Annotated in this window: 55 protein-coding genes, 1 tRNA gene and 2 pseudogenes (2 of these 58 cut by a window edge); 28 read left to right on the top strand and 30 right to left on the bottom strand. The window is 70.6% G+C overall.

Annotated features, from left to right (window positions below):
* The 7 genes from CHC11_RS31485 to CHC11_RS31455 all read right to left on the bottom strand — a co-directional run.
* Positions 1-16, bottom strand: the 5' portion of a protein-coding gene (locus CHC11_RS31485; protein WP_089315490.1) for a DUF742 domain-containing protein. The gene continues 416 nt to the left of window position 1, outside the view; the window shows 16 of its 432 coding nt (coding positions 1-16); the start codon lies at positions 14-16; the stop codon falls past the left edge of the window.
* Entirely contained in the window at positions 13-438 is a 426-nt protein-coding gene (locus CHC11_RS31480) for a roadblock/LC7 domain-containing protein (protein ID WP_089315489.1), read from the bottom strand. Before CHC11_RS31480 ends, CHC11_RS31485 begins: the two co-directional genes overlap by 4 nt.
* On the bottom strand, positions 435-2,846 hold the full coding sequence (locus CHC11_RS31475) for a sensor histidine kinase (protein ID WP_089315488.1): 2,412 nt from the start codon (positions 2,844-2,846) through the stop codon (positions 435-437). Before CHC11_RS31475 ends, CHC11_RS31480 begins: the two co-directional genes overlap by 4 nt.
* Before the next feature lie 210 nt (positions 2,847-3,056).
* Positions 3,057-4,811: a prenyltransferase/squalene oxidase repeat-containing protein gene (locus tag CHC11_RS31470; protein ID WP_245919999.1), complete on the bottom strand. Its 1,755-nt coding sequence runs from the start codon at positions 4,809-4,811 to the stop codon at positions 3,057-3,059.
* Positions 4,808-5,728 (bottom strand): terpene synthase family protein, encoded by a 921-nt coding sequence (locus tag CHC11_RS41725; RefSeq protein WP_245919996.1) that lies wholly within the window; start codon positions 5,726-5,728, stop codon positions 4,808-4,810. Before CHC11_RS41725 ends, CHC11_RS31470 begins: the two co-directional genes overlap by 4 nt.
* On the bottom strand, positions 5,725-7,095 hold the full coding sequence (locus CHC11_RS31460) for a cytochrome P450 (protein WP_089315487.1): 1,371 nt from the start codon (positions 7,093-7,095) through the stop codon (positions 5,725-5,727). The genes CHC11_RS41725 and CHC11_RS31460 overlap by 4 nt, the downstream gene beginning before the upstream one ends.
* Before the next feature lie 381 nt (positions 7,096-7,476).
* Positions 7,477-7,836, bottom strand: a complete 360-nt coding sequence (locus CHC11_RS31455; protein ID WP_143227402.1) for a hypothetical protein — start codon at positions 7,834-7,836, stop codon at positions 7,477-7,479.
* Between the two features lie 315 nt (positions 7,837-8,151).
* Here CHC11_RS31455 and msrA point away from each other — a divergent pair, with 315 nt between their 5' ends.
* The 3 genes and pseudogenes from msrA to CHC11_RS42995 all read left to right on the top strand — a co-directional run.
* Positions 8,152-8,802, top strand: coding sequence for a peptide-methionine (S)-S-oxide reductase MsrA (msrA, locus tag CHC11_RS31450; protein ID WP_089315485.1), 651 nt, complete (start codon positions 8,152-8,154; stop codon positions 8,800-8,802).
* A 2-nt stretch (positions 8,803-8,804) separates the two neighbouring features.
* Complete coding sequence (locus tag CHC11_RS31445) at positions 8,805-9,257, top strand: hypothetical protein (protein WP_089315484.1); 453 nt, start codon at positions 8,805-8,807, stop codon at positions 9,255-9,257.
* 29 nt (positions 9,258-9,286) lie between these two features.
* Positions 9,287-9,385, top strand: a pseudogene (locus tag CHC11_RS42995) (peptide-methionine (S)-S-oxide reductase MsrA); the annotation flags it as partial.
* 23 nt (positions 9,386-9,408) lie between these two features.
* Here the strand turns inward: CHC11_RS42995 and CHC11_RS31440 are convergent.
* The gene (locus tag CHC11_RS31440) at positions 9,409-10,644 is read right to left on the bottom strand and encodes a helix-turn-helix domain-containing protein (RefSeq protein ID WP_245919994.1); all 1,236 of its coding nucleotides are present in this window, start codon (positions 10,642-10,644) and stop codon (positions 9,409-9,411) included.
* A 1,531-nt stretch (positions 10,645-12,175) separates the two neighbouring features.
* The gene (locus CHC11_RS31430) at positions 12,176-12,490 is read right to left on the bottom strand and encodes a hypothetical protein (RefSeq protein WP_179279093.1); all 315 of its coding nucleotides are present in this window, start codon (positions 12,488-12,490) and stop codon (positions 12,176-12,178) included.
* Positions 12,491-12,623: 133 nt separating this feature from the next.
* Between CHC11_RS31430 and CHC11_RS42990 the strand changes: the two are divergent.
* From CHC11_RS42990 to CHC11_RS31390, 8 genes and pseudogenes are all read left to right on the top strand, one after another.
* Positions 12,624-12,716: pseudogene (locus CHC11_RS42990) on the top strand (peptide-methionine (S)-S-oxide reductase MsrA); the annotation flags it as partial.
* 40 nt (positions 12,717-12,756) lie between these two features.
* Entirely contained in the window at positions 12,757-13,068 is a 312-nt protein-coding gene (locus tag CHC11_RS31420; RefSeq protein WP_143227400.1) for a hypothetical protein, read from the top strand.
* Positions 13,044-13,460, top strand: coding sequence for a PIN domain-containing protein (locus tag CHC11_RS31415; RefSeq protein WP_089315480.1), 417 nt, complete (start codon positions 13,044-13,046; stop codon positions 13,458-13,460). The genes CHC11_RS31420 and CHC11_RS31415 overlap by 25 nt, the downstream gene beginning before the upstream one ends.
* Before the next feature lie 712 nt (positions 13,461-14,172).
* On the top strand, positions 14,173-14,370 hold the full coding sequence (locus tag CHC11_RS31410; protein ID WP_089315479.1) for a hypothetical protein: 198 nt from the start codon (positions 14,173-14,175) through the stop codon (positions 14,368-14,370).
* A gap of 516 nt (positions 14,371-14,886) precedes the next feature.
* The gene (locus tag CHC11_RS31405) at positions 14,887-15,984 is read left to right on the top strand and encodes a hypothetical protein (protein ID WP_143227399.1); all 1,098 of its coding nucleotides are present in this window, start codon (positions 14,887-14,889) and stop codon (positions 15,982-15,984) included.
* Positions 15,985-16,685: 701 nt separating this feature from the next.
* Positions 16,686-17,282, top strand: a complete 597-nt coding sequence (locus tag CHC11_RS31400; protein WP_143227398.1) for a hypothetical protein — start codon at positions 16,686-16,688, stop codon at positions 17,280-17,282.
* A gap of 429 nt (positions 17,283-17,711) precedes the next feature.
* Positions 17,712-18,263: a flavoprotein gene (locus CHC11_RS31395; protein ID WP_089315476.1), complete on the top strand. Its 552-nt coding sequence runs from the start codon at positions 17,712-17,714 to the stop codon at positions 18,261-18,263.
* Positions 18,248-18,805, top strand: coding sequence for a DUF2716 domain-containing protein (locus tag CHC11_RS31390; protein ID WP_342750021.1), 558 nt, complete (start codon positions 18,248-18,250; stop codon positions 18,803-18,805). Before CHC11_RS31395 ends, CHC11_RS31390 begins: the two co-directional genes overlap by 16 nt.
* Before the next feature lie 91 nt (positions 18,806-18,896).
* On the opposite strand, the gene CHC11_RS41720 is transcribed toward CHC11_RS31390, so the two are convergent.
* Positions 18,897-19,058, bottom strand: coding sequence for a hypothetical protein (locus CHC11_RS41720; protein ID WP_179279100.1), 162 nt, complete (start codon positions 19,056-19,058; stop codon positions 18,897-18,899).
* Positions 19,059-19,402: 344 nt separating this feature from the next.
* On the opposite strand from CHC11_RS41720, the gene CHC11_RS31385 reads away from it, so the two are divergent.
* Both CHC11_RS31385 and CHC11_RS43985 read left to right on the top strand, forming a co-directional pair.
* A complete protein-coding gene (locus tag CHC11_RS31385) occupies positions 19,403-20,254 on the top strand; it encodes a helix-turn-helix domain-containing protein (protein ID WP_089315474.1) in 852 nt (283 codons plus the stop codon).
* A 270-nt stretch (positions 20,255-20,524) separates the two neighbouring features.
* Positions 20,525-20,731 (top strand): DUF397 domain-containing protein, encoded by a 207-nt coding sequence (locus CHC11_RS43985; RefSeq protein WP_089315473.1) that lies wholly within the window; start codon positions 20,525-20,527, stop codon positions 20,729-20,731.
* Between the two features lie 6 nt (positions 20,732-20,737).
* Here the strand turns inward: CHC11_RS43985 and CHC11_RS31375 are convergent, their stop codons facing one another.
* The gene (locus CHC11_RS31375) at positions 20,738-21,370 is read right to left on the bottom strand and encodes a nucleotidyl cyclase domain-containing protein (protein WP_143227397.1); all 633 of its coding nucleotides are present in this window, start codon (positions 21,368-21,370) and stop codon (positions 20,738-20,740) included.
* Between the two features lie 339 nt (positions 21,371-21,709).
* Between CHC11_RS31375 and CHC11_RS31370 the strand changes: the two genes are divergently transcribed.
* A complete protein-coding gene (locus CHC11_RS31370; protein WP_089315471.1) occupies positions 21,710-22,093 on the top strand; it encodes a thioesterase family protein in 384 nt (127 codons plus the stop codon).
* Between the two features lie 281 nt (positions 22,094-22,374).
* On the opposite strand, the gene CHC11_RS31365 is transcribed toward CHC11_RS31370, so the two are convergent.
* The 3 genes from CHC11_RS31365 to CHC11_RS31355 all read right to left on the bottom strand — a co-directional run bounded on the left by CHC11_RS31365 (position 22,375) and on the right by CHC11_RS31355 (position 26,374).
* Positions 22,375-23,205 (bottom strand): ABC transporter permease, encoded by an 831-nt coding sequence (locus tag CHC11_RS31365; RefSeq protein WP_089315470.1) that lies wholly within the window; start codon positions 23,203-23,205, stop codon positions 22,375-22,377.
* Positions 23,202-25,676 carry an alpha/beta fold hydrolase gene (locus tag CHC11_RS31360; protein ID WP_089315469.1) on the bottom strand — a complete coding sequence of 825 codons (2,475 nt, stop codon included), beginning with the start codon at positions 25,674-25,676 and terminating at the stop codon, positions 23,202-23,204. The genes CHC11_RS31365 and CHC11_RS31360 overlap by 4 nt, the downstream gene beginning before the upstream one ends.
* Positions 25,677-25,765: 89 nt before the next feature.
* Positions 25,766-26,374 (bottom strand): TetR/AcrR family transcriptional regulator, encoded by a 609-nt coding sequence (locus CHC11_RS31355; protein WP_089315468.1) that lies wholly within the window; start codon positions 26,372-26,374, stop codon positions 25,766-25,768.
* Between the two features lie 120 nt (positions 26,375-26,494).
* Between CHC11_RS31355 and CHC11_RS43715 the strand changes: the two genes are divergently transcribed.
* Together CHC11_RS43715 and CHC11_RS31345 are read left to right on the top strand one after the other, a co-directional pair.
* Complete coding sequence (locus tag CHC11_RS43715; RefSeq protein ID WP_179279099.1) at positions 26,495-29,101, top strand: MFS transporter; 2,607 nt, start codon at positions 26,495-26,497, stop codon at positions 29,099-29,101.
* A 70-nt stretch (positions 29,102-29,171) separates the two neighbouring features.
* Positions 29,172-29,993, top strand: coding sequence for a YceI family protein (locus CHC11_RS31345; protein WP_089315466.1), 822 nt, complete (start codon positions 29,172-29,174; stop codon positions 29,991-29,993).
* Between the two features lie 249 nt (positions 29,994-30,242).
* Here CHC11_RS31345 and CHC11_RS31340 read toward each other — a convergent pair whose 3' ends face one another.
* The 5 genes from CHC11_RS31340 to CHC11_RS31320 all read right to left on the bottom strand — a co-directional run bounded on the left by CHC11_RS31340 (position 30,243) and on the right by CHC11_RS31320 (position 37,656).
* Positions 30,243-30,992, bottom strand: a complete 750-nt coding sequence (locus CHC11_RS31340; protein WP_089315465.1) for a SecDF P1 head subdomain-containing protein — start codon at positions 30,990-30,992, stop codon at positions 30,243-30,245.
* A gap of 403 nt (positions 30,993-31,395) precedes the next feature.
* Positions 31,396-32,493 (bottom strand): 2-oxoacid:ferredoxin oxidoreductase subunit beta, encoded by a 1,098-nt coding sequence (locus CHC11_RS31335; RefSeq protein WP_425427366.1) that lies wholly within the window; start codon positions 32,491-32,493, stop codon positions 31,396-31,398.
* Positions 32,486-34,327, bottom strand: a complete 1,842-nt coding sequence (locus tag CHC11_RS31330; RefSeq protein WP_089315464.1) for a 2-oxoacid:acceptor oxidoreductase subunit alpha — start codon at positions 34,325-34,327, stop codon at positions 32,486-32,488. Before CHC11_RS31330 ends, CHC11_RS31335 begins: the two co-directional genes overlap by 8 nt.
* A gap of 427 nt (positions 34,328-34,754) precedes the next feature.
* A complete protein-coding gene (locus CHC11_RS31325) occupies positions 34,755-35,927 on the bottom strand; it encodes a LolA-like protein (protein ID WP_089315463.1) in 1,173 nt (390 codons plus the stop codon).
* 661 nt (positions 35,928-36,588) lie between these two features.
* The gene (locus CHC11_RS31320) at positions 36,589-37,656 is read right to left on the bottom strand and encodes a hypothetical protein (RefSeq protein WP_245919992.1); all 1,068 of its coding nucleotides are present in this window, start codon (positions 37,654-37,656) and stop codon (positions 36,589-36,591) included.
* A gap of 347 nt (positions 37,657-38,003) precedes the next feature.
* Between CHC11_RS31320 and CHC11_RS31310 the strand changes: the two genes are divergently transcribed.
* Genes CHC11_RS31310 through CHC11_RS31295 form a run of 4 tightly spaced genes read left to right on the top strand, consistent with a single transcriptional unit; the run spans position 38,004 to position 41,063 of the window.
* Positions 38,004-38,375: an NADH-quinone oxidoreductase subunit A gene (locus tag CHC11_RS31310; protein ID WP_089315460.1), complete on the top strand. Its 372-nt coding sequence runs from the start codon at positions 38,004-38,006 to the stop codon at positions 38,373-38,375.
* Between the two features lie 27 nt (positions 38,376-38,402).
* Entirely contained in the window at positions 38,403-39,554 is a 1,152-nt protein-coding gene (locus tag CHC11_RS43980) for an NADH-quinone oxidoreductase subunit B (RefSeq protein ID WP_089315459.1), read from the top strand.
* Positions 39,551-40,117, top strand: a complete 567-nt coding sequence (locus CHC11_RS31300) for an NADH-quinone oxidoreductase subunit C (RefSeq protein WP_089315458.1) — start codon at positions 39,551-39,553, stop codon at positions 40,115-40,117. Before CHC11_RS43980 ends, CHC11_RS31300 begins: the two co-directional genes overlap by 4 nt.
* Positions 40,110-41,063 carry a complex I subunit 1/NuoH family protein gene (locus CHC11_RS31295; RefSeq protein WP_089315457.1) on the top strand — a complete coding sequence of 318 codons (954 nt, stop codon included), beginning with the start codon at positions 40,110-40,112 and terminating at the stop codon, positions 41,061-41,063. The genes CHC11_RS31300 and CHC11_RS31295 overlap by 8 nt, the downstream gene beginning before the upstream one ends.
* Before the next feature lie 20 nt (positions 41,064-41,083).
* Here CHC11_RS31295 and CHC11_RS31290 read toward each other — a convergent pair whose 3' ends face one another.
* Positions 41,084-41,680, bottom strand: coding sequence for a ComEA family DNA-binding protein (locus CHC11_RS31290; RefSeq protein WP_089315456.1), 597 nt, complete (start codon positions 41,678-41,680; stop codon positions 41,084-41,086).
* 342 nt (positions 41,681-42,022) lie between these two features.
* On the opposite strand from CHC11_RS31290, the gene CHC11_RS31285 reads away from it, so the two are divergent.
* The 7 genes from CHC11_RS31285 (at position 42,023) to htpX (ending at position 49,363) form a co-directional block, all read left to right on the top strand.
* On the top strand, positions 42,023-42,583 hold the full coding sequence (locus CHC11_RS31285) for a NuoI/complex I 23 kDa subunit family protein (RefSeq protein WP_089315568.1): 561 nt from the start codon (positions 42,023-42,025) through the stop codon (positions 42,581-42,583).
* Entirely contained in the window at positions 42,580-43,161 is a 582-nt protein-coding gene (locus tag CHC11_RS31280; RefSeq protein WP_089315455.1) for an NADH-quinone oxidoreductase subunit J family protein, read from the top strand. The genes CHC11_RS31285 and CHC11_RS31280 overlap by 4 nt, the downstream gene beginning before the upstream one ends.
* The gene (gene nuoK, locus CHC11_RS31275) at positions 43,161-43,562 is read left to right on the top strand and encodes an NADH-quinone oxidoreductase subunit NuoK (protein ID WP_089315454.1); all 402 of its coding nucleotides are present in this window, start codon (positions 43,161-43,163) and stop codon (positions 43,560-43,562) included. The genes CHC11_RS31280 and nuoK overlap by 1 nt, the downstream gene beginning before the upstream one ends.
* The gene (locus CHC11_RS31270) at positions 43,559-45,439 is read left to right on the top strand and encodes an NADH-quinone oxidoreductase subunit 5 family protein (RefSeq protein ID WP_089315453.1); all 1,881 of its coding nucleotides are present in this window, start codon (positions 43,559-43,561) and stop codon (positions 45,437-45,439) included. The genes nuoK and CHC11_RS31270 overlap by 4 nt, the downstream gene beginning before the upstream one ends.
* Positions 45,436-46,944 carry a complex I subunit 4 family protein gene (locus tag CHC11_RS31265; RefSeq protein WP_342750020.1) on the top strand — a complete coding sequence of 503 codons (1,509 nt, stop codon included), beginning with the start codon at positions 45,436-45,438 and terminating at the stop codon, positions 46,942-46,944. Before CHC11_RS31270 ends, CHC11_RS31265 begins: the two co-directional genes overlap by 4 nt.
* Positions 46,944-48,431 (top strand): NADH-quinone oxidoreductase subunit N, encoded by a 1,488-nt coding sequence (locus tag CHC11_RS31260; RefSeq protein ID WP_089315452.1) that lies wholly within the window; start codon positions 46,944-46,946, stop codon positions 48,429-48,431. Before CHC11_RS31265 ends, CHC11_RS31260 begins: the two co-directional genes overlap by 1 nt.
* A gap of 77 nt (positions 48,432-48,508) precedes the next feature.
* Complete coding sequence (gene htpX / locus CHC11_RS31255) at positions 48,509-49,363, top strand: zinc metalloprotease HtpX (RefSeq protein ID WP_218826333.1); 855 nt, start codon at positions 48,509-48,511, stop codon at positions 49,361-49,363.
* 241 nt (positions 49,364-49,604) lie between these two features.
* Here htpX and CHC11_RS31250 read toward each other — a convergent pair whose 3' ends face one another.
* On the bottom strand, positions 49,605-50,093 hold the full coding sequence (locus tag CHC11_RS31250; RefSeq protein WP_089315450.1) for a YajQ family cyclic di-GMP-binding protein: 489 nt from the start codon (positions 50,091-50,093) through the stop codon (positions 49,605-49,607).
* 127 nt (positions 50,094-50,220) lie between these two features.
* On the opposite strand from CHC11_RS31250, the gene CHC11_RS31245 reads away from it, so the two are divergent.
* Positions 50,221-50,302, top strand: a tRNA-Tyr gene (locus CHC11_RS31245).
* 121 nt (positions 50,303-50,423) lie between these two features.
* Here the strand turns inward: CHC11_RS31245 and CHC11_RS42970 are convergent.
* The 9 genes from CHC11_RS42970 to CHC11_RS31215 form a co-directional block, all read right to left on the bottom strand.
* Positions 50,424-51,812, bottom strand: a complete 1,389-nt coding sequence (locus CHC11_RS42970) for a tyrosine-type recombinase/integrase (RefSeq protein WP_089315449.1) — start codon at positions 51,810-51,812, stop codon at positions 50,424-50,426.
* Positions 51,812-52,006: a helix-turn-helix domain-containing protein gene (locus CHC11_RS42965; RefSeq protein WP_245919990.1), complete on the bottom strand. Its 195-nt coding sequence runs from the start codon at positions 52,004-52,006 to the stop codon at positions 51,812-51,814. The genes CHC11_RS42970 and CHC11_RS42965 overlap by 1 nt, the downstream gene beginning before the upstream one ends.
* Entirely contained in the window at positions 52,003-53,370 is a 1,368-nt protein-coding gene (locus tag CHC11_RS42960) for a replication initiator (RefSeq protein WP_245920014.1), read from the bottom strand. Before CHC11_RS42960 ends, CHC11_RS42965 begins: the two co-directional genes overlap by 4 nt.
* A gap of 142 nt (positions 53,371-53,512) precedes the next feature.
* Positions 53,513-53,668 (bottom strand): hypothetical protein, encoded by a 156-nt coding sequence (locus CHC11_RS41715; protein WP_179279098.1) that lies wholly within the window; start codon positions 53,666-53,668, stop codon positions 53,513-53,515.
* A gap of 15 nt (positions 53,669-53,683) precedes the next feature.
* A complete protein-coding gene (locus CHC11_RS41710; RefSeq protein WP_179279097.1) occupies positions 53,684-53,833 on the bottom strand; it encodes a hypothetical protein in 150 nt (49 codons plus the stop codon).
* Positions 53,833-54,225 (bottom strand): hypothetical protein, encoded by a 393-nt coding sequence (locus tag CHC11_RS31230; RefSeq protein WP_089315448.1) that lies wholly within the window; start codon positions 54,223-54,225, stop codon positions 53,833-53,835. Before CHC11_RS31230 ends, CHC11_RS41710 begins: the two co-directional genes overlap by 1 nt.
* An 18-nt stretch (positions 54,226-54,243) precedes the next feature.
* Positions 54,244-55,071, bottom strand: coding sequence for a DUF2637 domain-containing protein (locus tag CHC11_RS31225; RefSeq protein ID WP_089315447.1), 828 nt, complete (start codon positions 55,069-55,071; stop codon positions 54,244-54,246).
* Entirely contained in the window at positions 55,071-55,370 is a 300-nt protein-coding gene (locus tag CHC11_RS31220) for a hypothetical protein (RefSeq protein WP_089315446.1), read from the bottom strand. Before CHC11_RS31220 ends, CHC11_RS31225 begins: the two co-directional genes overlap by 1 nt.
* Positions 55,371-55,465: 95 nt before the next feature.
* Positions 55,466-55,872, bottom strand: the 3' end of a protein-coding gene (locus CHC11_RS31215; protein ID WP_089315445.1) for an FtsK/SpoIIIE domain-containing protein. Its footprint extends 934 nt past the window's final position; only the last 407 of its 1,341 coding nucleotides appear in the window; the start codon falls outside the window, past its right edge — the gene reads right to left on this strand; its stop codon occupies positions 55,466-55,468.

The following is a 55,872-nucleotide window of genomic DNA, read 5'->3' as shown; positions in this document are numbered from 1 at the left end:
CCTCGGGGGGCATCATGCCGGGCGCCCCTCCTGCGCGGACTCCGAACGCGACGGCGAGGTGAGGTGGTGGCCCATGGCCGTGACGAGCATCGCCATCTCGTAGGCGGTGAGGCCGACGTCGACCTCCTCACCGGCCAGGACGGCGAGGCAGGCGCCCTTGCCGGCGACCGTGACCAGCAGGAACGCCGAGGCCATCTCGACGATCGTCTGCCGGACGGGCCCGCCGCCGAAGCGGGTGCCGGCCCCCTTGGCGAGGCTCTGGATGCCGGCGGCGACGGCGGCGAGGTGCTCGCCGTCGTCCTGCGTCATGCCCTCGGACGACGCCATGAGCAGGCCGTCCGCCGAGAGCACGACCGCGCTGCGGGCGTGCGGCAGCCGGTGGACCAGGTCGTCCAGCAGCCAGCCCAGATCGGAGGAGGAACCGGTCTTCTGCGTCACTGCTCTGCCTCGCCTTCCGCTGCGTTGGTGCCGAGGGCTTCCGCCGCGTCGACGCGGCCCCGCTGGGTGCCGCGCTGGTAGGAACCCATGATCCGCTGGATCTCCTCGGGGGAGCGGCCCGGGTCCTCCTGCTCGTCCTGCTCGTCGGCGACGACGGGCTCATCGGTGCGCAGGGGTTCGGCCAGGTTCGCCTGCGGCACTCGGACGGGGAGACCGGACGGTGTGGTGGAGATGTCGGGCACGGGTGGCAGGTCCTCCGGCTCGATGGGGTCGGGACGCGCGCCGTCCGCGGGATCGTCGCGCCACGCGGACGTGGGGGCCTCGGGCTCCGGTCCGGGGGCGGGCCGGATGGGCAGCGGCTCCGCGGCCGGCGGGGGGACCGCCACGAGAGCCGGTCCGACGGGCTGCGGTCCGGTGCCCGCCGGGGGGAGCGTCACCGTGGGGGAGGCGGAGCGGATCGCGGCGCCGACGGCGGCGGGGCGGCGGACCTCCAAGCCGTTCTGGGTGGTGGTGCCGGCCGGCACCTGCGCCGGACCCTGCTCGACGATCAGGTCCCTGGGGACCACGACGACGGCGGTCGTGCCGCCGTAGGCGGACCGCTTCAGCGACACCTGCACGTTGTACCGCTCGGCGAGCTTGCTGACCACGAACAGGCCGAGCTGGACCGAGCTCTGCAGGTTGAAGTCGGGCGGGTCGGCGATCCGCTCGTTGATCTCGGCGAGCTTCTCGTCGGTCATGCCGAGCCCGCGGTCCTCGATGTCGATGGCGAAGCCGCTGGCGACCAGGTGCCCGCCGACCTGCACGATGGTGTCGGGCGGGGAGAACGACACGGCGTTCTCGATCAGCTCGGCGAGCAGGTGGGTGATGTCACCGACCGCGCGTCCGGCCAGCTCGACCGGGCCGAACGGCAGGACGGTCACGCGGGTGTAGTCCTCGACCTCGCCGACGGCGGCGCGGACGACGTCCACCATCGGGACGGAGTTGCGCCACCCGCGGGCCGGGAGGGCGCCCGACAGCACGATGAGGTTCTCGGCGTTGCGCCGCATGCGGGTCGCGAGGTGGTCGAGCCGGAACAGCTCCTCCAGCTCCTTGGTCTCGATGTCGCGGCGGCGCTCCATCGTGTCCAGCATGGTGAGCTGCCGGTGCACCAGCGTCTGGGTGCGGCGGGCCAGGCTCAGCAGAACGTCCCGGATGCCGCGGCGCAGTTCCGCCTGCTCGACGGCGGTGCGGATCGCGGTCTCCTGGACGGCGTTGAACGCACGGCCCACCTGGCCGATCTCGTCGTTGCCGAACCGCAGCGGCGGCGCCTCGACCTCGACGTCCACCTTCTCGCCGTGCCCGAGCCGCTCGACGACACCGGGCAGCCGCTGCTCGGCCAGCTCCCACGCGGCGCCGCGCAGCCGCTCCAGCTGCCGGACGAGGGCGCGCGCCGTGGTGATCGACACGACGACGGACGCGATGACCGCGAGGAGGCCGAGTCCACCGGCGAGCAGCAGCCGGATGATGACCCAGATCGCCATGGGGGTGGCGCGGTCCACCAGCCGGTCGCCGGCGTCCTGGATGGTCTTGCGCATCTGGGTGAGAGCGGGCTCGGTGGTGCCCCGCCACTGCTCGGCGGTGACCCGGGTCCGCTGCGCCTTCGTGCGCAGGAGGAGCGCGTCCTCGAGGGTGCCGACGGAGGCGAGCCGCTTGTTGGCCTTCAGCTCGTTCCACGCCTGCCGGTCGGCGCTTTCGAGGTCGACCATGGCCCGGTCGTAGTGCAGCCTCCGAGCGCCGACGATCTGCGCGATGCCGATCTGGTCGGCGGCGGTGAACCGGCCGGACGCGAGCACGCCGGCGACGACCGCGTCCTCCTGGGAGAGCAGCTCCCAGGAGCGGTTGACCGCGATCTCCGCCCGCAGGTCGGTGGTGAGTCCCTTGTCGCTGAGCGTCGTCGTCCCGTCGTACATGTGGAAGATCGACTCGATGACGCCGGAGTAGGTCTGAATGACGCGGGCCCGGTCGAACGAGCCGGTGTCGATCGCCCGGCGATCCTGGTCCAACCGTCCGAGCAGGCCGACCATCTCGTCCAGCCGCCGGTCCATGGCGTCGTCGGCGGCGCGGTGGACGGCGCCGCTGCGCGCCTTCTCGACGACGACGGCCCGCTCCTTGTCGGTGCGGGCGCGCTGGGCGGTGAGCAGGTCGGGGCGCCGCTGGCCGGACCCGAGCATGGTCACGGTGAGCCGGCGCTCGTTCTGCAGCTCGACGAGCAGCGGGTCACTCGGGGCGGCGACGCTGTCCAGGGTGCTGACGAACAGCAGGTTCACACCTTCGCGCAACGTCACCCAGGCGGCGAAGGCCCACAGCGCGGTCAGTGAGACCAGCAGGGCCGCAATCTTGGTCCGCAGCCGTGAGTTGCGGAAACGCATTATGGATCGCCCCAACAATTGTCAAGGTGCCTGCAATGCGAGGTCTTGGGGCCCGGCTGCGAGACACTGGTGGCGGTGAGTGCGGGTAGCGCTATGCCGTGTGATCGGCAACGCACCGGTGAACCTTACCAACGCCACCAAACCCACTCAAGGTGAATGGTTTCCGGCTCAGGCGTACAAGCAGGTCACCCTCTGACAGGGTGGTGAAATTCACCGCGCCGAAACACTCGTGTCACGCCGTGCCAGACGAAGGGCGCCCAGGACCGCCGCCCGCACGATCGTCGTTGGGCGATATAGGTCTTTATCGTGCCATAGAGGCGGCTTGCCGGAGTCAACGTCCCCTGGACCGCCGGTCAGGGTGCCGGGCGTGCTCCGCAGGGCCGCGGTGAGGTAGGCGTCGCCCAGCCGGACCGCGCGCTCCGCCGCCTCCCGCACCGCCGAGTCGGGCGCGGCATCGCCGGACGGGCGGGCCAGGACGAGGATGTGGACGGCGTAGGCCGTCTCCTCGGCGGTCCCGCACCAGCGGCCCCAGGAGCCGTCCGTGCGCTGTTCCCGCAGCACCCACTCCACGGACCGATGCACGGCGTCCGCCGATTCCGGCCCCCCGAACTCGTTCAGTGCCAGGGCGGCACAAGCGGTCGCGTAGAGCGGCGATGCATGCCACCGGTCCTCCCAGCGGCCGTCGTCCAACTGCTCGCCGATGAGCCAGGACGCCGATTTCCGCGCGCTCGCCGCGTAACGGCCGGTCGGGTCGGCGCCACCGCACTCCAGGTAATGGCCGAACGCCTCAAGCACGTGCGCGTTGGTCGTGACCGACCGTCCGTTCTCACCGGGCCAGCTACAGAAATGCGTGCTCGTTTCGTACTTCCAGAGCAGGTCGGGCGGGTGAGGCTCACCGAGAAGCGACAACGCGTACAGCACGCCGGAACTGGTGTCGGCGTCGGGGGGCAGGCCGGTGCCGCCCGGCGCGCCGTCCTCGCCGAGCGAGGCCCGCATCTGGGCGATCAGCTCCGGCGGGACGGCCGGCGCGAGCCCCGCGCGGGCCAGCCAGCCCAGCACCCACCCGCGCTCGAAGTTGGTCACCGGGACGGCGACCGGGACGGGACCGCCGTGCTGCTCGACGGCCGCCTCCAGGTAGCGCCGCGCCGCCTGGCCACCGGCCCTGTCGACGTCGGGACCGCCGAGCCACGCGGCGGTGGCGGCGGTGGAGGCGCCGACCGTCGCGAACCGTCCCGGCCGGTCCACCACGGAGAACTCGCGGACGGGGCGCGCCGGTGCCGGCAGCGGCACGGGACTGACCGAACCGGCCCGGCGCGCCGACGCCCCCGCGACCTCCAGGGCGTGCTGGACCTTCAGCGGCACGGCGCCGCCGTTCTCCAGGTGGGCCTTGGCGGCGGCGACGAACGCTCCGTCCATCCCGGCGGGCGGGGCCAGCCGTCCGCCCGTCCACCAGGCGGCGAGGGCGGGGGCGCCGCGGAGCCGGTCGAGGTGCCCGTTGATCGCCTCGATGAGGGCCGGGGTGATGTGCTCGATGGCCGGCATGTCCGGGAAGTCGGCCGCGGTGGCGCCGTCGAGCCGCCGCGCGAGGGCCCGCAGGGCGCGCCCGGCGCCGCGGGCCACCTCGGCGGCATGGACGCCGGCCGGCCGGCGGCCCTCCTCCGGGGCGAGCGCGGACAGCAGCGCCTCGGTCGCGCTGAGGGTCGGGACGAGCGCGTATCCCGGATCGGGCGGTCCCCAGCCGCCGTCCGACCGCTGCGTGTCGAGCAGGAACCGGATCCGCCGGGACTGCCCGGCCAGCCACGGGGCAAGGCTCACCAACCGTCCGGTCTCGTATATGGACGGTGACGACCGTCCCCACGGGTGGTGCACGAGATCGGCCACCAGCGCCCCGGCGGCCGCGTAAAGATCGTCGGGATCCGGGTCGGCGGCCTCGGCCGCGTCCGGACCCACCTCCTCGGCGGTCACAGCGAACCCCAGTAGTCGCCGAGCTCGTAGAAGCCGGTGCTGTAGCCGATCTGCCGTTCGAGATAGGCCACGGCCTCGGGGCAGTCGTCGCGCAGCGGCCGGAGCAGGCCGCCGCACCGCGCGACGAGCTCGTCGATCCGGGCGGTGATCTGGGCACGGTCCACACCGAGCATCTGAGCGTTCAGGTCGCCCCAGGAGACGTCCCGCTCGTAGGTGGCGAGATCGTTGAGCAGGCGCAGGATCCGCTGCACGTCCCGGCTCACGACCTGCAGCTCGTCGATGTGGTCGAGGATCCCCTGGTCGGCGTGCACGACCCAGTGCGAGATGTTGACCCAGGCCGAACCCATGTTGTCGGCGTTGTCCAGGTACTGGTCGAAGGTCGGCCGGTCCGCCCGGTCGCCCGACTTCCAGGCCAGCTCGCGGGCCCCGCTCTCCAGCAACCGCCCGAGCTCGGTCAGCCAGTGGTCGCGCAGCATGGCGAAAGCGGGCGATCCGGCTGCGTCGTCCCGGATGTCGGCGAGGAACCGGGTGAGCCCGTCCCCCGGCGCCGGCGGGGCCCCCTCCGCGACGGCGAGGCAGCGCCGGTTGATGTCGTCGACCTCGTCCCGGGACGTCGCGACGTGGTCCACCAGCCAGTCCAGGCCGAAGATCCACAGCGAGGTGCGCGCCGCCATCCGGATCCCGGACGCGGTGAGCCAGGGCGACCCGAACGCGTTCGCGCAGGCCACGGCGTTGAACAGGGTCTCGTCGATCGGCTTGGCGTCGAACAGGTCGGGATAGCTCTCGGCGCATCTCGCCAGGTCGCGAGCGCATTTCACGGCCTGCGCCATCACGGCCCCGTTGTGCCGCGCGTCCAGGAGGGCGTCGGGCGTCGCGGGGCCGCCGGGATGCGGAGGCGCCCCGTCCGCAGCCCTCACGCGTCCCGCCCGACCGGGGTCAGCGTCATCTCCATCGACTCCCGCGGCCGCAGCGTCGCGCCGATGCGCGGCATGGCGGGGATCGCGTCGGACAGGGCCGGGCGGAACCGGCTCAGGAGGCTCGTCAGGATCATCCGCGCCTCGACGTCGAACACGTGGCGGCCGATGCACTGGTGCGGTCCGCCGCCGAACGGGAAGTAGGCGTAGCGGTGCCGCTTCTGGGAGTTCTCCAGCGTGAACCGCTCCGGGTCGAACTCCAGCGGACGGTCCCACACCGAGGCCAGCCGGTGCGTGAGGAAGGGGCTGATGAGCACCGAGTCGCCCGGCTCGATGTGCACGCCGCCGAGGATCGTCGGGGCGGTCGCCATGCGCGGGAACATCCAGCCCACCGGGTACAGGCGCAGCAGTTCCTGGACGACCTGCGACACGTACGGCAACCTCGGAAGATGGTCGGGGCGGACCGGTTCGGCGCCCACCACGCCCTCGATCTCCTCGACCAGCCTGTCCAGGACGTCCGGGTGGTCGTGCAGCAGCGGCCACAGCCAGGTCAGCGCCAGCGTCGTGGTCTCGGTGCTGGTCGCGAACATCGCGAGCAGGTTGTCGCGGATCCACTTGTCGTCCGGCGGGGTGCCGTCCTCGGCCCGGGCCTGGCAGAGCGCGGTGAAGATGTCGCTGCCGTCGCCCGGGTCGTCCCGGTAGCGCGCCACCAGCTCGAACAGGACCTCGTCCATCACCTGCACGGCGTCCTTGAACGCCCGGTCGCCGGGCATCGGAAGCACGCGCGGCAGGAACGGCAGCAGGAACCGGACCGAGATCGAGGTCGCGATCTGGTCGAACGTCGGGATCAGCTTGTTGGCCTCGACCGGGGAGATCTTGTCGCCGAACAGGACCTTGATCACGGTCTCGTTGACGATCCGGCTCATCTCCGGCAGTACGTCGATCGGCCGTCCCGCGCGGGCGGGCTCCTCCAGCTTGCCGACGGCGTCGTTGATCGCCTCCGCCATCAGCCCGGTGAGCCGGTTGACGTTGCGGGTGGTGAAGACCGGCTGCAGCACCCGCTTGCTGTGCTCCCACTCGGCGCCCTCGGACAGGATGCTGCCGCCCATCAGCTCGCGCAGCGGCCGCCAGAACACCCCGTCCCGCTGGAAGATCCCCGACTCGCGCCGCAGGACCTGCTGGATGTGCTCGGGATGGGTGACCAGGTAGGGGTGGGACGCACCGAGGTCGAGCCGGATGAGCCGGCCGTCCCCTTCCGTGCTGATCCGTTCCAGCTGGCGAAGCGGGTCGCGGACGAAGCCGGCGACCGTGCGGTAAAGGGGGAAGTTCTTTGCCTTCTGGACTGGGACGGCGCCGACGTCAACGGACATTTACCGACTGCCCCTCGATGTTGAGTTGGAGTACCAGTGCTCGCGGATGGCCGTCCCGGGGCACGCGGGCCGCCCGGGACGCACGGCGTCCCTCGCGGCGGGACGACGTGAATGAGTGATTCGGGCTTTGTGGGAAGGTTGCGGTGTTATGTAGCTTTCTGTGGGAGTATCACATGATCAATTAACATGGGCAAGGCTTCGGCCGGTAGAAATCTCAACCGTTTCGACGTGACCCTTATCACTTGCCGGCTGTGTTGTCTCATTGTCCGGGTCGGCCTTACAGGCATGCATGAGGAGCCCGCGATAAGGGCATTTGCAAGGCGCGAGGGGACACGGAGAGTGACGCCCGTTAAATGGAGCTCTCTTCCGGTTTATACCGAATTACTTTGCCGCGCGGTCGATCGGGACCAGATCGGGCCACGCGACCCGACCCGCCACCTGGACCTCGCCGATCACTTTCCGTGATCCGCAGCGTGCCGCGACCGGATAGGTGCCGGGCGCGGCGTCCCGCCTGACGACGGCCGCCCCGTCCACGGCCCGTCCGGCGAACGCCTCGGAACCCGCCGCCACCCGGCCCGCGCATCCCGGCACCGAGAGCCGGACCCGTTCACCGGGCCGCACGGCGCGGGGCTCCACCGAGACCGGACCGTCCCCGCCCGCGGTCGCCTGCCCCGTCGCCGGAGCCAGCATGCCCGCCGCAACGAGCGCTGTTCCCAACACGGTGACGCTGAGCAGACGCAACGACAACTCCCTCACTCGGGCGTGTGACGTCCGGCACTTTAGCCCCTATAGGCGGTTTCGGGCACCGCTTCCCAGTGTCCGTCCCCTCGTGACGATCAACAGCGCCGCCGGCACGCCCCCCGCCGACCCCGGCTCCGCCGAACGGCCGGCGACCACATGATCAGCCGCGCGAAATCTCGCCGCCCGCAGCGGTCGGTAGAGCGGGAACAGCCCACATCACCTACGCCGCGACCCGCACGCCACACCCCGCTTCACGAAGGTGTAATCAACAAAAACGCACAACGGTCCTGACAGGCCGCCGAGTAGCCTGGGGGCATGTTCGGCTTTGCGAAGACCCAGATGGTCTCTCCGGAGAAGGCGCTCCCCGGCAGGGACGAGCCCATCCCGGTACCGCCGCGCCACGAGGTCCTCGACGCGCCCCTCGCACCGCCCTACCCCGGCGGCGCCGAAATCGCCGAGTTCGCCCTCGGCTGCTTCTGGGGCGCCGAACGCAAGTTCTGGGAGACCCCCGGCGTCATCTCCACCTCGGTCGGTTACGAGGGCGGCTACACCCCGAACCCCACCTACGAAGAGGTCTGCAGCGGCCTGACCGGCCACACCGAATCCGTCCGCGTCGTCTACGACCCCGCCAAGGTCACCTACGACGACCTGCTCCGCGTCTTCTGGGAGGCCCACGACCCCACCCAGGGCATGCGCCAGGGCAACGACGTCGGCAGCCAGTACCGTTCAGCGATCTTCCCCCGCACCGACGTCCAGCAGAAGGCCGCCGAAGCCTCCCGAGACGCCTACCAGCAGGTCCTCACCAACGCCGGCTACGGCCCCATCACCACCGAAATCACCAGGGCCACCGACTTCTACTACGCCGAGGACTACCACCAGCAGTACCTCTACAAGGTCCCCAACGGCTACTGCGGAATCGGTGGAACCGGCCTCTCCTGCCCCGTCGGAGTCGCTCCGGTGGAGTGAGCGTGGAAGGAACGGACCGGCTGATCCGGTCACTGGACCCCGAAGACAAGCAGGCGATCGCGCTTCTCGATCTGCAGACTCTGGCACGTGAGAACGGTGAACGGATTTTCCAGGCGACGGAGCCTGCGTACGGCGTGCTCGCTTGCCTGCGCATGTGGGAGATCTTGATCGCCCGCATGGAAGATGGCTGGGCCGGTCAGGACTACTACATGGTGGGTGGATACCTGAACGTCCTCACCTTCCGAGATGGCATCGAGGACTTCCTCGAAGCCATGCCCTCAGCCTTGAGTACCAAGATCGGCCGCTGCGTGGAGCAACTGGACGCGCGATACCGAGCCGTCACGTGGGAGGACGGCGGGGCAGAGCTGTCACAGTCCTGGCAGCCACTGGCCGAGAGGCGAGAGATCCGATGGTGGTGGACCCGGCGCCCCATCGACTTGCCCCCTGGTTGGTGAACGTGCACATCTGCCGCACCTACGGCGACCACCAGCAGTACCTCTCAGCCAATAAGAACCCGGGCGGCTACTGCGGAATCGGCGGAACTGGCCTCTCCTGCCCCGTGGGCGTTGCTCCTGCCGAGTAACGCCTGACCTGCTGCGCCAGCGGTCATGCGGCGTAGGTGTCGAGTACCTCGCGCACTTCGGGGACGTCCCGGTAGGGCTCCAGCTTGGAGAGGACGACGCGACCGCGCTTCGCAGTCCGGTCGCTGGGGAAGCGTGCCGAGAGGTCGAGCATGTGTCGCGCGGTGCTGGCTGCCTCTTCGGGCTCGTTGGCGTCCGCCAGGGCGACCGCGAGCCAAGAGAGGTACAGAGCAAGCTCGCGCGTGCGTGTCGAGTCGTACCGGCTGAGCACCTCTTGCAGAAGCGGGACGGCCCGTAGGGGTTTGTGGAGTTCGGTGTAGACGCGGGCGTCCATCACGTCGAGTTCCTCGGGCGACACCCAGTAGGCCCAATCCGGGGCCTCACGCGAGCCCTCCTCGTCCATGGCCTCGTGGGCTTGGGCAAGTGCGCGCATGGCTGGTTGGGCGTTGCCCGCCTTGGTGTTCGCCCATGCGACCCGGTCGAGGTAGAGCGCGCGGGCCTTGGGTGGTGCGTCCGGTCCGGCCTCTTCCAGTGCGGCGCGGGCAAGACTCAGCCCGTCCTCTTCGTGGCCGGTGTTGGTGAGCTGGTAGGCCAGACTCCCCGCGAGGTGTCCGACGAGTGCGAGGTCTCCGGCCTCCCTGGCTGCCGAAATTCCGAGCCGGTATGCGCGTGCCGCCTGGTCGTGCTGGCCTGCGTCGCTGGCGATCCATCCGGTGATCTGGGCTATCTCGCCGATGCTGCCGAGGAGTGAGCGGCCGGTCTGCTCGGAATGCGTCGTCTCCCGATAGAGCTGGACTGCGCCGTCCAACTCTCTGAAGGCTGGCGCAAGTAGATCGCGGCTGGCGATGACGTCGTCCCCGAGCCGCAGGCCGTGCGCCCGGTCGGCAAGCGCCTCCGCCGTGGACGTCCCGACTCGACGGCCTGTGCTGCTCGCCACTGGTCCGAGTTCGACGTCTTCGGGCAGGAAATAGGAGAGCGCTTCCGCTGGGCTGGGCGCTTCGGGCGAGAAGTCCTCGCCGCGCGCATGGGCGGCTGCCCGTTCAAGCGTCTGAAGGGGGACGTCTAGGGCCTCGGAGAGGGCAGAAATCCAGACATCGGGGATTCTCTCGCCTCGTTCCCATCGGCTGATCTCGTGGCGCGTCACGGAGGCCGTTCCTGAGATGCGGCACAACGATTCCGCTAACTGGCGCTGGCTCTTGCGCGCGTCTCGTCGCAACCCCGCGAGATACAGACCGAACCGTTGCCGCTTTTCGTTGATCACGCTGGCCCCTCCCTCGCTCCTCAGTCTGGCCCCTCTCCGGCCCCCTGGTAGGCGCCTCTGAGGAGACAGCCCGAAAGACAGGCTCTAGCCATGGAAGAGGCGGCAGGCGCCAACGGTCAACCCCCGTCCTGCGCCTCGACGAAGGGACGGCTTCCATGGCAACGGAAGCTTCGGAGGTGACGGAGGCGCGGCGTCTGCGGGTGTGGGCGCTGGCGCAGGCGCTCGGGCGCACGGGTACGCAGTGGAGATCGCGGAGGCTCTTCCGCTCCTGGCGGTTCCGGCCGCGTGTGGGCCGCCGGTCGGGGTGCGTTGTGATCGGCGGGCGATCTGTGGGGGTGAGTTGTGGTTCGTCTTCGCTGGTGGTGGCGCGATCGCTCCGGCCGATGACGCGCACATTCCTGACGCGGTGGTAACAGTGAAGGGCCAGCTCGCCGCGCAAGCCGACGGGTAGCCACGCGTCGGCCGGTGCGGTCACCTGGTACGGACGCGCAACGGGAACGTGGTGGGCGCTGGCCCCCTCGCAAGATGGTGCGCGGCTGGTGGAAGCGACCACCCCTGACGAACTGCGGGAAGCACTTCGGAACCCGGCGGCCTGGCCGTGGCCTCTCTCCAAGTTCGTTCCCGCGTCTCAGCGCTAATCAAGCACACCCAACAGGGCCACAAGAGGGACGACTTTATGGGGCGGGCTCAGGAGTCGTCCCTCATTCCTGGCGGTGACGTGCGGTCTTGGACCGGGGAGTAAGACTGCTGCTGTCGTCCGCCGCCCCGCCTCTCTGCCTTGCCCCCATGGCAGAGAGGCGGGGCCTTCCCTTGATCTCCTGCGACGAGTCGAGGGCCGCGGCTTCCCTTTCGCGCTGACGGGGTCGGGGCCGGTCGATGGCCGAAAGGCCACCCCAAAGGGGCGACCGAAGGGAGTCAGCCGGCGCCGCGTCGGCAATTCCGTCTGAAGCGTCGCCCGGCCTGGAAGCGGCTGCCCGGCGCCTGGGCGGCGAGCCTTTGGGCGGGGCCTTCCTCGGCTTGGGCGGTGCGGTACGTGCGGGCCGTCCACGGTCCCGCCCTGCGGTGGACGGGCCCAACCCCACACCCGGCCCCGCCCCCACTTGCGACGAGTTCGGACCTCAAGCATCGGTCACGCCGCAGATCGAAGCTGGACGGTTCCGGACTTGCGCGGGGGTGGGGCCTCGTAGCCTTGACCGGCGGACGGGCAGCACCTGCCTGCCCGCAATGGCCCGTCGCGAGGCCCCGCGCGGGTCCCCGCGCGGGTACGGAACCGGCCTGCGGCGGAGTGCGGGCCTGGCCTCGAAGGATGACAACCCGAGACAGAACTGGCCTCCACCCACGGTATGAACGGGGTATGGAGGCCAGTGCGTGAACAGTCAGATCACGTGCCCACTGAGGCGTCAGTCAAGCCCGTGGTCGACGTCGGTTCGGCCAGCGCGGACGTCGATCAGAATCGTCCGACATCCGTGATGGTGAAGTAGGGGCCGTCCGGGGTGGAACCCGCCTCACCGTTGAAGTCGCCCGACTCCCCTCAGATGCACTTGTCGAGGGTCTTCGGGTCCAGCTTCACGCCGATCACCTTGATCACCAGCCAGCGACGGGGGCAAATCGGTCCTTCCATGAGGTGGAACTCCACCGGGATCGTGGAAGGCTCCGGCTGGTTGGACGCCCAGGTCACCGCGTGGGCCATGACGAACGAGATGATCGCGGGCGCCTTCTCCTTGATCGCGACCGGCAGGTCCCAGTCGGCCACGGCCTCTGTGAGCAGCCGAGCCGCCTTCGCCGGAGTCTCCACCACCGGGGACAGCACAGCAGACGCACTTACCTTGCAGAAGCTCGTAGTCACGAGTCTCCTCCTTATGGCTTCTAGTTTGAACCGCTTACTACAAGCACGACCGTGCGGCCGAATCAGCCGACTGCAAGCCAGAAGTCTGGATGCGGTTGCGGGCTCCGTTCTATGGCCTAGGACGAAGTACTGCCACCAGCAGTACCTCTACAAGGTCCCCAACGGCTACTGCGGCATAGGCGGCACGGGCCTCTCCTGCCCCGTAGGCGTCGCCCCCGCCGAGTAGCGGCAACGAGTTTTGCTACTTGAGGTAGTAAACTGTGGGCATGGCTGCGGAGGAGAAGGAGTTCGGGCTGGGTGAAGGCCCGGCGGTGAAGGCGAGCGTCTCACTGAGAGCAGGAAACATCCGTGCCGTCCGCGAACGGGTGGGAACCCGCGGCTTCTCCGCCTACGTCGACGCCGCCGTCGAGCGTCAGATAGAGCGGGACCTGCTCGAAGAGGCACTACAGGCTAATGAGAACGCCTCGGGGCCGATCCCGCAGGCGCTTCGCGACGAGGCCGCAGATCTCTTCCGTGCGGTCAAGGCGGCACCCGAGTTGCAGGAGGGCGCCGAGTGGGCCGGACACGAAGCAGGCTGAGTGCGGGGACGCTCGTCCTCGACTGCGAGGGCCTGGTCAAGTGGTGCGGGGCCGATCAACGCGTCACCGCTCTGGTCCGCGAAGCCCAGGACAACGACTTCCGCGTGGTGATCAGCGCGCTCACTCCGATCGAAGTCCAGGACGTCCGGACCAAGTCGGAGAGGCTCCGTTGGTACCTGTCCAGGCTCCGCATCGAACCGGTCACCGAAGAGATCAGCCTGGCGGCCGTCGACCTCCTTCGTGCTCACCGCCTTCCCGGGCATAAATACGCGATCGACGCGGTCGTCGCTTCGACTGCGCTCCGGGCTCCCAAACCCGTCGTCCTGCTGACCTCCGACGAGGACGACATGACGACCCTGTGCGGAAAGGCCATCAAGGTAGTAGCCGTATGACCCGGCCCCGCCGCCAGACCCGGCTCTTGTGCACTGACGGCTACCACCAGCAGAACCTCCACAAGGTCCCAACGGCTACTGCGGCATAGGCGGCACCGGCCCCTCCCGCCCCGTAGGCGTAGCCCCGCCGAGTAGCAGCATGGGGGCCCTTGCTTAATGAGCGACAGAGACTCCACTGGTATTCGGATCGACGGCCGAGGGCGCCAGCGACGGTAAGCGTCGATCAGTGACGTGGGAGTCCTCGCCGCCGCAGGGACCGATTCGGGGAAGCGACGGCCTGCGATGTACGAGCGGGCCCGAGTGCGGCCGAACCAATTCAAGGATATTCGAGGCTGTCAGTTCGCGTAGGCCGCGCTACGCCTGCTGAACGCTCAGTCCTGCAGCGTGTCCATAACGCAGGCGGTACTTCGTCTCGAGCGTCGCCCGACCTGAAAGCCGCTGCCCGGCACTGTGCGGCGGACCTTTGCGCGGGGCCTGCCTTGGGTGGGGCGGTGAGGTACGGGCGGGCCGTCCACGGTGGGGCGAGGCGGTGGCCGTCCACGGTCTCGTACTGCGGTGGACGGACCCAACCCCGCCCCGCCCCCTCAGAGGCACGCCTCCACTCTCCGCTGATGACACCCGGCTCAACCCGGGCCATCGCGTTGACGCATGAGCATGCTCCCGGACGGTGGAAGTGGATAACGCGGTCGATCGCGTACAAAGGAGAGTCCTCATGAGCTCTGTCACTGACCGGCAGCTTGCCCTGAGGGGTGGCGTCGTCGGCCTCTTCCTCGGGCTGTTGTGCCTCGTTTCCGGCATCGCAAGCGTTGTCGCCAACGACGGCAATGGCCTCAACTCGATGAACATCGTCCTCGGCGCCGTCGCAATGGTCGCCAACGGCGTGGTCATAACCATTGCCGGTTCCCGTTGACAGCGGGTGCCTGCACCCTGGCCAAAGCGGCCCCTCAGCTTTGAGGGGCCGCTTAACTCTCGGGCATCTCCGGGGCGCTCATGCCGCGTCCCGCATGGTCTGGTCATTTTGGGGCTTGGCGGTCTGGTGCTGCTCGGCGGGACGGCTTCGGAGCACGCCCGGCATGCCATCTGGCCGCGCAAGCCGGACCCTGTGATGGAACTCCTCGACCCCGGGTAGTCCGGGCTAGCTTGCCTTCCGCTTCCCGTCACGCTCGGTGAGCTGCCTGCGGATGGCTCTTGCCTGCTGGATGCGGTTGCGGGCGGCTGCTTGGTCGGCGCGGGCTCCTGCAGTACGTCCAACGGGCTGCTGCGGGCCGGCGCGTCCGGGTGCCCACACGATCAACGTGGCGTTCATATGAACGTAGCCGTCTGTTTGAGGCGTCGATCTCGGGGATAGGTAGTTCCCCAGTAGCTTGCCAGCAAATGGCGGCAAGATCGTTCCAAGGATGCCCCCAGACCGCCCCCGGGAGTCTTCATGGCAGGACATCGAGTTCTCCGCGTCACCGCTTGGGCCGCCGCCCTCTCCGGTCTGCTGCTCACGCCGTCCGCCGCCAACGCGGCACCCCCGGAATGGGAAAAGGTGCCCACGCCGCCCTTCGACGGTCTCGGGGTGGTGACCGAGATAGCGGCGGCAGGACCGCGGGCCGCGTGGGCAGCCGGGATCGAGGACGCGACGTCGAGTGGGAAGCCCGTCATGCTGGCCTGGAATGGTCGGCAGTGGCAGCGTCAGGTGCTGCCGCCGGGCACGGGCCAGGTCGTCGACCTCGCCGCCGCCGGACCGCGGAACGCCTGGGGCATCTACCTGAACGAGGACGGCTCGCCGGCACTGCATTGGAACGGCATCGCTTGGCGCAGGGTCGGTTACCCGGCCGGGGTCCAGCCCACCATGCCGTCTCCTCTGCCCACGTATCTGCAGATCGTCTCGGCGGCGCCCGGCGGACCGGCCTGGTCACTCGGGTACGACTCGAAGGCGAAGAAGGCCGTCGCCCTGCGCTTCCAAGACGGACGATGGGTGCGCCGGAAGACTCCGGTGCGGATGGTCAGTGCTTCCACCGTCGCCGTCCGGTCGGCGAAGGACATCTGGATCGCCTGCACCTGCGACATCCCGGGAGCCGGCCCGACTGAGGCCATGCTGCATTGGAACGGCACCAAGTGGAGCACGATCCGGTACCCGTCCGAAGAGAAGACCTACATCGCGAAGATCGCGCCGGTCTCGGCCACGAGCGTCTGGGCCTACCGTGCCAGCACCAGCTTTGCGACTCCCGAGCTCATGCACTGGGACGGGAAGACCTGGACGTCGACGACGATTCCCGCAACCCCGTACGCCTACCACTTCCCCGCGCTCGCCGACGACGGCGGCCAGGGCGCGTGGGTCTCGGTGAGCACGGTCGACGACGACAAGAGCTACCTGCACTACAGCGGCGGGGCTTGGACCGCCGAGAGCGGCGAGGGGCGCCCCGGCACCGCCGTCTGGATCCGTGACCTGGCCCGAGTGCCGGGAACGCGCTCGATCTGGGCGACCGGCCTGCCCAGTTCCCTTGCCGGCGCCCCTTTCATCGAGCGCCGACGCTGACAATGCGGCCTCTGCCGGCGGTGCGAATCTCGGGGTAACGCTCCGACCACACTCCAGCTCGACCGCCACGGCTCACAGAGGACTTCGTCCAATTGCCTCTGGGGCGGCACTATCACCAGCAACACCTGTACAGGTGCGGCATAAGCCCACCTGCTGCTTAGCCCCGGCCGAGCGACCTGGACGGCGGACAGGGGCTCGGTCCATTGGGCAGGGCATTCGGGACTTAGGACGCCGAGTATGTGACCCGCTTGCTCCGCATGGCGGAACCTGTGCGGTCACTCGGGAAGCGGAGCGAGAGGGCGAGTACGTGCCGCGCGGTGCTGGCCGCCATTCGGGCTCGCTTGCGTCCACCAGGGCGATGGCGAGCCTGAGAGGTAGAGGGCCAGTTCTGGCGTGTATCGAATTGCCCACCGAGCACCTCTCGCAGGTGCGGGACGGCTCGTGGGGGGTCGGGGGAGGCACGGGCGTCCATGACGTCGAGTTTTTCGGGGTGAGAACTGATAGGCCCATTTCAGGGCGGTGGTCAAGTCGGATTCGGAGATTTCGATTCTCTGGATCCGGCGCTCGGCGAAGCTCCGATGGGCGACAGCCAGTGGCCGGCGACAAGCATTCCCGGACGGTTCTCCTTGAAGCACGCCTAGGGCGTCACTGCAAAGGAGAGACACCGAATGAAGATCATTACTCTGGTCATCGCCGTCCTGATGGTGATCGCGGCCGTGTACGCCTCCCGTAGGATCGACTACCGGTTGGCGTACCGAATGCTCAAGAAACTGCACCCGCGCCACATGGTTGCCGGGATCGCAGCGTTCGGCGTGACGGTCGCCGGCGTGGTCGTCTTCAAGGCACCCGGATGGGACTTCCTCACCTGGAGTTGGTGGCAGTCCATCGGCGGAGTCGGCAACCTCTCGTTCGGGCTGACGCGCGGCACCGCCGTCGTGGGAATCGCGGTCAGTGTCGCCATGATCCTGGCGTTCGTCGCCGCGCTTCCGATTCTCGCGATGATGGAGGAAATCCTGTTCCGCAACGGCGCGGAGCACCAGACGGCCGGGGCGCGGATCCGCGGGGCACTCGCCTTCGGATTCATGCACCTGGCCGCTGGTGTCCCGGTGGCCGCCGCACTCGCGCTCTCCCTCACCGGAGGCGTCCTCACCTGGGTGTACTTGCGCGGCGTTCGTCGCTCCGAGTCCACCGCACCGAACCTCAGGTCTGCGCACGGGTTGCTCGACGCGAGCCTGGTGCACACCGTTCACAACGTCGTGGCCGTGATCGCGGTCGCGATCGCCCTGCCGCTTGCCTGAGGGCAGGAACACGAGGGTGTTCAGACCGGGCCGTACGGCCCGGTCTGAACACCCTTCTCTGCTCCATAGAAGCGCCCAGCCGCCGGTTACCGGCCAGGGCACAGCGAAACTCAGGCACCACCAGGATGTGGTTCCGTCGTCGCGTGGCCGTCCTGCATTCGGCAGTTTGCTACCTCAAGTAGTTTGCTGATGTGGATGCACAGGAGGAGTTCGGACCGGGTCCAGGGCCGGCGGTGAAGGCGAGCGTTTCGCCGGGGGCCGGCGACATCCATGCCGGCCGCGAGCGCGTGGTCGCCGGATGACTCGGCAACCCCTCGCGCCCCGGCCGCGGCTTCTCCGTACTGCTGGTGACTCGCCCACGGTCCCCGATGTCCCTCATCGGCTGGGCGGCACTGGCCTCCCTCGGCCGGAGCCCTCGGTTGGTGAGGCATGACCTCGGCGAAAGTGCTCTACGCGATCGCATGTGGGGCGCCTGCGGCGTCCGATCTGGAGACCCTCGTACAGTTGGCGCAGGAGGCGGGCTGGCATGTCCGGGTGATCGCGACTCCCATGGGGGCCAAGTTCCTGGACATGGACCGGCTCGCGGGCCTGACCGGCGGCCCGGTGCGGACCGACTTCCGGCAGCCGCACGAGACGTCGAACGGACTGCCTCCCGCCGACGCGATCGTGGTGGCCCCGGCGACGTTCAACACGATCAACAAATGGGCGCTGGGCATCACGGACACGGTCGCCGTCGGCATGCTCTGCGAGCACCTCGGCATGGGCGTGCCGACGCTGGCGGTCCCGCAGGTCAAGGCCGAACTGGCCGGCCATGTGGCATTCGGCCGGAACGTGGATGCCCTCCGCTCGATGGGCGCCCACGTCCTTTTCGACCCCGCAGCCCCTCCCTACGCGCGCATGCCGGGCTGGCAGGACGTCCTCACGGAGTTGAGCGGCATCCTCGCTGAGGATCTCTGGCCAGACCCGTGGGAGGGACAGTGACGGACGGCTCGGCAGCTTGGGCCAGGCTCTCCGACTCGGATGAGACCCGGGTCTGGGACTCCTTCATGAACTTGACGTCGTTTCGTGCCTCCGTCCGCCCCGACCGGTGGCCAGGCATTCTGGAGCCCCAGCCGTCGGTGACGTGGGATCTTGCTCGGGAACGTCCCGCACTCTCGGCGATGAACTGGCTGTTCGCCGTAGAGCCCGCGGACGTCAATGTCCTGCTCCATGATGCCTTCAAGACCTGCGTCGATGGGGACGAGTGGCTCTACGTCCTGGACTGGCAGCATCCTTGCTACCGGTTCTGGCCGCATCGCATGACTGAGCCGGAGAATGACGTCTCCTGGGCCATCCCCGTCTTTCCTGACGGCGACTACTACATCTTCTTGTCGCAGGATCTCTCGTTCGGGACGTTCGGGCATCCCTGGGAAGCCAGCCTCTGCGTTTACGGCGACCGGCTCCTGGAGGCTGTCGAGGCGCGGAACAACGGCACCCTGGGCGGCGTCCTCCGTCGTAATGGCCGCTCGCCCCGAAAGGCATGAGAAGCCTCGGACGAGGTCCGGGGCGTCCCGTCATCGAGCCTGTGCCCTCAGCGGTCCCCGCAGATGATGTCGGCGCTGGAGCCGCCGCGGCTCAGGCGATCATGCGGGGAGACGTTCCGTTCAGTTCTGGGGTCTTGTAGGGGAAGGGCCGGTCGTGCGACTGCGCCATCTGGCTCCGGTTGACGGCCTTGCCGCCGCGGTTCGGCGGTGGAATCAGGTGCCGCGAGGCGTCAACGTCGGCTGGCGTGCTCATCAGTGGTCCTTTAATGCGTCGCTACTGGATGGCGGCCGCGCGCGGCGTCCCTGACCTTTTATCGGGGCATGGCCGGCCGGTCTCCGAGATCAATGACCGGTTCGGTGGCTATTCGGGCAAGTGCCGGTACCGCGGTGCGCAGGCCGGATTGCGGTCGGTCGGCGAGGTGGGCAGGGTGTGCCTCATGTGGCGGTTTGTGTTCTTCTGAGAACAGTGAGTGTCGAGGCTGGGTAAATCCTCGGGCGAACCGGCCCCATACGGCTGGTGGTGCACTAGTCTTTGCGACCTAGGCGCTTTGAAAGGTTGCACTCTGCTTTCTGGCAGAGAAGTGGAAGGTGTGGGGCATGCCGGACAGTCCGACTGTTCACCAGCGACGCCTTCGGGTAGAGCTCCGCAGGGCCCGCGAGGCCGCCGGGCTGACGCAGGAGCAGGCGGCGAAGGCCCTCGAATGGTCGCTGTCGAAAATCATCCGCATCGAAGGCGGGATGGTCAGGGTCGCCGTGAGCGACGTCCGCGTCATGTTGCAGCAGTACGGGGTGCCGTCAGAACGATACGACGAATTCCTGGGGCTGGCGCGCGCGGCTCGGGAAACGGCCTGGTGGAGCGCTTATCGCAGGGTCCTCAGCCCGCAGATGGCGGAGCTCATCGGCTTCGAGTCGGCCGCCGGCGTGTGCCGCGAGTTCGATCCCGTGCTCGTCCCGGGCCTGCTGCAGACCAGCGCCTATGCCAAGGAGATCCTCACGAACCTGCGCGGCGAGGTCACCGCCGAGCAGATCAACGAGCTGGTCGAGGTGCGGCTGCGAAGGCAGGAGATCTTCGAAGGCGACGATCCTCCCCGGTTCTATTTCGTCATCGACGAGGCGGCGATCCGGCGGCTGGTCGGAGGCGCCGCGGTGATGCGGGCCCAGTTGTCGCACCTGCTGGAGATGACGAAGCGCCCCAACGTGACGATCGAGATCGTTCCGCTCGACCGGGGGGCCCATCCGGGGCTGAGCGGACCGTTCAAGCTCCTCGAGTTCGTCGAGGCCGAAGACGACGACGTGCTGTACCTGGAAGGCGCGCAGGGTGAACTGATCGGTCGCGACTATCGCGAGGACATCGTTCGCTATCGCGAGAAGTTCGAGGTGCTGCGCCGTATTTCGCTCGGCCCGGAAGGCTCGGCAGTGCTGCTCAACACGGTCGCCGAATCGCTCTGAGGCGTCTCGCCGCGGCCACCGGCGCGGGGTGAGTGACACACCTATGGCTTGATCTTCGGTGAACACTTACACTCTCACATTGACAGAGCACGACACAGGACTGTGGTGTGCCTGGGATCGTGCGCCGAAGGGCATGGCCGGGCTTGAGGACGTTCGCCCGAACTGAGGGTCGCCGTTCGCATCCTGATTGGCCTGCGAGGACGCCTCCAAGGTTGTGCCCCGAAATTCTGACGGCCGCGTCGCGAAGGCCGGCGGTTGGAAGGGGCCAGTGTGGACCGGACGAAACGATCGCGGGTGGTCTGGAGAAAGAGCAGTCGCAGCGGCGGGGGGAACTGCGTCGAGATCGCCTTTGACGGGGAATCCGTTCTGATGCGGGATTCCACCGATCGCCTCAGCGCCGTCCTGACGATTTCGAGCGTGCAGTGGCAGCTCCTGCGGCGCTCCCTCCGCGGACGGTACGGCGGTGCGGCGGACTGAAGATCCTCATGCGGCGGGCACCGGGAGGTGGCGCTCTCGCGGCGGGAGCCGGTCGTGGTGGATGTAGCCGCTGTACGGCTTCTCTTTGATCACTACTTCCAGCCTGACGAAGTCCGTGGGGTCCAGGGCGCAGAAGCCGCTCCCCACGACGTCCTTGTACAGGGTGTCGGACACCACCAGGGCGAGGTCCCGGTGCGGGTGCTCGGTGAGGTGGTCGCGCAGGGGCGGGGCGTCCAGTAATCGGGAGACCACGACGGGGGCGTCGCCCGCCGGGCCGAGCGGCCCTTCGATCATGGTGCCGTAGTGGAAGGCGAGCCGCATGCGCAGGCGGGTGGCCCGGTGCTCGTTGAGCTCGGCGAGCGCGTCCTCGAGGTCGCAGGTGAAGGCGCCCACGACGTGCGGGATGTCGACACCGGCGGGCATGACGACGAGTTCCCCGTCCCCGCCCGGCTGGCGGTACCAGCCGTTGGTGCGCAGCCCGGACCGCCGCGCGCAGTTGTTGAGCAACCTGCGGAGGTCCTTCTGGGCGGCGAGTTGCCGCTGCGCGTCCAGGTGACTGTACTTCTCCAGGTCCACGGCGAGGAGCAGGCGGTACACGAGCCGCCTCCCGCCGGTGGGCCAGGGCCGTCGAAGCATCATCTGCCGTCCTCGGAGCCGCCGTCGGTTCGATTGTGCCCGATGCAACCCGCTTTGTGCAGGCAAACATAGGTCGGTTAGCAATATGGCACTTCGCCGGTAGCTCGACCAAAGGCGGCGCTGAACGCGAGTCAAAGCGATGACCTGGGAAGATGGCCTCTCGGGTGTGACGTTGTATGTTGCGGCGTGGCGGTCGGTAACCTCGCGATGTGCCACATGGCGTTATAACGCCTGGATGTCTGCGAGGTGGAGCCTAAGACCCTGGCTGTCGAAAAGGCCGGAACAAGGGGTTCGAGGTGGCCGCGGGGTGGAGCCTCGCGCCCGGGCGGGCAGGATGGGCGCATGGAGTTGACGCCGGGGTTGCGGGCCGAGGTCGAGATCGTTGTCGCCGAGGCCGACACGGCCGTCCACGTGGGGAGTGGGGACGTGCCCGTGCTGGCGACGCCCAGGCTGCTCGCGCTCGCCGAGGCCGCCACGGTGGAGGCCGTACGGGCCTGCCTGGGGGACGGCGAGACCTCGGTCGGGACGCGAGCCGAGGTGCGTCATCGCGTCGCCACGCCCGCCGGTGGACGGGTGACCGTCACGGCGGAGTTGCGCGACGTGGACGGGACGCGCCTGGCCTTCGCCTTCGAGGCCGTCGACGAGCAGGGCAGGGTCGTGGGGGACGGCCGCATCGAGCGGGCCGTCGTCGGGAGGGAGGGCTTCCTTTCGCGGCTCTCCAGATGAGGGTCAGTACGGCAGGAGGCGGCCCGAAGGGGTCCGCAGGTCGGATGGGCTCGGTTGACGTGGGGGCCTGGGGCGCTTGATGAGCTGCTGCCGTGCCATGGTGATCATCTCCCCCTGCCGGGCTGCCTTTAAAACCCGGGGATCGAGCCGTTACCTCGTATGACGCGGCCGGGCCGGACGAGGTTCGCTGAGCTTATGTCACCGACACTGCCCGTTCGACCGATTTTCGGGCAGCCGTGATCGACGGTTCGCGTCCGGGGGACCGCGGAACGTGTCCGGGATCAGGAGACGATGTCGCGCGACCGGAAGCGGCGGAAGGCCACGGCGAACAGGACGGCGGCGTAGGAGACGGAGAGGGCGGCGCCCTTGGCCATGCCAGCCCACTGGATCTCGGGCTGCAGGGCGTCCATCCAGGAGTACATCCAGTGCGTCGGGAGGAAGTCGCGCCAGGATCCGAGCGCGGTGACGGCGTCCAGGATGTTGCTGACGATGACGAGTCCCACCGCGCCGCCGACCGCGCCGAGGGGGGAGTCGGTCGTCACCGAGAGCAGGAACGCCAGGGCGGCGACGACGAGCTGCGCGACCAGGGAGTAGCCGATGATGATCGCCATGCGGCCGAGCGCGGTGCCGACCGGGACGGTGCCTCCGGTCGGGAGTTCGACGTCGCCCCAGCCGAACCCGGCCGTCCCCGCGACGAGCGCCATCAGCGGCAGGCTGACGACGGCGACGACCGCGTAGGAGAGGGCGACGATCAGTTTCTGGCGCAGCAGCCGGGCGCGCGGCACGGGCGCGGCGAGCAGGTAGCGCAGGGACGACCAGCCCGCCTCGCTCGCCACTGTGTCACCACAGAACAGGGCGACCGCGACCACCAGCAGGAAACCGGTCGAGACGAAGAGGGCGAAGAGGGCGAAGTTCAGGGCGGAGGACGTGGCGACGTCGACCAGGCTGGGGACGCCGTCCGGGCCGGGATCCCCGCCGATCTTGAACGCGCCGACCAGCACCCATGGAAGGACGAGCAGGAACGCGAAGGCGACCAGCGTGCGGCGGCGCCGGAACTGCCGGACGGCCTCGACCCGCAGCGGAAGGGTGCGCCGGACGTGGTAGGCGGTCATGAACCCTCCCTGATGATCTCCAGGAACGCGTCCTCCAGGCGGCGGCCGGACCCGGTGATCTCGGCGACCGGGCCGGCGGCGACGCGCCGCCCGCCCGCCATGACGACGGCGTGCGTGCAGGTCTGCTCGACCTCGGCGAGCAGGTGGCTGGAGACGATGACCGTCCGCCCGGCCGCCGCGTACCGGACGAGAACCTCCCGCATCTCGCGGATCTGGGGCGGGTCGAGGCCATTGGTGGGCTCGTCCAGGACGAGGAGGTCCGGCAGCCCGAGCATGGCCTGCGCTATGGCGAGACGCTGCCGCATCCCCTGCGAGTACGTGCGGACGGCCCGGTCAAGCGCTGAACCGAGGTCGGCTATCTGCAACGCCTCGTCCAGGTGGGCCTCGTCCAGTGGACGGCCGGTGGCGCGCCAGTAGAGGTCCAGGTTGTCGCGACCGGAGAGGTGGGGCAGGAACCCAGGCCCCTCCACGAAGGAACCCAGGCGGGACAGCACAGCCGCGCCCGGGTACACGCGGTGCCCGAAGATGCGGATCGAGCCGGAGTCCGGGTGGATCAGGCCCATCAGCATGCGCAGCGTCGTTGTCTTCCCCGCGCCGTTCGGACCCAGGAGCCCTAGCACTTGCCCCTTCTCCACCCGGAACGACAGGTCGGAGACGGCGAGATGCCCGTTCTTGTACGCCTTCGTTAGCCCCGTTATCTCCAGAGGCACGTCGCTGTCCGTTTCGATGTCGCGCCTACGGCGTCCTGGGAGAAGGATGGCGAGCGCCAGCGCGACGGCAGCGACAGGCAGAGCCCAGACCCAGACGGGCAGAGGCGCCGGTGCGGCCTTCAACGACGGGACGGACGGGACGGTCAGCGGCGACACCACCTGCACCTTGTACGACGACGGCTCGGCGGGCGTCGCGAATCCCATGTCGGTGGTGGCGACGACCAGGCGGAGCCGGTGCCCGCGGTCGAAGCGGTAGTCCATCGCCGGGAGCGTCACCGTGACCTCGCCGCCGGACACCCGGAACGGCGCCGCGAGCCGCCGTGCCGGAGCGGCCGCCCCGCCCGGCGAGACGTCGTAGAGCTTCGCGAACAGGGGCCCGTCCCCGCTGACCTTGAGCCGGACGGTCGCGGCGCCCGTCAACCGCAGCGGACGGTCCAGCGGACGTGTCTCGAACCTGGCGGTCTGCCCTGGCATATCCGAAGGCAACTGCCCGCCCAGGGAGCCTCCCAGCGACCCGCCCAGGGATCCGAGCGCCCCCAGCCCCGGCAGAGCGGAGATCGACGCGGGCGACCCGCCCGCCGGATTGAAGATCGTCTGCTCGCGCCCGCTCAGCGGCAGCCCCGCCGCATCACCGGAGAGCCCCGGATACCGCCTCGTCGACGCCTCGTCGACCACGACCGCCTGGGTGGAGGAGTCGAGCCCGCCCGCCCGCGTCACCGTGAACCCGTCCGAGGAGGGCGCCGACGACCGCATGAGCCGGGCGTCGAAGAAGTCGCGCACGAGCCCCTCGACCCGCGCGGTCTCCGGGTCGCCGCCGTCGTGCCCGCCCTGGAACCACACCACCGACACCGGCGCGCCGTTCCGCGCGATCGCCTGCGCGTTGGCGTCGGCCTGGTCGAGCGGGAACAGCGAGTCGGACTGCCCCTGGACGAGCAGCGTCGGCACCCTGATCCGGTCGGCGACGGATGCGGGGCTCGACCGCCGCAGCATCGCGATCGCCGATCCGGTGGCCCGGCCCTTCTGCGCCACCTCCTGGTACATCTCGCACACGGAGGGCAGGAAGCGTCCGCACGCCGTCCGTTCCGCGCTGCCCGTGAAGAACAGCCCCGCCCACAGCTTCTTGAACACGCCGTCCGTCGGCTTCGCGCCGGAGGCGGCATCGGGGAAGAGCGCGTCGGAGAGGCTGTTCCAGGTGATCTGCGGCGCGATGGCGTCCACCCGCCGGTCGTACGCGGCGGTCATCAGCGCGATCGCGCCGCCGTAGGACTGGCCCGCCATCCCGACGCGCGGGTCGCCGGGGCCGTCGAGCCGGACCTCCGGCCGCCGCGCCAGCCAGTCGATCAACTGCCGGGCGTCCTTCACCTCGTAGTCGGGCGAGTTGAGGGCGATCTCGCCGGTCGAGCGCCCGAACCCGCGCGCCGACCAGGCCAGCACCGCGTACCCGGCGCGGGCGAGGCCGCGCGCCTCGCCCGCGACGTCCCCCTTGGTGCCGCCGAAGCCGTGCCCCAGCAGGACCGCCGGGCCCTCGGCCCGCCCGACCGGCTTGTAGAACGTCGTGTCGAGCGTGACGCGCTGGTCGTCCTTCGGCCCGTCGACGACGGCGACGCGCTGTTCGGACGTCTGGACGCGGGGCTCGCCGTCGGCCGCCGCGCCCCAGGCCGCGGCCCCGCCCGCCAGCGCCACGGCGACCGCCGCCGACGCCCAGCGCGCGGGCCGTCCCGTCCTGTCCCACCGCGCCTTGAACCCGCCCGCCCGCCCCATGACCAGAACCCTATGCGCGCCCCGCGACCGGCCGCTCCGCCCTGGAGCCGATCCCGCCTGCTCCCACCGGTGTAGGCGGTCCCGGGACGCTACGCCTCGCGGTGGACGGGCGGGGCGAGGGCGGCGGTGAACATCGCGGTGAGGCGGTCGGTGAGGTCGGCGGGGTCGGCGGCGCGCAGGTCGCCGAGGCCGACCAGGCGCCGCACCGGCCCGCCGCCCATGATGATCGTGGACGCGAGCAGCGCCCGCGCCCGCGCGTCGGGCCCCTCCAGCTGCGCCACCATCGGCTGGACGATCACGTCCTCCAGGTAGCGGAGCAGGATCGCCTTGACCTCGGGGTGGCCCGCCGACCGGTCCAGCATCCGGGACATGGCGGTGACCGAGTGCTGGTCGACCTGCCGGACGAAGTGCTCGGCGAGCCGGCGCGGCAGCCCTTCGGGGTCGCCCGCGATGACGCCCCGGATCACCGACTCCCCGGCCAGCACCTCGCCGAACAGCGCGGCCTTGGAGCCGAAGTACCGGTGCACCAGCGCCGTGTTCGCCTCGGCGCGCGCGGCGATCATGCGGACGGTGACGCCGTCGTAGCCGTGCTCGCCGAACAGGTCGCGGGCGGCGTCGAGGATGCGGCGCCGGGTGGCCTTCCGGTCGCGCTTGCGCCGCCGCGCCGCCGCGCCCTCGACCTTCTCCTCGACCTGCATTCCGCCCGCCCCCGGTCGTCGTTACAATCCGTGTCCATTATGTGCCGAGTTGCAAGTAAACATGCGTCTACATAAGATATGTGCAAAACACAGGTAATGCATCTGAGTTGTGGGGGCAATGTGGCTCAGGCGAGCGTGGCGTCGCACGGCCCGGCGGCGCCCGAGCAAGCGAGACCGCAGTACACGCACCGACAGATCCTGGAGATCCTCGCCGGTCTGATGATGGCGATGCTGACGTCGATGATCTCGACGTCGGTCGTCGCCACGGCGCTGCCGACGATCGTCGGCGACCTCGGCGGCCAGGACAAGCTGTCCTGGGTCGCGAGCGCGTCGCTGCTGACCATGACCGCGTCCACGCCGCTGTGGGGCAAGCTGTCGGACATCGCGGGCCGCAAGCTCATGTTCCAGACCGCCCTGATCATATTCGTGGTGGCCTCGGTGGGCGCGGGGCTGTCGCAGAACATCGGCCAGCTCATCGCGGCCCGCGCGTTCCAGGGCCTCGGCGTCGGCGGCCTGTCCGCTCTGGCCCAGGTCATCCTCGGGGACGTCGTCGAGCCCCGGCAGCGCGGCCGCTACGCCGGGTTCATGGGCGCGGTGTTCGGCGTCTCGACCGTCGCCGGGCCGCTGCTCGGCGGGTTCATCGTGGACGCCGACAGCCTCGGCTGGCGCTGGTGCTTCTACGTGTGCGTGCCGCTCGCGGTCGTCGCGTTCTTCGTCATCCAGAAGGTCCTCAAGCTGCCGAAGGTGCGCCGCGACACCCGCATCGACGTGTTCGGCGCGTTCACCATCACCGGCAGCGCCGCCGTGCTGATGCTCGTGCTGTCCATGGGCGGGACGGAGTTCGAGTGGAACTCCCAGTGGACCTACATCCTGCTCGGCGCCGCCGCCCTGCTGCTCGTCCTGGCGATCGTCGCCGAGCGCATCGCGCGCGACCCGATCCTGCCTCCCCGGCTGTTCCGCAACCCCACGTTCCTGCTGACCTCGTTCGTCTCCGTCTGCGTCGGCATGGCGATGTTCGGCGTGATGATCTACATGCCGCAGTACCTGCAGATCGTCAAGGGGATGAGCCCGACGGCGTCCGGCCTGCTGACGCTGCCGCTGGTCGTCGGGATGCTCGTCACCTCCACCGGCTCCGGCCAGGTCGTCACCCGGACGGGCCGCTACAAGATCTTCCCGGTGGTCGGGCTGCTGTGCGTCGCCGGCGGGCTGTACTTGCTGTCGATGCTGCACACCGACTCTCCCAAGGTCATCGTCGGCGCAGACCTGGCCGTCCTCGGCGTCGGGATGGGCCTCAGCCTGCAGATCCTCATCCTCGCCGCGCAGAACGCCGCCGCGCCCGCCGACCTCGCCTCGACGACGTCCGGCGTCTCGTTCTTCCGCAACCTCGGCGGCGCGATGGGCGTGGCCGCGTTCGGCGCGATCCTCACCAACCGGGTCGCGGACGAGATCACCAGCGGCTTCCTCACGGCGGGCATCCCCGTGCCGGCCGGCGGCGGTGCGTCCAACCTCGGCTCCCCGGAAGAGATCAGCAAGCTTCCTCCGCAGGTCAGGCACATCATCCAGGACGCCTTCACCAACTCCCTGGAGACGGTCTTCCTCGTCGGGATCCCCGTCGCCCTGGTGGGCTTCCTCGCGATTCTCGCGCTGAAGGAGCACCCGCTGCGCGGCTCGGCGCACCGCGGCAAGGACGCGCCGCCGCCCGGGGCGCCCGTGACCGACGTCCCCGCCGAGAGCGGCGTCGTGCGCCCGCCGTCCGCGGCGGTGCGGACGGGCGCGGTCGGCGCGGTCGGCGCCGGCAGGCACGCGCGCGGCAACGGCCACCTGGACGACGGCCGCTACGCCACGGTCGCCTCACCCCCGGCCCCGCCGGAGGCGCCCGCACACGCGGCGGCGGCCCCGGCCGCCACGGACCTGGCCGCCCAGGTGCAGCTCCTCGCCCAGCAGAACGGGCAGAACGCCCACGCCGGCGGCGTCCCCGTGCGCGGCGTCGTGCGGACGCGCGACGGGGAACCCGTCCCGTCCGCGGCCCTCACCCTCATCGGCGTGGACGGCCACCAGCTCGCCCGCGCCATCACCCGCGAGGACGGCCGGTACGCACTGCCGACGCCGGGCCCCGGCAGCTACGTGCTGATCGCCGCGACCGGCGGGCACGAGCCGCAGGCCGCGACACTCGTCGTCGGCGACCGGCCGATCGAGTTCGACCTGCTGCTGGCCGGCAGCGGCGGCCTCGCCGGAACGGTCCGCAGCGCCGACGGCACCCCCATCGTGAACGCGATGGTCGTCGTCACCGACGTGCGCGGCGACGTCGTCGGCACCGGCCGCAGCGACGCCGACGGCCGCTACACGTTCAACGACATCGTGTCCGGCGGCTACACGCTCGCCGTCAGCGCCGCCGCGCACCGTCCGGTCGCGATGCCGGTAGAGGTGACGGGGAACGGCCAGACGCGGCTGGACGTGGAGATGCCGCCCGGCGCACGGATCCGCGGAACGGTCCGCAACGAGTCGGGCGAGCCGGTCGGGGACGCGCGGGTCACGCTCGTCGACGCCGCCGGCAACGTCATCGCGATGGTCATCACCGGACCGGACGGCGAGTACGCCTTCACCGACCTCACCGGTGGTCAGTACACGGTGATCGCGTCCGGATATCCTCCGGTCGCGACCGGTCTGTCGCTCTCCGGCGGCGGGCTGGACGACCACGACCTCAAGCTCGGCTACCCGGACGAATGACGGACGCGAGCGAGCCGGGCCGCCCGCAAACGGCGGCCACTAGACACGGAACCTGGAGTGCGGGTCGTTGATGGACGCGAACCGAGGTCTGCGCGGAACGGTGCGGACGAAGGACGGCTGGGCGGTGCGGCACGCCATCGTCACGGTCACGAACCTGGCGGGCGACCAGATCGCGCGCGAGCAGACCGGGGCGGACGGCGTGCTCGCCGCCGGCCCGCTGCCCCCGGGCACCTACACGGTGATCATCACGGCCATGGGCTTCCAGCCGGCCGCCTCCACGATGATCGTGTCCAGCGCGGGCACCGCCGACATCGGCAAGATCGTCCTCGGCCGGGCGGGCGGCACCGAACTCCCGCCGCCCGGCGTCTGGACGATCGACCCGGCGCACTCCAACATCGGCGCCGTCGCCCAGCACCTCGGCCTGTCGAGCGTCCGCGGCCGGTTCGCCGCCTTCGAGGGGCGCTTGGAGATCGCCGAGCCGGTCGAGGAGTCCCGCGTCACGGCGCGCATCGAGGCGGCGTCGATCGACACCGGCAACAAGATGCGCGACGACCACCTGCGCTCGGCCGACTTCCTGAACGCCGACGTCCACCCCGTCCTCACCTACGAGGGCGACGGGCTGACCGGCTCCGGTCCCGACCGCTGGACGGTGCACGGCAGCCTCACCCTCAACGGCGTCACCCGCCCCGTCGACCTCGACATGACCTACCTCGGCATGGGCTCCGACCCGTGGGGCGGCCTCCGCGCCGCGTTCCGCGCGACCGCCGAGCTCCCCCGCGCCGACTTCGGCATCCGCTTCAACCAGATCCTGGAGGCGGGTATCTCCCTCGTCGGCGAAAGCCTGAAGGTAGAACTGGAGATCCAAGCCGTCCAAGGCGAAGACCTGCCGTAGCCACCACCGAGCCGCGCACAGGGCCGCTCAACGCCGACCCGCCCCCCGCACCCACTACTGAAGCCACCCCAGCCCGCCCCGCAACCACGCAACAACCTCAAAGGTTGCGATCGCGTCCGAAGGCAGATTCGAGCGAAGCAAGAATCTGATCGCGCAGCGAGCCGCAAGGCGAGACGGAGTGATGCCGGCGATCGCCCGCTTTTATCGACGATGGAGGGCCGCCAGGCCCGAAGGAGGAGATAAAAGCAATCAAGAACGGAGTTGGCGGACCAGAGCGTTCGCGGAGGGGCGGTCGGGGGAGCCGGTGACGATGACTTTTCCGTCGGTGATGGCCATGTCGACGCGCGGCAGCGTGACCAGGCGGTCGCGGACGACGAAGGCCAGGTCGCGGCCGACCGTCGCGCGGGTCAGCTCGGCGAACGCGCGGCGGTCCCCGGGGCGCAGCGTCACCGCCACGTCGTACCCGCCCGGCTTCACCCGCGACTTCTGCACGCGCAGGTCGGCGACCTTGTGGATCGCGATCCCCTGCGTGAGCCGGTAGCAGGTCGCCCCGGTGGCGGCCTGCCCGGTGATGCCCTGCGTCCCGGCCGGGCACTGCCCCGGCAGCACCTGCGCGACCGGGTAGATGTGCAGCGGCGCGGCCAGCGTCACCGGGCGCGTCCGCATCGAGGACGCGATCATCCCGCCGGTCACCGCGACGGCCGCGATCAGCAGCCCCAGCGTGAGCACCATGGCCAGCAGCGCCGACCGGTGCTGGTCGGCGGCCCTCGCGGGCGCGGCCTCCCGGTACGCGCGGCCCTGCCGCCGCGCCGCCCGGCTCCGCTTCATCTCCGCGGCCTCCCGCTGCCGCTGCGCGGCCCGCGCCCGCCGCCTCTCGGCCTCCGTGCCCGGCGGTCCCGCGGCCGCGGGCAGAACTGCCGTCGTGGCCTGGGAGCCGCGCAGGCTCTCCTGCCCCAATGCCTCCGCGGGGTCGCGGCCCGGCTCAAGCCCGGCCTTCATGGGACGCGTCTCGCCGGCAGGGACGGGGGGCTGGGGCCGCGTCGTTTCGGCGGCGTCTTCCGGGATGAGCGGGGTTTGCGGGGGCGGCCACTTCAGGCTCGGGTCCGGCGTCGCCGGTTCGTCGGAAGGGGCGGGAGGCGCCGGGGCGGGTGCGGGCTCGTCGTCCCGCGGACGACCCTTGTTACGGCGCGGTATGACCCGCATCGTCACCTCCCGGTTCGTGATCTCCTCAGTCTGTCAGGCGGGGACGCGGCCGCGCAGGGCGTCCCGCCCGGAAGACCACCGCGGATCGCCGGACGGCCGGCACCTAGGAACCGTGCCCCGTTCGGGGGCTTCCAAGCGCGCGCAGGCCCGGCCCCCGGTGACGCGGGGCCGGGCCTGCGGAGATGCCGGGAAGACGCCGTCAGTCGATGCGCCAGGTGTCGCCGCTGCCGAGCAGGGCCGCGAGGTCGCCCTCGCCCTGCGCCTGGACGGCCTCGTCGAGCTGGGCCCGCATCAGCTCGTCGTAGGACGGGCGGTCGACGTCCCGGAAGATGCCGATCGGGGTGTGCTCGAACGCCGGCTGGTCCAGCCGCGACAGGGCGAACGCCTGCGACGGGTCCGGGGCGTGGGCGTCGTGCACGGCGATCTCGGCCGGCTCCACGTCCGCGACGTTCACGACCTCGAACGACCCGGACGGGGTGCGGCGCAGGGCCTTGGCGCGGTCCGCCCCGAACACGATGGGCTCGCCGTGCTCCAGCCGGACGGTGACGTCGTCGCGCACCGCCGCGTCCTTCAGCGGGTCGAACGCGCCGTCGTTGAAGATGTTGCAGTTCTGGTAGATCTCGACGAGCGCGGTGCCGCGGTGCTGCGCGGCGGCCCGCAGCACCGACTGCAGGTGCTTGCGGTCGGAGTCGATGGTGCGGGCGACGAACGTGCCCTCCGCGCCGATCGCGAGCGACAGCGGGTTGAAGGGGGCGTCGAGCGAGCCCATCGGCGTCGACTTGGTGATCTTGCCGAGTTCCGAGGTCGGCGAGTACTGGCCCTTCGTCAGCCCGTAGATCCGGTTGTTGAACAGCAGGATCTTGAGGTTGACGTTGCGGCGCAGCGCGTGGATCAGGTGGTTGCCGCCGATGGACAGCGAGTCGCCGTCCCCGGTCACCACCCACACCGACAGGTCGGGGCGGGACGTGGCGAGGCCCGTCGCGATCGCGGGCGCGCGGCCGTGGATCGAGTGGAACCCGTAGGTGTTCATGTAGTACGGGAACCGCGACGAGCAGCCGATGCCGGAGATGAACGTGATGTTCTCGCGGCGCAGCCCGAGCTCGGGAAGGAACGACTGGACGGCCGCGAGGATCGCGTAGTCACCGCACCCGGGGCACCAGCGCACCTCCTGGTCGGTCTTGAAGTCCTTCATCGACTGCTTCCCGTCCGCCTTCGGGACGAGGGAGAGCAGCCCGCGGCCGTTCGCCGAGCCGTTGCCGTTGGCGGAACCGTTGCCGCCGGCTCCGTTGTCACTCACTGTCGATCACATCCTGGATGACGCCCTGGAGCTCTTCGGCCTTGAAGGGCAGGCCGCGGACCTGGTTGTAGCCGATCACGTCGATGAGCAGCCGGCCGCGCAGCAGCAGCGCGAGCTGGCCGAGGTTGATCTCAGGGACGATCACCTTGTCGTAGGAGCGCAGCACCTCGGGCAGGTTCGCGGGGAACGGGTTGAGGTGCCGCACGTGGGCCTGCGCGATGGCGCGCCCGGACGCCCGGACGCGCCGGACGGCCGCGGAGATGGCCCCGTACGTCCCGCCCCAGCCCATCACCAGGACGCGGGCCGCGCCGGACGGGTCGTCCACGGCGAGCGGCTCGATGTCGGCCGCGATCCCGTCGATCTTGGCCTGGCGGAGCCGGACCATGTGGTCGTGGTTGGCGGGGTCGTAGGAGATGTTGCCGGTGACGTCGGCCTTCTCCAGCCCGCCGATCCGGTGCTCCAGCCCGGCCGTGCCGGGGACCGCCCACGGGCGGGCGAGGGTGGCCGGGTCGCGCTCGAACGGCTGGAACTCCTCCTGCGAGGGCTCGGCGAAGTTCGGCTCGATCCTCGGCAGCGCCGCCACGTCCGGCAGCCGCCACGGCTCGGAGCCGTTGGCGAGGTAGCCGTCCGACAGCAGGATCACCGGTGTGCGGTACTTCACCGCGATCCGCGCCGCCTCGATCGTCGCGTCGAAGCAGTCCGACGGGGACTGCGGCGCGATGACCGGGAGCGGCGCCTCGCCGTTGCGGCCGTACATGGCCTGCAGCAGGTCGGCCTGCTCGGTCTTGGTCGGCAGCCCGGTGGACGGGCCGGCCCGCTGCACGTCGATGACCAGCAGTGGAAGCTCGGTCGCGACGCCGAGGCCGATCGTCTCGCTCTTCAGCGCGATGCCGGGCCCCGAGGTGGTGGTGACGCCGAGGGACCCGCCGAACGAGGCGCCGAGTGCCGCGCCGACCGCGGCGATCTCGTCCTCGGCCTGGAAGGTGCGGACGCCGAACCGCTTGTGCTTGGAGATCTCGTGCAGGATGTCGGAGGCCGGTGTGATCGGGTAGGAGCCGAGGAAGATCGGCAGCCCGCTCTGCACGCCCGCCGCGACCAGCCCGTACGCCAGCGCGATGTTTCCGGTGATGTTGCGGTAGAGCCCCGGCTCGTGCTCGGCCGGCTTGATCTCGTACTGCACCGAGAACGCCTCGGTGGTCTCGCCGTAGGACCAGCCCGCCTGGAAGGCCGCGATGTTGGCCTTCATGATCTCGGGCTTGCTGGCGAACTTGCGCTCCAGGAAGGCCAGTGTGCCTTCGGTGGGACGGTGGTAAAGCCATGACAGGAGGCCGAGCGCGAACATGTTCTTCGCGCGCTCGGCGTCCTTCTTGGAGATGTCGAAGCCTTCGAGCGCCTTCACCGTCATCGAGGTCAGCGGCAGCGCGTGGACCCGGTACTCCGACAGCGAGTCGTCCTCGACGGGGCTGGTCGCGTAGCCGACCTTGGCGAGGTTGCGCTTGCTGAACTCGTCGGTGTTGACGATGAGGTCGGCGCCGTGCGGAAGATCCCCGACGTTCGCCTTGAGGGCGGCGGGGTTCATGGCGACCAGGACGTTGGGCGCGTCGCCCGGCGTCAGGATGTCGTGGTCGGCGAAGTGCAACTGGAAACTGGACACGCCGGGGAGGGTCCCGGCGGGGGCGCGGATCTCGGCCGGGAAGTTCGGCAACGTGGAAAGGTCGTTGCCGAACGCCGCGGTCTCCTGGGTGAAGCGGTCGCCGGTCAGCTGCATGCCGTCGCCGGAGTCTCCGGCGAAGCGGATGATGACGCGGTCGAGCTGCTGGACCTGTTTGGTCACAGAGGAAGACCTCCTCGACGCGCAGCATCCGTCCTGGGGGAGGCACCCAGGATCGTGATGCTACTTAGGCTTACCTTCATGGTATGTCCGGGACGGGATGGGTTAGCGGGGACGGGCCGCACACTGGGATGACCGCGCAGGGAAGACGCGCGTTCCTCGTCCGGTGCCGGTGGCCGCGCGTCATGGAGGCGAGCGACGGGCGGCGAACGCTCCGCAGGTCCTATCGGGCGATACGACCTGGACGGGTCCCCGGGTTCATCCCGAACACAGGCAGCTGCGCTGGCGGCACAGGTCGACGTGCAGACGCCGGACCAGCAGCCGCGCGGGACTCGTCGAGGAGCATCCGCTCCCCAGAGGCGTGGAGTTCACGACCCGAAGTGTAGACAGCCGGAATCCCGTTCGACCGCACCGCCCCTGATCGTGGGGCTCACGGTGCCCCTGGTGTCTGGGATGTGGCGATTTCCGGCCGCTCGGAGCGCTTGACGGACGGCTCCCCCGACACCGTCGGGCCCGGAGCCGCCTTCATCACCGCCTTGCGCTCGCGGTCGACGCGGGCGAGGAGTTTCGGCACGTCGGCGACGTCGACGGCCTCGCCGATGACGCGCGCCTTCGCCTCGTAGGGGTAGGAGCCGGGCTTGTCGAGGGCGGCGCGCATCCAGTGCCGCCACAGTTTGCTCGTCACGGTGCAACGCAGGACGAGCGAACGGTTGGCCGGGACCGGTCCCGACCCCGTGCACGTCCCGAGCGGCTCGCCCTTGGACGAGATCGCCGCCCGCAGCGCCGCGCGCGCGCCCTCCGGCGCCGACGCGGGTTCGGTGAGCGTGGCGGGCATGCTCACCGTGCAGCCGCTGGTGTTCTGGTCGCAGTTGCTGAACGCCAGCGTGCCCGGCGTGAAGCGCAGGCCGGGATCGGCCGCGCCGCCGAGCCGGGCCACCCGCGGACGCAGCTCGGCGAACAGCGTCGCCGGGGCCGCCACGGGCGCGACGGTGAAGCGCGGCGCCGCCTGCCCGTCCGGCCGCACCGCCAGCAGCCGGTAGGGGGCCTGCGCCGTGAGCACGTACTCCGCGCCGGACGCCTTGACCCTGAACGCGCGGACGCCGTTCACGTTCTCCGTGGGCGGCTCCGCCGGGGCCTTCTTCAGCGACCTGGCGATCGCCTTGGGGCCGAGGACGTCCGGGACGTCGAACCCGGGCACCGACGCGGGCGCCTTGGACCAGCGTCCCGCGTAGTACTCGGGGTGCCCGACGCCGCTCGCGTAGGTCTGCCAGAACGCCGTCCCGGCCCTGATGTAGGTGTCGCCGCTGATCGCGACGACCTCCGCCGTCAGCACGCCCGCGGTGAGCGTGCCGCTCGCCGCCCCCGCCGGCGTCACGCGCAGCCGCGCCTGGACGGGCCGGCCGCTGATCGTCAGAGTGCCGTCGTAGCGCAGGCCCGTCCCGGCGGTGAGGGCCTGGCCCGCCGCGACCGTCCACGCGGGAGGCGGAGCCGACACGGTCGCCTTCGGCTTCTTCTTCGGGGACTCCTCGCCCCCGGAGAGCGCAACGGCCGCCACCGCTCCGACCACGACCACGACCGCCGCCGCCCCGGCGGCGACCACCACGCGCCGACCCCCAGGCCCGCGCCGCCGCCCCGGCGGGACGGGACCACCCTGCGAGAACGCCGCACCCGAATCGCCCGCGAAACCCGCATCAGGCGGGAGGTCGGCGCCGGGCGGAGCGGCGTCGGCTGGGGGGACGAAGGAGGGCGTACCGCGCGGATCGGTAGGGGTCGCACCCGGATCCGAACCGGGGGGAGCCGTGCGGGCCGCCTCCGCCTCGGCGGGAGAGCCCGCGCCGGGCGGGGCCTGCCCGCCGGCGACGTGGACGTCCCCGGGGTGGGGCCCCTGCTGGACGGGGGCGCCCTGGTGCGGGCGGCCGTCCGGGCGGGGGGCGGCCGCCCCGGAATCGTCCGGGGACGGGGGTCGGGAAGAGGCCGTCGGTGACGGCTCGTCCTGTTCAGCGCTCACTCGGCACTCACTCTGCTCACTTCCGGGGCCAGGTACCGGCCCGACCGTCAGACACAAAGCAAGGGATCATGGAGGCGTCCCCCGGCGGGCGCCGACGGGCTCGGGAGCGTTCAGGGAAGGGCGGCCGCCGGGCCCTGGAGGGGCCGTCCACCAAGAGCATAAGGGTGCCCGGCGGCGCGTCCTCCCGGAACGGGAGGAGCGCCGCCGGGCACCCTTGTGGCCGCGGTTCAGCGCCCGGGGCGCCTCACCTGCGGCGTCATTCGCTGTCGAGGCCGTTCTGCAGGCCGGACACCTCTTCGGAGGTGGCGCCGATCACCTTGTACTCCGCGTGCTTGTAGAAGGTGCCGCCGGTCGCCTTCGCCCAGCTCGTCCACGCGCTGCTGATGACCCGGCAGCTCGTCCACTGGGAGAGGCTGCTGGTGATCGTGACGTGGGCGGTGCAGTTGCCGAGGTCACGGCCGGTCAGCGTGCCGGCGGTGAGCCGGAACCGGACGTCGATGGTGACGGGCTTCTCCACGTCGTACGGCGGCCGGATCTTGGCCTCCACCGTGCAGCCGGAGTTGCCGTTGCAGCCGCCCTTCTTCCACTCGTCGACCGTCGGCTTCGACGAGGCGTTGAAGGAGTCCTTCAGCTCGCCCATGCTGGTGCGCATGTCCGAGATGAGGGACGAGGCGTCGCCGGAGTCCTTCGGGGTGACGTCCAGCGCGACCCGCGGCGTGGTCGCCTCGTAGCGGATCAGCTCGGCGTCGTCCTCGTCGGTGATGTAGAGCGTGGAGGAGAAGGTGCTGAACTTGAGCGCCTTCTTGCCCATCCACGTCGTCTCGATCGGCTTGACGCGCGACAGCCGGGCCGAACGGATCTTGCTCGCCAGCGCCGTCGGCGACAGCTGCTCCTTGAAGTCGAGGTCGAGCTCGTCCGCGTTCAGCCGGCCCCACTGGTCACCCGAGGTGAGGTAGTAGGGGGTGTCGGTCGAGGAGATCTGCCGCGTCCAGTAGGTCTTGTCGCCCTTGACGAACAGCTTGCCGTCGGCCGCCAGCACGGTGACCTGGTCGCTGTTCCAGGTGACGGGCCCCATCGCGCGGCCGCCCTTGGTGACGTTCAGCTCACCGCGCAGCGTCTCGCTGCCGCCGAACGTGCCCTTCAGCGAGACCGCGCGGGCGGCGTCCATGTTGGTCGCGGCCGCGGTCAGCTTCTCCTCGGGGGACTTGCCGCCGCCCTTGGCCACCACGAACACCACGACCGCGATGATCACAAGGAGGAGGACGCCGCCGCCGACGAGGCCGATCACCAGGCCGCCGCCACCGCCGCGCTTCGGCGGCGGCATCGGCGGGCCCATCGGGGCGCCGGGGGGCGGGGGGAAGAAGGGGGGCGGCGTTCCGGGACCTCCGAAGCCGCCGGGCGGGGGCGGCCCGCCCGGACCGCCGGGACCGGGCCCGCCCGGGCCCGCTGGCGGCGGCGGAGGCGGCCAGGAGGCCCCACCCGGGGATTCCCAGCCCGGGGGAGGCGGGGGGTTGCTCATCCGGTCACGTCCTTCCAGGTCAAAACAGACCCATACGAACCTAGTGTGCAGCAAGAGCATGACATCGTGATCCTTCAGGGTGGAGGTACGAAGTCACACTCCTCGATGCTGCTACGCGAGATACTGGATGTGACGCACGCGAGGAGGATCTGGTGCATAACTATTTCGACACATATGTCGTTCTGGCCGTGTTGCTCCTCTTGGGCGCCGCGATCGTCGGGGGAGCACTCGCGGCGAACCGGCTGCTGCGCCCTCATCGTCCCACGGTCGAGAAGCTGACGACGTACGAGTGCGGCGTCGACCCGGTCGGCGAGGGCTGGGCCCACTCCTACGTGCGCTACTACGTCTTCGCCTACCTCTACGTGGTGTTCGCGGTGGACGCGGTGTTCCTCTTCCCCTGGGCGACCGTCTTCTCCGCCCCGGGCTACGGGGCGACGACGCTCGGCGAGATGTTCGTCTTCCTGGCGTTCCTGGCCGCGGGCCTCGCGTACGCGGGCAAGAAGGGCGTCCTGTCCTGGGTCTGACCCCCCGGACGCTGTAACAATGGCGTCGTGGGCACCATCGATCTTCCCCCGCCGAGCGTCGGGCCGCTGTCGCGGCTCGCGCCCAAGCCGATCAGGTTCGTGCTCAACTGGGGCCGCCGCTACTCGCTCTGGGTCTTCAACTTCGGCCTGGCCTGCTGCGCCATCGAGTTCATCGCGACGTCGATGAGCCGGCACGACTTCATCCGGCTCGGCGTCATCCCGTTCGCGCCCGGCCCGCGGCAGGCCGACCTGATGGTCGTCTCGGGCACCGTCAGCGACAAGATGGCCCCCGCGGTGCGCCGCCTCTACGAGCAGATGCCCGAGCCCAAGTACGTCATCTCCTTCGGCGCCTGCTCCAACTGCGGCGGGCCGTACTGGGACTCCTACTGCGTGACCAAGGGCGTCGACCAGATCATCCCGGTGGACGTCTACGTGCCCGGCTGCCCGCCCCGCCCGGAGGCGCTGCTCCAGGGGATCGTCCACCTCCAGGAGAAGATCGCGGCCGAGTCGCTCGGCGACCGCTACGGCGGGGCCGGCGACGGCGGGGAGCCCGTCGCCCCGCCACCGGCGCCGCGTCCGATCCCGGCCACCGTCCTGCGCCGCCCGCTCCAGCCGCCGCCTCCATCCGACCAGCACGAGACCTTCGAGCACTGGAACAGCCTGGAGGACGCCGGCCAGGAGGGCGAGGCCCCGAAGGACGAGGCCGCGGAGCACGAGGCGGCGGAGCACGAGGCGGCGGAGCACCAGGCCACGGAGAACGAGACGCTGCCCGTCCGGCACCTCGGCGATGCGGAAGCCGCGGTCGCGTCCCGCCCGGAGCCCGAGGCGCCGCCCGTCGAGCCGACGGACACCACGCAGCCGGTCCGGCATCTCACCGAGGCCCAGGCCGACGTCGCGGCGAAGCCGGCACCTGAGCCCGAGCCGACCGACATCACCCAGCCCGTCTCGCACCTCGGCGAGGCCGAGGCCGAACACGAACCGGAGCCGGAGGGCACCACGCCTCCGGCCGGGCCGACTGACACCACGCAGCCCGTTCACCTGGTCGAGGACCAGTACGTCACCGCGCCCGTCCCGGTGGTCGAGGACGACGACCTCGGCGCGGACCCGTCGCATGACCCTTCGATCATCCCCGGACTGGTGGACGACGACCACGACGACCAGATCGGACGTGACCGATGAGCCCGCGGCCCCCGGGAGCGGAGCTCGCGGACGCCTGGACGGGACGCTTCGGCGACGAGGTCTCCACCGAGGAGACCTTCGGGGGGCTGGCCGTCGGGGTGGCGCCCGAACTCTGGGTGGACGCGCTCACCTTCGCGCGCGACGAGCTGGCCTGCGGCTTCTTCGACTGGCTGACCGGCGTGGACGAACTGGAGGAGGGCTTCGCGGTCGTCGTCCACGTGTACTCGCTTGAGCGCCGCCACCACCTGCTCGTCCGCACGCGCGTCACGAAGCGGGCACCCGTGCTGGCGACGGCGACGGGCGTCTACCGGGGCGCCGCGTGGCACGAGCGGGAGACGTCGGAGATGTTCGGCATCCTGTTCGAGGGCCACCCGAACCTCGTCCCGCTGCTGCTGCCGGACGGGTTCGAGGGCCACCCGCTGCGCAAGGACTTCGTGCTCGCCGCCCGCGTCGCCAAGCCGTGGCCGGGAGCCAAGGAGCCGGGCGAGTCGGGGCACGGCGCGCCGAGCCGCCGCCGCGTCCGTCCGCCCGGGGTCCCGGAGGGCTGGGGGCCCCATGCTTGAGGTCGTGGTCAAGCTGGTGCTGGTCGCGGGCGCCTTCGCGGTGCTCCCGCTGCTGGTGGGGCAGGCCGAGCACAAGGTGATGGCGCACATGCAGGGCCGCCTCGGACCCATGTACGCGGGCGGTTTCCACGGCTGGGCGCAGCTCGTCGCCGACGGCGTCAAGTTCGCGCAGAAGGAGGACGTGGTCCCGCGCGACGCCGACCGGTGGGTGTTCAAGCTGGCGCCGGGCGTGGCGATCGTCCCGTACCTGCTGGTGCTGCTGGTGATCCCGGTCGGTCCCGGCGGGCAGGTCGCGCTCGACCTCGGACCCGGGGTGTTCTTCGCGCTCGCCGTGATGGGCGTCGGCGTGATCGGCGCGATCATGGCGGGCTGGGCGAGCGCGAACAAGTACTCGCTGCTCGGCGGGATGCGGGTCGCGGCGCAGCTGATGTCCTACGAGCTGCCGATGGTGTTCGCGGCGTCGTCGGTGGCGATGGCGGCGGGGACGCTGTCACTCCAGGGCGTCGTTGAGGAGTGGCGCTGGTGGTGGCTGCCGTGGCAGGCGGTCGGCGGCGTCGTCTTCTTCGTCGCGGGCCTGGCGGAGCTGCGGCGCCCGCCGTTCGACATGCCGGTCGCCGACTCGGAGATCATCTTCGGTCCGTACACGGAGTACGGCGGGCTGCGGTTCGCGCTGTTCATCCTGGCGGAGTACGCCGGGATCGTCGTGCTGTGCGCGCTGACGACCGTGCTGTTCCTCGGCGGGTGGAAGGGCCCGTTCCTGAACACCGAGCTGGGCTGGCTCTGGACGCTGCTGAAGGTCGCCGTGCTGGCGTTCTGCGTGATCTGGCTGCGGGTCAGCTACCCGCGCATGCGCGAGGACCAGCTGCAGAAGCTCGCCTGGGCGTGGCTCGTCCCCCTGTCGCTGGCCCAGCTCGCGCTGACCGGCGTCCTCAGGGTCGCCCTCTGAGCGCCGCCGGCGCCCGGACGTCACCTCAGGAAGATCGTGAAGTCGGCCAGCTGGGGGAGGACGTCCGGCGGCACGTCGGCGTCGACGGCCATCTCCTCGGCGGAGACGAACCCGCCCGTCTGCGCGCGGCGGCGGACGATCCGGTCGGCGATCTCCGGGGTCATGCCGGGCAGCGCCTCGATGATCGCGGGGGGCGCGTGGTTGACGTCCACGAGCCCGCCGTCGTCGTAGGTGCGCGGCACGTCGGGGCGGCCGATGCGCAGCTCGCGGGCGAGCGCCGGGTCCTCGGAGGCGAGCGCGCGGGCCTGCTCGCGCAGCGTCCGCCGGTACTTGGCGACCTCGATGGCGTGCTCGTTGAGCACGCTCCGGGGGACCTCGCGGGGGAAGACGGACGACCGGACGGCGAACGCGTGACCCGTCCCGGCGAGCCACAGCAGAATCGCCGCGAACGTGCCGAAGACAAGGAGGAACGGGTCGCCGGACTGGAGCATCATCAGCACGGCGGCGGTGCCGGCGCCGTAACCGGCGGCGGTGATCCCGAGCCCCAGGGACCGCCGCCGGACGGCCGCGTACAGGAACGAGACCGGTGTCCCGTAGCCGAGGGTGACAAAGGGCACAAAAGCCCACAGGATGCCGTGGGCCGTCTGCGGGGACGGCGCCGGGATCGGCGAAGGCACGGGCGGCTGCGGGGGCACGGGCGGAACCGGGTACGGGGGACGCCAGCCGGGCGCCGCGGGCGGACGGCGCGGATGCGGCGGTCGCCGGTACGGGGGAAGGGGCTGGTCGGACGCCGGCCGAGAGGGATGCCCGGGCTCGGGGTCGTAGGGGCGCTCCGCGTGATGACCCACATGCCCTCCCCGGCCGCAAGCCTGCTCTCCCGCACACGACCTATACCTCGTTGGACGAACGCGGAACCCGCCGCGTTCCCCCCGCGCCGATCGTGCGCAATCATGGGGCGCGTGGGACGGCTACCAGGAGGCGGGCTGGCCAAGGGGCTGGCGGTCACGTTGCGGACGATGACGCGGCGGTCCATAACGCGCCAGTACCCCGAAGTGCAACCGGACCTGCCGCCGCGCGGCAGGGGCGTCATCGCGCTGTTCGAGGAGAACTGCACGGTGTGCATGCTGTGCGCCCGTGAGTGTCCCGACTGGTGCATCTACATCGATTCGCACAAGGAGACGCTCCCCGCCGAAGGCGGCGGGCGGCCCCGGACCCGCAACGTCCTCGACCGGTTCGCGATCGACTTCGCGCTGTGCATGTACTGCGGCATCTGCATCGAGGTGTGCCCCTTCGACGCGCTGTTCTGGTCGCCGGAGTTCGAGTACGCCGAGTACGACATCGCCGAGCTGACGCACGAGAAGGAACGGCTGCGGGAGTGGATGTGGACCGTCCCGCCGCCGCAGGCGCACGACCCGTCCGCCGAGCCGCCGAAGGAGGTGGCCGCGGCGGAGAAGGCCGCCGCGCGGGCCGCCCGGCCGCCCCGGACGGGACCGCCCCGCGAGCCGGGGGAGCGCGGATGAGCGGCCAGGAGATCGTGTTCACGCTGCTCGGCGTGGTGGCGGTCGGCGCCGCGATCCTCGTGGTCACGACGCGGCAGCTCGTCCACGCGGCGCTGTGGCTGGTGGTGTCGTTCGGCGCGCTGGCGGGCGGCTACCTCGTCCTCACCGCGGAGTTCGTCGCCTGGGTGCAGGTCCTCATCTACGTCGGCGCCGTCGTGGTGCTGCTGCTGTTCGGGGTCATGCTGACGCGGGCGCCGATCGGGGAGTCCGCCGACCTGGACTCGGAGAACCGGTGGGCCGCGCTGGCCGTCGCCGCCGCCACGGCCGCCGTCCTGGTCACCGTGATGGTCATGGGGTTCGGGGACGCGCGGATGGAACTGCGCGCGGGCGGCGGATCGGCGGAGGAGCTCGGCGGCGCCGTGTTCCGGACATGGGTGCTGCCCTTCGAGGTCCTCTCGGTGCTGCTGCTGGCCTCGCTGGTCGGCGCGATCGTCCTGTCGCGGGCGGACATCCGGGCCCGTCCGGGCGCCGATGCGAAGCCGGGCGGGAAGCCGGGCGGGAAGCCGGACGCGAAGCCGGGCGGGAAGGGCGACGCCTGATGCATCTCGCCTACCCGACGGTCGTCGCCGCCCTGCTGTTCTCCGTCGGTGTGTACGGGGTGCTGGCGCGCCGCAACGCGATCCTCGTCCTGATGTCGGTCGAGCTGATGCTGAACGCGGTGAACCTCAACCTCGTCACGTTCGACGTCTGGTACCGGGACCGCCTGCACGGCGGCCAGGTCCTCACGCTGTTCACCATCGTGATCGCCGCGGCGGAGATCGGGCTCGGCCTCGCGATCGTGCTGCTGGTGTTCCGCAACCGGCAGATGATCGACGTCGACCGGCTCCGCGCCCTCTCCGAGGACGCGGAGGAAGCGGCGCCCCGTCCCGCCGGACGCGCATCCGCGGGAGGGGAGGCCGGTCCCGGACCGGCGCCCGAGCGCGAGGAGGCGTCGCCGTGATCTGGCTCGCGTCGCTCGTCGCGCTGCTGCCGTTCCTCGCCGCGTTCGGCGGGATGCTGTTCGGCCCGTCCCTGACCCGGCTGCTGCGCGGCGCCCCCGCGGGCTCGCCGCCGCGCATGGGCTCGCCGCTGCGCAACGGACCGGCGCTGATCGCGTGCGCTCCGGTCGCGGTGTCGCTCGTCCTTTCGGCGGTCGTCGCGTTCGCCGTCTGGCGGGACCCGGGCGAGCGCACCGGCACCCTCACGCTGGTCGACACCGGGTCGGTGCCGATCGGCGTCGGCCTCCAGGTGGACGGCCTGGCCGCGGTCGTCGGCCTCATGGTCGGCTGCGTGGCGCTCGCCGTCCAGGTGTTCTCGGTCGCGTACATGTCCGGCGACCGCCGGTACTCCTCCTACGCCGCGTTCATCTCGCTCTTCACGTCCGCGATGCTGCTGGTCGTCTACTCCGGCGACCTGCTCCTGCTGTACGTGGGCTGGGAGGTCATGGGCATCTGCTCGTACTTCCTGATCGGGCACCACTGGGAGGAGCGCGCCAACTCGCGGGCGGCGGTCAAGGCGTTCCTCGTCACGCGGCTCGGCGACGTCGGCTTCCTCATCGGCGTGATCGTGCTCGGTGCGGGCGCCGGGACGTTCCAGATCGACCGGATCGTCCGGACCGCCGGCGACCTCCCGCAGTCCACGGCGACGGCGGCCGCGCTGCTGCTGCTCGCCGGGGTCGCGGGCAAGAGCGCCCAGTTCCCGCTGCACACCTGGCTCCCGGACGCGATGGCGGGCCCCACCCCGATCAGCGCCCTCATCCACGCGGCGACGATGGTCGCCGCGGGGATCTACGTCGTGGCGCGCCTTTACGGGGTGTTCCTCGCGGCTCCGTCCGCGCTCGCCGTGCTGGGCGCCGTCGCGGTGGTCTCCATGGTCGGCTCGGCGTGCGCGGCCCTCGCCCAGGGCGACCTGAAACGCGTCCTGGCCTACTCGACGATCAGCCAGCTCGCCGTCATGGCCGCCGGGCTCGCGGTGGGCGCGGAGTCGGCCGCGGTCTTCCACCTGCTGACGCACGCGGCGTTCAAGGCGCTGCTGTTCCTGGCCGCCGGGTGCGTCATCGTGACCGCGGGGTCGAACATGCTCGCCCACTACGGCGGCCTACGGCGCGGCATGCCCCTCACGTTCTGGTCGATGACCGTGGGTTTCGCCGCCCTCGCGGGCGTCCCGCCGTTCAGCGGATGGTTCAGCAAGGACGCCGTCATCGAGGCCGCCCAGCACGCCGCCCTGCATGGCGGCGAGGTCACATCGGGCGGGATCGCGTGGCTGGTCTATCTGGGATTGCTCGTCACGGTCGTCCTGACGGCCGCCTATGCGATGCGTGCGTGGTTGATGACGTTCTTCGGTGAGCGGCGCGGAACTTACGAGGTCCGTGACCCGGCGCGCATCATGTCGTGGACCGTGGCGGCGCTGGCCGTCCCCGCCGCGATCCTCGGGTTCTTCGGCCTCGGGGCCCCGGAACTGCGTCCCCATCTCGGGGCTTCGCTTCTCAGCGTGCTGCTCCTCGCCGTGGGGGCAGGCGGTGCGTTCCTTGTGTGGAACCGCGACCCGGCCTTGGACCCCGCGCGCGCGCTCGGCCCCGTCCGTACCGTCTTCGCGCGGGCCTTCTTCGTGGACGAGCTCTATACGGCGGTCATCGTCCGGCCCGTCCAGGCGCTGGCGCGTCACGTCGTCCTGTTCGACCAGCGACGCGTGGACGCCGCCGTCGTCGGCACCGGACGGGGCGCGGGCCGGCTCGGCGGCCTGGTCAGATTCGTCCAGAACGGAAACCCGCAGACCTACCTCACCGGACTGCTCGCCGGTGTCGCCGCCATCGCGGCCGTGGTGGTGATCTTCCAGTGATCTTCGTGCTGATGATGGCGATCCCGCTGCTCGGGGCGCTGGCGATGCTCGTCCCGGCCAACCGGTTCCTGCGCACCGGCTTCGCCGTCCGCGCCTTCGGGACGGCCGTGTCCGCCGCCACCCTGCTCGTCGCGGTCTCGGCCATGACGGCGTTCGACTTCGGCGACACGTCCCGGATGCAACTGGAGGTCGACCGGCCCTGGGCGCCCGCCATCGGCCTGCGGTTCCACCTCGGCGCGGACGGGATCTCGCTGCCGCTCGTCGTGCTGACCGCCCTGCTGACGTTCCTCTGCTTCCTCTACACGCTGCGGCACCCGCCGGAAGGCGGCCGGATCCGGCTGCTGACCGCGCTGCTGCTCGTCCTGGAGGCCGGGATGCTCGGCACGTTCGTCGCGCTCGACCTCGTGCTGTTCTTCGTGTTCTTCGAGACCGTCCTGGTCCCCATGTACATGGTGATCATGCTGTGGGGCGGGACGGGGCGCCGCGCCGCCGCCACGAAGTTCATCCTCTACACGCTCCTCGGATCCGGGCTCCTGCTCGCCGGGATGCTGCTCGTCGGCGCCGAGGCCGGCACGCTCGACATGACCGACCTGGCCGCCCGGCACGGGTCCGGCCTGTCGCACGGCCTCCAGGTCACGGCGTTCGCCCTGATGGGGATCGGGTTCGCGGTCAAGGCGCCGATGTGGCCGCTGCACACCTGGCTGCCGGACGCGCACACCGAGGCCCCGACGGTCGGGTCCGTCCTGCTGGCCGGGGTGCTGCTGAAGATGGGCACCTACGGCCTCGTCCGCGTCGCGCTGCCGCTCGCCCCGGACGGCGCGCGGGTCTGGGCGCCGTGGCTCGGCCTCCTCGCCGTCATCGGCATCGTCTACGGCGCGCTCGCCTGCCTCGCCCAGCGGGACCTCAAACGGATGATCGCCTACTCGTCCGTCGGGCACATGGGGTTCGTCCTGCTCGGCATCGCGACCCTCACCCCGGTCGGCGTCAACGCCGCCCTGTTCGGCAACATCGCGCACGGCCTCATCACCGGCCTGCTGTTCTTCCTCGCCGGCTCGGTCAAGGAGCGCTGGGGCACCGGCGACATGAACGCCCTCGGCGGCGGCATGCTCAGCACCTCCCCGCGGCTGGCGTCCATCCTGACCTTCGCGTCCGTCGCGTCCCTCGGGCTCCCCGGCCTCGCCGGCTTCTGGGGCGAGGTGCTCGCCCTGATCGGCGCGTACCGGCCGCACGCCGACCTGCCCCGCGAGACGTTCGTGACGTTCATGGTCGTCGCCGCGCTCGGCACCGTCCTGACCGCCGCCTACTTCCTGCGGATGCTCGCCAGGCTCACCCACGGGCCGTCCGACGGCGTCGCCGTCCCCCGCGGACCGGTCGCGCCGGTCTCCCTCCAGGAGTACGCCGCCTGGGTGCCGCTGATCGCGCTGACACTGCTGGTCGGCCTCTGGCCGAAGACCCTGCTGGACGTGACCACGGGCCCGGTCCGCGCGCTGTTCGGAGGCGGCTGATGATCCAGGACATCGACTACGCGGCGGTCGCGCCGCCGCTGGTCCTCGCCGTCGCCGCGATCGGGCTGCTCCTCGCCGACGCCTTCGACGCGCCCCGCCGCGTCCTGTCCCTGCTGTCCGGCGGGTCCCTCGCCGCCGCGCTCGCCGCCGTGATCGCGCTGGCCGCCGGGGACCGCCGCGCCACCTTCTGCCTGCCGGACGGCCTGCGCTCCGGCGGCCCCGCCTCCTGCTCCTACGTCGCGGACGACTTCACCCTGCTGTTCCAGGGGATCATCCTCGGCGCCGCCGTCATCGTCGTCCTGCTGTCCCTCCAGGAGATCACCGACTCGAAGATCCCGGTGGGGGAGTACCACTTCCTGCTGCTCGCCGCCGTCATCGGCGCCCTCACCCTGGTCGCGGCCCGCGACCTCATCCTCCTGGTCGTCGCGCTGGAGACGCTCTCCCTCCCGGTGTTCGCGCTGGCCGCACTGCGCCGCTACGACGGGACGTCCTCCGAGGCCGCGCTGAAGCTGTTCCTCGTCTCCGTCGTGTCCACCGCGGTCATGCTGTTCGGCATCAGCCTCGTGTACGGCGCGACCGGCGCCATGCACCTGGACCGGATCGCGCCCGCCCTCGCCCGGCTGCCCGCCGACCTCGACCCCGTCGCCGCGCTGGGCTCCGTGCTCGTCCTCGCCGGGTTCGCGTTCAAGGTCGCCGCCGTCCCGTTCCACTTCTGGGCCCCCGACGTCTACCAGGGCTCCCCGCTGCCCGTCGCCGCGTTCCTCGCCGTGGTCTCCAAGGCCGCCGGGTTCGCCGGGCTCGCTATCGTCCTCGCCCTGGGCCTGCCAGCCTACGGGCACGTGTGGGGCCCCGTCGTCGCCGTCCTGGCCGCCCTCACCATGACCCTCGGGAACCTCGCCGCGCTCCGCCAGCGGACCGCGATCCGCCTGCTGGCCTGGTCGTCGGTCGCCCAGTCCGGCTACATGCTCGCGCCCCTCGCGGTCGGCTCGCGCCGCCTCCCCGAGGCCGTCGCCGCCACCACCGCCTACGTCGCCCTCTACGCCGTCATGAACATCGGCGCCTTCGCCGTCGTGATCGGCTTCCACCGCCGCGGCACCGCCACGGGACGCTGGGACACCCTCGACGACTACCGCGGCCTCGCCCGCCGCAGCCCCGCCGTCGCCACCGCCCTCGCCTTCTTCCTCATCTGCCTCGCCGGCCTGCCCCCCGGCGTCATGGGGCTGTTCGCGAAGGTCGTCGTGTTCCGCGCCACCCTCGCCGGCGGCGTCACCTGGCTCGCCGTCGTGATGGCGGTCAACACGGTCATCGGCCTGTACTACTACCTCGCATGGGCGGTCCGCCTCTTCACCCCGTCCGCCACCAGCGAGGACTACGACGCGGCGCCCGGCCTCGGCGTCCGCGTCGCCGTCACCGCGGCGGCCGCCGGCGCCGTCGTGCTGTCGGTCGCGCCGCAGATCGTCCTGCAGACGGTCGGGCAGGCCACGTAACCGGGGAAACGTCTGGGAACGTTCCCCCAGGTCAAACCGTTGATGTTCATGCCGGAGTCGACGGGGAGGCAATGCAGGTGCGGTTCAACGGCGTCAAGACGGCAGCACTGATCGCTTCGCTGTCGGCACTGATGCTGGTCGTCGGCTGGACGTTCGGCGGCGCGGCCGGCCTGACGATCGCGCTGGTCATCGCCCTCGGAACCAACGGCGTCGCGTTCTTCTTCAGCGACCGGATCGCGCTGCGCTCGATGCGCGCCCACCCGGTCGGCGAGGTCGAGGCGCCGGTGCTGTACCGGCTCGTCCGGGAGCTGTCGACCTCGGCCCGCCAGCCCATGCCGCGCCTGTACGTCTCCGAGACCCGCCAGCCCAACGCGTTCGCCACCGGCCGCAACCCGCGCAACGCCGCCGTCTGCTGCACCCGCGGCATCCTCCGGATGCTGGACGAGCGCGAGCTGCGCGCCGTCCTCGGCCACGAGCTGTCCCACGTCTACAGCCGCGACATCCTCATCTCCTCCGTCGCCGCGGCCATCGCCACCGTCATCACCTACCTGTCCCACCTGGCGATCTTCCTGCCGATCGGACGGTCCGAGGACGACGACGGCCCCGGCATCCTCGGCGCCCTCCTGATGCTGATCCTCGGCCCGGTCGCCGCCGCCGTCGTCCAGATGGCCATCAGCCGGACCCGCGAGTACTCCGCCGACGCCGCAGGCGCCCTCCTGACCGGCGACCCCCTGGCCCTGGCCTCCGCCCTCCGGAAGATCGACGCCGGCACCCGCGCGCTCCCCCTGCCGCAGGACCCCGAACTCGCCACCACCAGCTCACTCATGATCGCCAACCCCTTCCAGGGCGCCGGCATAGGCAAGCTCTTCTCCACCCACCCCCCGACCGCCGACCGCATCGCCCGCCTGGAACGCATGGCCGGCCGCCGCTAAGGCGCCGCCAGAGGTGCCGAGACGGCGCACGGGGCCGCCGCGCCGGCCATCTCCCGCCCACCCTCCGCAAGATCGAACGCGGCGCGATCACCGCCCGGGATTCTTCACCGTCGCGCCCGTGGCCCGCGTCCTCACGACCCCGCGGAATTCGGCCGAACCACTCCGGGCGCAGCCGCGTCATAACAACCAAGAGCGCGCCGGCCACTTCTGCGGGGGATGGGGCCGGCGCGCTCCCCTCGTCCTACCGGTAGTTCACGAACTGCAGCGCGACCTCGAGGTCCTTGCCCTTCAACAGGGTGATGACCTGCTGGAGGTCGTCCTTCTTCTTCGAGCTGACCCGCAGTTCGTCCCCCTGGACCTGGGCCTTCACGCCCTTCGGCCCCTCATCCCGGATGATCTTGCCGATCTTCTTCGCGTCCTCCTGGGCGATGCCCTCCTTCAGGCCGACGCCCAGCTTGTACACCTTGCCCGACAGCTTCGGCTCACCCGCGTCGATCGCCTTCAGCGAGATCCCCCGCTTGACGAGCTTGTCCCTCAGCACGTCCAGCACGGCGTTCGCCCGCTCCTCGGTGTTCGCCTGGATCTCGATCGACTCCCCGGACCACTTGATCCCCGCGTCCACGTTCCGGAAGTCGAACCGGTTCGCCACCTCCTTGGCGGCCTGGTTCAACGCGTTGTCGACCTCCTGCCGGTCGAGCTTCGACACGATGTCAAACGACGAGTCGGCCATCGCCCACACATCCCCTCAGCAGCAGCATCACGATCTACAGAGCGTATCGACTCCCCACGCCCTGCATGCCCCGCCTCGATGTCACACCCACCCCGACGGTCCGCTATCCTTTCCAGCGAAACACCACGGCGGGTTGCCCGAGTGGCCAATGGGAGCGGACTGTAAATCCGTCGGCTTAGCCTACGCAGGTTCGAACCCTGCACCCGCCACACCACGTGAAACAGCCCCTGACCAGGCGTAACCCGGTCGGGGGCTGTTCTCGTTGTGTCCGGCTGTATCGGGCTGTGAGTGGCCCTCTACGAGCGTCCGGGCCAAATACGGGCCGAAGTTTCAGCCGTCCTTTGGCCTGGTCGCCTCAGCAATTCGCCGCTTGGCGTCCTCCTCCTGCCCGGCCACGCACTTGGCGTACACCCGCAGCAGGACGGCGACGCTATGCCCGGCCCACTCGGCCACCTGAGCCGCCGGCACCCCGGCGCCAAGCCATGTGGAGACGGCCGCATGCCGGAGGGCGTACGGAGTCTCGGCCAGGGGTGAGGCTGCCTCATGGGGGTTGAGCGCCTTCTGACGGGCCTTGTGCCACATGCCGAGGTACGTCCGGTCGGTCATGATCCCACCCCGCGGCCCGACGAACAGACGCCCCTCCGGCTGGATGTTGAAAGCCTTGATGTGGTGGCGCAGCAGCGTCACTAGTTCGGGATGGATGGGGACCGACCGGGTCTCGCCGGGGGCCCGGTGCTTGAGCGGCTGCTTGTCCCGCGGCTTCCCGCTGTTGGTCCACCGGGAACCGCTGCGAGGCTCAGCGTGTGTCAGCCGCATCTCGCCCCATCCGTCGTCGGGCAGGCTCACCAGGTGATCCCGTCGCAGGTCCACCGCTTCCTCTGGCCGGAGCGCGGCGTAGTACATGACGGCGTAGAACCCCACCATGCGCTCACCGCGCTTGCCCTGGGCCCGGACGGCCTCGAGGAGCCGCCGCGCCTGGTCGGGGTTGGCGACCACCCGCAGGTCTAGCGTCTGCGCCACCCGAGGCCGAGTCCACTTCACCAGGGTCAGCGGGTTGACCGGCAGGATGCGCCGCTCACAGGCGAACTCCATGGCGTTGTTGAACGTCGCCCGCTTCCTGGTCGCCGTACTGCCGGCGGCCGGTGACCCGTCTTGCTTCCTGCTCAGCCGGTCGAGCACCTGGCGCGCGAGCTGCGAGCCCTGCCGATCTGGTGTCAGATCCCGCAGGTCGATCGTGTTCCGCTCCAGCCAGCGCAGCGCGGGGAGCAGATGCTCAGGCGGCTCGCCCCCGTTCTGGTGAAGTCCGCTGTACGCCCAGCCCCGCAGAGCCTCACGCAGGAGCGCCCCCGCCGGGGCACCTTTGGACGAGGTAAGCAGCACTTCCGTCGCATCCGTCAGGGCCTCAGCGATGCCCCGCCGATGGTTGGGTGAGGCGTACGGCCACTTCGCGGCGCAATAGTCGACCGAGAAGGCGTACCAGGTGATCGCGTCCTCGTCGCGCTGCCACGACACCGGGCGACCGGTCTTGAGGCTAAACGCTTCGCCCTTGCGAGCTGCACTGACCAGAGAGGACCGGAAGCTGTCCGCCTGGGCCTTGTTGCGAAGCGACTCCTTCCACCGCTTCTTACCGACCTTCCACCGGACGATGTAGCTGGTGGTGCGCTTGCCCTTGTAGACCTCGGTCTGGTGGACAACGACGTCGTATGTGGTGTCGTCCATCAGGCGGCCTCTTCGCAGGTAGCCAGCCACCGGTCAAGGTCACGTCGCCGGATGCGAAGGCTGCCATTCGGCAGCACCAGGCAGACGGGCGCGCGGCCCTTCTGCCGCCACTCGTAGAACGTGGACCGGGAGATCTGGAGCTCCTCGCAGAGTTGCGAGACGGTGAGCTGGTCCCGGGCGGTGGACGCGGTCAAGCGAGGCTCCCTTGCGCGTGATCGTTCGGGTTGAGGGGCGGCATGGGCTTGCCGGTGAGTGCGGCGGTGAGGAGTGCTTCGCCGGGTGTCATGCCTTGGCCGAGGTAGCGCCAGTGGGCGACGACGAGGACCCGGTCGTCGTCGAAGGGGAGGCGTCCGGTGGTGATGTCGTCGTGTTGGTGCTGGTTGTGGTCGATACGTGCTTGGCGGAGTGCGCCGAGGGTGGTGGAGTACCGGCGTGACTTGGTGGAGAAGTGGCCGCGGAAGCCGAGCATGTGAGCCCACTCGGTCAGCCGCAGCGCCGCGTACTCCTCGACGGCACCCAGACGGAGGCATTCGGCGATGAGTCGCCGCGCGTGGCCGCTGACGGGTAGGTCGGTCAGTTCGTCGGTGGGGCGGATGCGGCGGTCGAGGGTGCCGACGCATTCGGCGGCTTTGGTGGCGTATTTGGCGATGTAGCCCGCCACGGCGGTATCGGTGAGTTCCCCTGTGGTGGTGATCGGTCGAACGTCGACCTGTGAGCCCCACACGTGCGTCAGGGCCGGGACACCGCCCGCCGCCGGAGTAGAGACGGTGACCGCGCCCGCCGCATGGTCTACGGCCGCTTCGAGGAGGGCGAGGGTTGCCCAAGCGGGCGGTTGCGCGTCAGGGCCGCCGGGACCGTCCAGCCGAATCACGGCGTGGAAGTGGACCAGGCCGCGCCGCTGGTATTCGGCGACCTTGGCGAACGACACCGTGAGCACGTCCCGCAGGTCGGCGACTCGCAGGCCCGCCGACCGGGCGACGTACCGGCGGAAGGCCAGGGTGAACCGGCGCCACAGTTCGGGAGCGTGGGCATTCCACAGCACCGCGCCCGCGTAGTCGAAGCAGTCCGGGCAGATGGGTTGACCGAGGCGCGGGTCTGCGTCCCCGTGCCGGACGGTGCAGGAGACCGGCCGCCCGTGCGAACAGGCTCCGCCGTCGCGTCGAGGACGGCATGCGACCACGCCGCCGGCCTTGCCGGTGCGGCGGGAGTGGACCGGCCCGAACGAGGGCGCGGTGAGCGTGACGAACGCCGCCGGATGCTGGGTGACGGTGTCCGGTACTCCCTTGCCGCCGACGAGCCCGGCCCGGACGAGTTGGTAGGTGTCGGCGCGGTAGGTCTCGGCGCACGCCGGGCACCGGGACGCGCGCCGGGTTTTGCAGGCCACCCGCAGAGCCCCGCCCGGTTCCTGAGCGGTGGAGTAGTGGCGGAGGATCTCGCCGGTTTGGGGGTCCAGGTGGGTGACGCGGCCGCGGAGGTGGACGGGTTGGGCGCATCCTCCGGTGGAGTGTGCGCGGGCGGCCCATCGGCGGAAGTCGCGGCGGTTGAACCGCGTGGCCATGTCCCGCGCGGCGATCTCGGAGACGTGTGGAGCAGCTTGCGGCACGATGGACGGGTCTCCCTATCCGTTCAAGCGGTTGGTGGGGATGGGCCCCCGGCGCGGCGCTCTTGCTTGGCGGCTTGTGGCCGCGCCGGGGGCGGAGCTAGAACGCCGACACCAGCAGCGAGAGCGCGTCGGCGAGTAGGGCCAGGCCCTCGAAGAGAGCGCGAATGGCGTGCGCGGCGGATTCGGGCTGCCGGATGACGAACAGGCCCAGGACCAGCCAGAAGCAGCAGAAGGCGCAGCGGCGCAGGAACATCGGGTGCCCCTTCTGTCAGGTGTGGCCGTGGCCGTTGCAGTCGGGGCAGGTGGACCCGTCGGAGGCGACCCCGCCCCCGCCGCACGTCCCGCACTTCCAGCCCGCGAACAGCCAGGCGGACGGGGCGATTACAAGGGACGGAGTCGAGCGCTGGTCGGCGGTCATTAGGCCGACTGCTCGGGGTCGAGGCGGATGTTGTCGCGGTAGCTCATGTGGGCGTGGTGCTCGTTCATCTGGCGGTCGGGGATGTGGACGATGCGGTAGGAGATGCGGCCGAAGGACTTGTGAGCGCCGTAGTGGCCGCCGTGGGAGCGGTTGTCGTAGATCGGGACGCCCAGGAGCGCGGCGGCCTGGTCGACCAGGGCGACCCCGGCAGCGTCGTCTCCCTCGTTGGTGAAGACGTGGTAGTCCCCGCCGTACTCCTTGACCGGAACGGCCGGGTTGGCTTCCAGGAAGTCGGCCAGGGCGCGCAGGCCGGTGATGGTCTGGTGGCGGGCGAACAGGTCACCAGGCACCGGCAGAGAGGTCCGGCCGGTCAGTTCGGCGGGCGAGGTCATGGCTGGTTCCTCCAGTGGTCAGGCGACGGACGCGGTTGTGTGGGGCCGTTCGGTGCGCAGTTGGCGGAGCAGGTCTGAGGCGAGTTGGTTGGAGACGCCAAGCCGTGCGCGCAGCGCGTCACGGGTGATCGGGCGCCCGTGGCGGCTTTCGTGTTCGGCAGCGACGCGGCGGGCGAAGTCGACCAGCGGGCCCGCTGCACCCGAGGACGGGGCGGGCAGCGGGGCGGACGGCGACGCGGGGGACTGTTCGGCGGGGACGAGGATGGAGGTCTGGCCGTCCTGCTCGTCGTGGTCGCGGGGTCCGTCCTGGGCAGCGGGGACGACGTCGGCGACGGTTGGGTGTTCGTCCTCCCAGACCACCCACGGGGACGGCGGCGAGGACGAGCCGGACGCGGACGAGACGACCGGGGCCGGGTTGGGACGGCCGAAGGACTCAGGGACGGGCGAGGTGCGAGCCGCCGCCCGGGTGCCGGCCTTTCGGCGCTCCAGCATCGACACCGCGACCAGGAACGCGCCCGCCGGAGTCCCTGCGGTGATCCAGCCCCACACCGAGGGATCGGCCTGTGCGAGGTTGGCAGCCAGGGACAGCAGGATTCCGCCGACCAGGACGACGGTGGGCCATGACAGCCGCCCCGTCTCCCGTCCGGTGCTCTTGTCCCGCTGGCGCTCGCCCGCCGCCATGACGCATGTCAGGTCGATGCAGACCGCGATGGCCCAGGCCATCCACCCGTCTTGACCATGCTCGGTCGCGGTGTCGCGGATGTGGGTGAACGAGCCTGCCGCCGCGATCCCGGCCAGCACCACCACCGGCCCCGAATCGGCCACCGCCCCGGCGAGCCGCCGCATCACGCCGCCCGCCCGCTGGTGACAAGCGCGAGCAGCGCGACCAGTTCGGGGTCACAGCGGTGGAAGTCGGTCCAGTCGTCGGCTTCCGTCGAGGACGAGGAGGCGAACGAGTCGGCGCACTGCTGGCAGCGGGCGATGTGCAGTGAGCGGAACTCGTCCCACTCGATCCCGACCGGCCACACGTCCCAGGACGACACCGACGCCACCCGGGACGAGGGCGAGGACGGGGACGAGGGGGACGGGACGGCGACGAACCGGGGACGAGGGCGCGGACGAAGGGGACGGACGCGGGCGACCATCGGGCAGCCTCCAGGGACGGGTTTCGGGCATGGGGCGGTAGGGACGTGGCGTGATCAGGGCTCACGCCGAGCCGGGAAGGGGGGAAGAGAGCTGTCTACGCGGCGGGGCGGACGACCGGGGCGGAGCCGACGAGGGTCTCCCAGTCAGGGGTCAGGTGCGCGGAGTCGCGTGCGGCTTGCTCGGCTTCGCTCTCGGGGACGTAGACCGACCGGGCCCGGTGCCATGAGCCGTCTTGTCCGGCGACGATGCACACGCCTGGGGTTTCGGCGGGGATGGCGCGGGCGGCGTCCAGGGCGGCGGGGTCGAGGTCGCCGAGCGCCATGTTCGCCGTCTCCGGGTCGTTGACGTGGTGGCACACCCGCCCTGACAACTGGGCGCGTAGGGCGGTGACGCCGGGGCCGAGGTCGGAGCCGACGCGTTGCCCGCACACGACCAGGTAGACCGCGAACGCCCGCCCGAGCTGGGCCACCCGCAGCAGCGCGGTAGCGGTCTTGGCCACCT

It is taken from the genome of Actinomadura mexicana (assembly GCF_900188105.1).
Classification (GTDB): domain Bacteria; phylum Actinomycetota; class Actinomycetes; order Streptosporangiales; family Streptosporangiaceae; genus Spirillospora; species Spirillospora mexicana.
Note: the sequence above shows the minus strand (reverse complement) of the source record. Positions and strands in the feature narration are given on the sequence as shown.

Coding starts and splice junctions, on each gene's coding strand:
- CHC11_RS31475 (WP_089315488.1), bottom strand. CDS start 2,846: ATGCGTTTCCGCAACTCACGGCTGCGGACCAAGATTGCGGCCCTGCTG.
- CHC11_RS31460 (WP_089315487.1), bottom strand. CDS start 7,095: ATGTCCGTTGACGTCGGCGCCGTCCCAGTCCAGAAGGCAAAGAACTTC.
- msrA (WP_089315485.1), top strand. CDS start 8,152: ATGTTCGGCTTTGCGAAGACCCAGATGGTCTCTCCGGAGAAGGCGCTC.
- CHC11_RS31420 (WP_143227400.1), top strand. CDS start 12,757: ATGGCTGCGGAGGAGAAGGAGTTCGGGCTGGGTGAAGGCCCGGCGGTG.
- CHC11_RS31410 (WP_089315479.1), top strand. CDS start 14,173: ATGAGCTCTGTCACTGACCGGCAGCTTGCCCTGAGGGGTGGCGTCGTC.
- CHC11_RS31405 (WP_143227399.1), top strand. CDS start 14,887: ATGGCAGGACATCGAGTTCTCCGCGTCACCGCTTGGGCCGCCGCCCTC.
- CHC11_RS31400 (WP_143227398.1), top strand. CDS start 16,686: ATGGTGATCGCGGCCGTGTACGCCTCCCGTAGGATCGACTACCGGTTG.
- CHC11_RS31395 (WP_089315476.1), top strand. CDS start 17,712: ATGACCTCGGCGAAAGTGCTCTACGCGATCGCATGTGGGGCGCCTGCG.
- CHC11_RS41720 (WP_179279100.1), bottom strand. CDS start 19,058: ATGAGCACGCCAGCCGACGTTGACGCCTCGCGGCACCTGATTCCACCG.
- CHC11_RS31385 (WP_089315474.1), top strand. CDS start 19,403: ATGCCGGACAGTCCGACTGTTCACCAGCGACGCCTTCGGGTAGAGCTC.
- CHC11_RS31375 (WP_143227397.1), bottom strand. CDS start 21,370: ATGATGCTTCGACGGCCCTGGCCCACCGGCGGGAGGCGGCTCGTGTAC.
- CHC11_RS31370 (WP_089315471.1), top strand. CDS start 21,710: ATGGAGTTGACGCCGGGGTTGCGGGCCGAGGTCGAGATCGTTGTCGCC.
- CHC11_RS31365 (WP_089315470.1), bottom strand. CDS start 23,205: ATGACCGCCTACCACGTCCGGCGCACCCTTCCGCTGCGGGTCGAGGCC.
- CHC11_RS31360 (WP_089315469.1), bottom strand. CDS start 25,676: ATGGGGCGGGCGGGCGGGTTCAAGGCGCGGTGGGACAGGACGGGACGG.
- CHC11_RS31355 (WP_089315468.1), bottom strand. CDS start 26,374: ATGCAGGTCGAGGAGAAGGTCGAGGGCGCGGCGGCGCGGCGGCGCAAG.
- CHC11_RS31345 (WP_089315466.1), top strand. CDS start 29,172: ATGGACGCGAACCGAGGTCTGCGCGGAACGGTGCGGACGAAGGACGGC.
- CHC11_RS31340 (WP_089315465.1), bottom strand. CDS start 30,992: ATGAAGGCCGGGCTTGAGCCGGGCCGCGACCCCGCGGAGGCATTGGGG.
- CHC11_RS31320 (WP_245919992.1), bottom strand. CDS start 37,656: ATGCCGCCGCCGAAGCGCGGCGGTGGCGGCGGCCTGGTGATCGGCCTC.
- CHC11_RS31300 (WP_089315458.1), top strand. CDS start 39,551: ATGAGCCCGCGGCCCCCGGGAGCGGAGCTCGCGGACGCCTGGACGGGA.
- CHC11_RS31295 (WP_089315457.1), top strand. CDS start 40,110: ATGCTTGAGGTCGTGGTCAAGCTGGTGCTGGTCGCGGGCGCCTTCGCG.
- CHC11_RS31280 (WP_089315455.1), top strand. CDS start 42,580: ATGAGCGGCCAGGAGATCGTGTTCACGCTGCTCGGCGTGGTGGCGGTC.
- nuoK (WP_089315454.1), top strand. CDS start 43,161: ATGCATCTCGCCTACCCGACGGTCGTCGCCGCCCTGCTGTTCTCCGTC.
- CHC11_RS31260 (WP_089315452.1), top strand. CDS start 46,944: ATGATCCAGGACATCGACTACGCGGCGGTCGCGCCGCCGCTGGTCCTC.
- CHC11_RS31250 (WP_089315450.1), bottom strand. CDS start 50,093: ATGGCCGACTCGTCGTTTGACATCGTGTCGAAGCTCGACCGGCAGGAG.
- CHC11_RS42970 (WP_089315449.1), bottom strand. CDS start 51,812: ATGGACGACACCACATACGACGTCGTTGTCCACCAGACCGAGGTCTAC.
- CHC11_RS42960 (WP_245920014.1), bottom strand. CDS start 53,370: ATGGCCACGCGGTTCAACCGCCGCGACTTCCGCCGATGGGCCGCCCGC.
- CHC11_RS41715 (WP_179279098.1), bottom strand. CDS start 53,668: ATGTTCCTGCGCCGCTGCGCCTTCTGCTGCTTCTGGCTGGTCCTGGGC.
- CHC11_RS41710 (WP_179279097.1), bottom strand. CDS start 53,833: ATGACCGCCGACCAGCGCTCGACTCCGTCCCTTGTAATCGCCCCGTCC.
- CHC11_RS31230 (WP_089315448.1), bottom strand. CDS start 54,225: ATGACCTCGCCCGCCGAACTGACCGGCCGGACCTCTCTGCCGGTGCCT.
- CHC11_RS31225 (WP_089315447.1), bottom strand. CDS start 55,071: ATGCGGCGGCTCGCCGGGGCGGTGGCCGATTCGGGGCCGGTGGTGGTG.
- CHC11_RS31220 (WP_089315446.1), bottom strand. CDS start 55,370: ATGGTCGCCCGCGTCCGTCCCCTTCGTCCGCGCCCTCGTCCCCGGTTC.